Source organism: Nocardia sp. NPDC023733 (assembly GCF_040639775.1).
Lineage (GTDB): Bacteria > Actinomycetota > Actinomycetes > Mycobacteriales > Mycobacteriaceae > Nocardia > Nocardia rosealba.
The window spans coordinates 343,135-393,595 of sequence record NZ_JBFAAN010000005.1; the positions used below are offsets into that span (position 1 = coordinate 343,135).

Here is a 50,461-nt window from a genome sequence, read left to right on the forward strand (position 1 = left end):
TTCCTCACCGGCGATTTTAGCGGCCGTTAGCGCGGTGGCGACAGTGCCGCCGTAGGCGAGGACGGTGGCATCGGTGCCCTCGGTGAGCACACGGGCCTTGTGCAGTGGCAGGTCGGGTTCGCTGTGGAAGTCCACGTCGGCCTTGTCCCAGTACCGGCGCTTCGGTTCGAAGAAGACCACCGGATCGTCGAGCGAAATCGCCTGCCGGAGCATGTGATACGCGTCGAAAGGCGTGCTCGGTGACACCACACGCAAGCCGGCTGTGTGTGCGAAATACACCTCCGGCGACTCCGAATGGTGTTCGACGGCACCGATACCACCGCCGAACGGAATGCGGATCGTCAACGGCGCCTTCACCTTTCCACCCGTCCGGTAGTGGATCTTGGCGACCTGGGACACGATCTGGTCGAACGCGGGGTAGACGAAACCGTCGAACTGGATCTCCACCACCGGCCGGTAGCCGCGCAATGCCATTCCGAAAGCCGTTCCCACGATGCCGGATTCGGCAAGGGGCGTATCGATGACGCGATTGTCGCCGAAATCCTTCTGGAGCGTGTCGGTCACCCGGAACACCCCGCCCAGCTTGCCGATGTCCTCGCCGAGCAACACCACCTTCGGCTCGTCTTCCATGGCGCGGCGCAGACCCGTGTTGAGAGCGGCGGCGAAGGTGGTGATCATGACTGCGCTCCTTCGGCGAGGTAGGCCGAGAACTGTTGTGCCTCTTCGGTGATCAGCGGGTGCTCGGTCGCGTAGACGTGATCGAACATGCGGAGTGGGTCTGGGTCGGGCATCTGCAGCGTCGCGGTGCGTACCCGGTCGGCGACCTCGTCGGCCGCGCGTGCGACCGAGCGGGCGAACTCGTCGTCGAGCAGACCCTCGCGTTCGAGCAGCAGCCGCACCCGCTCGATCGGATCGCGCCGCTCCCAGTACTCGATGTCGGCGGCGGTGCGGTACCGGCTCGGGTCGTCGGCCGTGGTGTGCGGACCCATCCGGTAGGTGATCGCCTCGATGAAGGTGGGGCCACCGCCGCTGCGGGCGCGTTCGACCGCCTGGCGGGTGACGGCGAGCACGGCCAGCACATCGTTGCCGTCCACCTGTACACCGGGAATACCGTATCCGTCGGCCCGGCGCACCAGTGGTACGTGACTCTGCACGGTGACCGGTTCGCTGATCGCCCACTGGTTGTTCTGGCAGAAGAACACCACCGGTGCGCTCCAGGTGGCGGCGAAACCGAGCGCCTCGGCGATATCGCCCTGGCTGGTCGCGCCGTCGCCGAAGTAGGTGATGGTGGCGATGTCGGCGCCGTCGAGGTGGGCGGCGTAGGCGTAACCGGTGGCGTGCAGACCCTGGGAACCGACGACGATATTGGCGTTGGTCATGTTCACCGCGTCGGGATCCCAGCAGTGGTGGGCAACTCCGCGCCACAGCCTCGTCAGCTGCTCGGGCGGTACGCCACGGCAATACGCCACCGCGGTCTCGCGGTACGAGCAGAAGATGTAGTCGTCGGGATGCAGTGCGTGCACCGAGCCGACCTGCGCGGCCTCCTGGCCGAGCATGGGTGGCCACAGGCCGAGCTGACCCTGGCGTTGCAGGGCGGTCGCCTCGAGATCGATCCGGCGGGTCACGACGAGGTCCCGGTAGAGGCCCCGCAATCGTTCGGCATCGATATCGGCGACCAGCGCGCCGTGCTCACGATCGAATACGCGACGTCCGTCCGGCTGGATCAACTGGACCGGGTAGGTCTGCTTCTCCGGCATCGAGATCGCCTCCTCTCCACCGCGCCTTGTGGGCCGATGCGGGTACGACTGATCGCTGAGTGCGATGTGTATCACACAGCATCCACGATACCGCCGCCTGCGCAAGTGAACGACACGTGACTGAGCAGAATGCACGTTGTGCTGGGGTGACGCACTGTCATACTGCGTTGTATGACCAGTCGCGAACCCGCCGTGACCCTCGACGCGACCGACGCGCGATTGCTGCGCGAACTGATCGCCAGCCCCCGGGCCACCGGGGTGGAACTGGCCGCCCGGCTGGGGTTGTCACGCAATACGGTGCAGGCGCGACTCGCGCGCTGGGACAGCGGTGGGGTGCTCGGCAGTTTCGAGCGCCGCGTGGAACCGCGTGCTCTCGGCTATCCGCTGGCAGCCTTTGTCGCGGTGGTCGTCGACCAGCACCGGCTGGATGCGGTGGTCGACGAGCTCGCCGACGTTCCCGAGGTCACCGAGGTCTGCGGCATGACCGGCGAAACCGACCTCACCGTCCGCATCGTGGCCCGCGACGCCGACGACCTTTACCGCATCGCGGGCGCCATCCTGAAGATCCCCGGCGTCGAACGCACGAACATGGCGCTCGTCATGCGTGAACTCGTCGGACCACGCACCGCACCCCTCCTCGACCGCCTCGCCGACCCGGACTGAGGTCGACGGAACCTGCGGGTCAGGCTGTGGGGCCCGGATTCACCTGACCCGGACTGAAGGCTCGGCGAAGCGCGCGGGTCAGGCGGTGAGGTCCGGATCGACATCAGCGCACCTACTTCTGAGCTGGGAGTATGCGGCGGACGATGAGGCCGGCGAGCAGCGCCCAGAAGGCGCCGCCGATCCCGAGCAGGGTGGTGCCGGAGGCGGCCACCAGGAAGGTGACCAGGGCGGCGAGGCGGTCGCCCGGGTCGGTGAGGGCGGCGGAGAGGGACGCGGCGAGCGTGGCGAGCAGAGCCAGGCCCGCGACGGTTTCGAGGGTGCCCGCGGGTGCGGCGGCGATGAGGGTGACCAGAGCGGCGGAGGCCAGGCCGAGGACCAGATAGGAGGCGCCCGCGGTGGCCGCGGCGATCCAGCGGCGCTTCGGGTCCGGGCTCGCGCTCGGTGCGGCGGCGAGCGCGGCGCTGATGGCGGCGAGGTTGATGGCGTGACCGCCGGCAGGCGCGCCGAGGACGGTGCCGATGCCGGTGACGAGCATGGCCGGCCGCCACGGCACCTGGTAGTCGAAGGAGCGCATCACCGCCACACCGGGGATGTTCTGCGAGGCCATCGTGACGATGTAGAGCGGAACGGCGATGCCGACGATCGCCTGCCAATGCCAGTGGGGCGCGGTCCATTCCAGTGTCGGAACCATGGCGGACAGGTCGAGGTGCCGATCGGCGACCACGATGTCGATGCCGGTGCCCACAGCCGCCGTCGCGAAGGCCACGAGCACCGCCCACTTCGGTGCGTACCGTTGCAGCACCAGCCACACCACGATCACCGGAACCACCACGGCGGGCGAGGTACGCAATGCCTGCACCGGAGCCAGGCACAGCGGAACGAGCACGCCGGCGAGCATGGCCTGGGCGATCGGCACGGGAATCGCCGCGACCAGCGAACCGAGACGGTGCCACAGACCGGTGACGACGATCAGCACGCCCGTCACAGCGAACGCCGCGACCGCGCCCGGCCACCCACCAGCCACCAGGCCGGTGCTCACCAGCAGTGCCGCGCCGGGCGTCGACCAGGCGAGGGTGATCGGAATCCGGTACCGGAAGCTCAACAGCAGGATGCCGATGCCCTGCGTGAAACACAGCACGAGCAGTCCCGACGCCGCCTGCGCCGGACTCGCTCCCACCGCCCGCAACCCGCTCAGCACCACCGCGAAGGAGCTGGTGAACCCGACCAGCGCGGTCACCGCGCCCGCACCGAGCGGCTGACCTATCCCGGCCGGCTGCTCGGTGGCATCGGACGACGAACTGGTGGAGACCTGCGACATTCGGCAAATCCTGCCCGACGGGTCTGGGAGCGTCACCGGCCAGTAGCGCGAAACTGGCCTGATCCGGCCCGTGGTGCCGGCCGCTCGATCACCACGCTCCGGTGGCGTGCGGCTCTCGGTCGTTGTCGCCACCGGAGCGTGGTGATCATCTGGCCAGCCTCCGCCTGGGGTGTGCGGTGCCGTTTCGGGTGTGGGTGGTCGGGGAGTGCGTAGGGTGGCGGCGGGGGACAGACCGGGAGTGAGGAGTTGGCGTGGGTGCGGTGCTGATCTCGGCGGCCGAGCTTCGGGAGGAGCTGGCGGCGAACAAGATTCATCTGCTTGACGTGCGGTGGGCACTCGGGGATCCGGACGGTCCACAGCACTATCTCGACGGGCACATTCCGGGCGCGGTGTTCGTCGACCTGGAGACGGAACTGGCCGCCGCACCGTCACCGGCCCGCGGCAGGCACCCTTTGCCCGACCCCGGAACCTTCGAGAAGTGCGCCCGCAGCTGGGGGCTCGGCGCCGATGAGCCCGTGGTCGTCTACGACGCGACCGGTGGCATGGCGGCGGCCCGCGCGTGGTGGCTGTTGCGCTGGGCCGGTGTCGACAACGTGCGCATTCTCGACGGTGGGCTGCCCGCCTGGACCGCGTCCGGCGGAGAACTCGCGACCGGTGCCGAACCCGATCCGACCCCCGGTGACCTGGTAGTACGCCCCGGCGCGCTGCCCGTGATCGATGCGGACGCCGCCGCGAAATGGTCGGGTGTCTTGCTCGATGCTCGCGCGGGCGAACGTTTCCGAGGCGAGGTGGAACCGGTCGATCCGCAGGCCGGTCATATCCCAGGCGCCGTCAGCGCGCCGACCGCCGAAAACCTCTACCCCACAGGGCATTTCCGCACCGCCGAGGAATTGCGCGAGCGCTTCGCCGAGTTCGGCGACGGACCGGTCGCGGTCTACTGTGGTTCCGGCGTCACCGCTGCGCACGAAATCGCGGCTCTGGCCATTGCCGGGATCGACGCCGCCCTCTACCCGGGGTCGTGGTCGCAGTGGTCCAACGACCCCAAGCGCCCGGTGGCGACGGGCGCCTGACGACGAGACCCATCAAGGGCATGTTCGGGCGACGTCGTGGAGGGCGGCGTTGTCGGCGGCGGTGATCGGTAAGTCGTAGGCCACGGCGACGGTGAGGTACTTCGCCGCGTAGAAGCAGTGATTGGGCTTCGCGGGTGGTAGCCATTCGCCAGGCGTGTCGTCGCCTTTGGACTGATTGGTCGCCTTGCTGGTGGCCAGCAGATTGACCGAGAGGTCGTTGGCGAAGCTCAGACGGCGTTCCGGTGGCCAGGCGTGTGCGCCCATGTCCCAGGCGGCGGCGAGCGGATAGACGTGGTCGATCTGGATGTCGCCGCCGTCGGACTTACGGAAAGCGATGTCGGTGACGGTGTAGGGGTCGGTGAGCACGCCTTCCACCACCACGCAGCGCCCCCGGCGAACCACATCGCGCAGCTGCGCGGCCAGCACGTTGTTGCGGGTGTCGCAGCCGTCGTGACCGCCGGGTGCGTCGGTGTCGTCGGACCAGGCCGGACCGAACACACAACCCTGCCCGGCCTTGCAGCCGCGTTCGTACCCGCCGGGGTGCGGTCGCGCATCGATCACGCGCACCTGATCGAGCAGCGCGCTCACCTCTGCCCGCGTGGGACTACCCGGCGCGGGCGCGACCGGTTCGGGCGCCAGCACCCCGCAACCCGCGCACGCGAGCACCAGCACGACCAGCCACGCGAGTCTCCCCATGCACAGGTTGTAGCCGACCCCACCGACAACTTCGCCGACTTGCCTGTGCCACTACAACCAGGCGCGCGCCAGGATATCGTCGGCCGCGAGCTCAGCGGCGTGTGGCGGGAACCGGGTGGCCGCGATCGAGGAGATGTGGGTGCCGTCGTGGCCGATCAACCACGAACCACCCCGGTCCTCGCACTCGGCGATCTTGGCGAAGACGGTGAGCAGGAAGGTGATGGAATCGCGCGGGTCGGCCGTGTGGGCCAGCCGCTGGGATTCACCGGGCCGGGACAGATCGATCCATACGCCGGACTGACCGTCCAGGCGCATGCCGACGATCTTCCCGGCATCGACGAACGTGAACTTGCGCCGCTCCCACGGGGTGGTGGGGGTGTAGCTCTGCTCGAGAACCTGGAGCAGAATCGTCATCGCTGCCCTCCGCACGCAGTCAAGGGGTTCATCGGCCGAGCCGGTTCGTGGCCGGTTCGCCTGGGTGGATATGCAGTTGTCGCCGGTGATCTTCCGGCCGTGACCAGGGAATATCCAAGTATGTTCCGTGGGAGCCCAGAAATCCAGAGCGATGGCGAAGCGCGCGGTGTCGGTGGCTGCTGCTTGGATGGCAACCATGCTGCACGGTCTGTGGTCCCCCGGTTCGGGCCTGCTGCTGTGGCACGACGGGCAACCCGTTGCGGTGGGTTCGGTGCTCGGCGACATTCTCGAGCGCGCGCGGTTCCGGCATCGCGCCGAGGTGCTCGTCGTCGACGAGGCGGGCGCACCGGGTCGAGCCGAGGTCCGCGCGCACGCGCTCGCGCCGCCGACGGCCGCCGTCGTGCTGCGCAGCAGGCTGCCCCGCGAGCACATCTCCGGCGACCTGCGCTTCCTCGCACACGTCGCCCGTGGCATCGAACGCTGGGTGCGGGCAGGCCGGGTGGTGCCGCAGGTGGATCGCGCCGACGGGCAATGGTGGGTGCGGTGGCGGTTGGTCGGCGGGCAACGGCAGCGCGCGTGGCTCGCCGAGCTGGCCACGGCCATGCCCGCCGCGCTGCGGGTCGCCGGGCCGCCAACGGGGGTGCTCGAGGACCTGGTCACCGAACTCACCGACCCGATCGCCCGCGAATACCTGAGCCACCGTTCGATGACGCACCCGCTGCTGGGGGCGCTGATGAGCGACACCCCGCTCGACGAGGGCTCCTACCGGCTGGCCGAAACACTGTCGCAGTGGCGCGAGGGATACGCCGCCGACGAACCCGAGCTGGTCCTTCGCCTGTGCGAACCCGACGGCGAATTCGGCACCGACGACGACTCGGTGGCGCTGTGGCGACTACAGGTGTGCCTGCGCCCCGTCGACGACGCGCCGAAACCCGTTGTCCTCGATGATGATCCGGTCTTGGTGCGCACCGCCGCCGAGAAGCTGGGGCAGGCCCGCAAGGCCTACCCGCGCCTGCGTGATCTGCCGACCGACCCGCGCGGCCTCGACCTCCTGCTGCCGACCCAGGTGGTCGCCGACCTGGTAGCCCACGGCGCGCATGCGCTGCAGGAGGCCGGGATTCGCTTGCTGCTGCCGCGCGCTTGGAACATCGCCGAACCGAGCATGCGCCTGCGGGTGAGCAGCCCGGCCGCCGCCGAGTCCACCGTCGGTCTCAGCGGATTGCTTTCCTACCGTTGGGAATTGGCGCTCGGGGACATGGTGCTCACCCCGGCCGAGATGGAGCGGCTGGTGCGCAGCAAATCCGATCTCGTCCAGCTGCGCGGTGAATGGGTGCAGGCCGATCACCGCGCGCTGGCGGCTGCCGCCCGGTACGTGGCGCTGCACGCCGACGACACCCCGATCACCCTGGCCGACATGATCGGCGAACTCGCCGCCGAACGGGTCGACAATGTGCCGGTCACCGAGGTCACCGCCGACGGCTGGGCGGCCGAATTGTTCACCGGACACGGCGATCCCGAGCCGGTTCCGGTGCCGATCGGCCTGAAAGCCCAGCTCCGCCCCTATCAGGAGCGCGGCCTGAGCTGGCTGGCCACCATGAACCGGCTCGATTGCGGCGCGATCCTTGCCGACGACATGGGACTCGGCAAGACCGTGCAGGTACTCGCGCTCCTCGTGCACGAACGCGAGGCCGTCGGTCCGGTAGGGCCGACGCTGCTGGTGTGCCCCATGTCGGTGGTCGGCAACTGGCAGCGCGAGACCGAACGGTTCGCACCCGACCTGCGCGTCCTCGTGCACCACGGCACCGATCGGCGCAAGGGCGCGGATTTCGCCGCCGCGGTCGCGGAGGCGGATCTGGTCGTCACCACCTATGCCCTGCTCGCGCGTGACGCCGCGTTGCTGAGCGAACAGCATTGGGAGCGGGTGGTTCTCGACGAGGCCCAGCACATCAAGAACGCGACAACCAGGCAGTCACGGGCCGCCCGCGCCCTGCGGGCCCGGCATCGGCTGGCGCTCACCGGAACGCCGGTGGAGAACCGGCTGGAAGAACTGCGTGCCCTGTTCGATTTCGCCATGCCCAAGCTGCTCGGCAGCCCGCAGTCCTTCCGTGCCCGCTTCGCGGTCCCCATCGAACGCGAACGCGACCAGCAGGCCATCGACCGGTTGCGGCTCATCACCGAACCGTTCGTGCTGCGCAGGCTCAAAACCGATCCGGCGGTCATCAGCGATCTGCCCGAGAAGCTCGAGATGACGGTGCGCGCCAACCTCACCGTCGAGCAGGCCGCGCTGTATCAGGCCGTGGTCGACGACATGCTCGAGAAACTCAAAGACGCCAAGGGCATGGCGCGCAAGGGCGCGGTGCTCGGCGCGCTGACCAGGCTCAAGCAGGTCTGCAACCATCCCGCGCATTTCCTCGGCGACGCCTCGCCCATCATGCGCCGCGGCGGCCACCGCTCGGGCAAGCTCGCCCTGGTTGAGGACATCCTCGACGCCGTCCTCGCCGACGGCGAGAAGGCCCTGCTGTTCACCCAGTTCCGTGAGTTCGGCGACCTGATCCTGCCGTTCCTCACCGAACGGTTCGGCACTCCCATCCCGTTCCTGCACGGCGGGGTGACCAAGCAGCGTCGCGACGACATGGTCACCGGGTTCCAGGCCGAGGGCGGACCGCCATTGATGCTGCTCTCGCTCAAGGCGGGTGGCACAGGCCTGAACCTGACCGCCGCCAATCATGTGATCCACCTGGACCGCTGGTGGAACCCGGCCGTGGAGAACCAGGCAACCGACCGCGCGTTCCGCATCGGCCAGCAGCGTGCGGTGCAGGTGCGCAAGCTCGTCTGCGTCGACACCATCGAGGAGCGCATCGACGAAATGATCAGCGGTAAAAAGGCATTGGCCGACCTGGCCGTCGGGGCGGGGGAGAACTGGATCACCGAACTGGGCACCGACGAGTTGCGTGAACTGTTCACCCTCGGGGCCGAGGCGGTGGGTGACTGATGGCCGATTTCAGCCAGTTCGGTCCGCGCAAACCGGTGCGCGGCGGTGCGCAGGCGCGCGGCGGTTTCGGTCGCACCTGGTGGGGAAAGTCGCTGCTCGAGGCGGTGGAGAAGGTGGCCGACGCGGGCAGGCTCTCGCGCGGGCGTACCTATGCGCGGGTCGGGCAGGTGGTGAACTATCGCGTGGAGCGCGGTGCGGTCACCGCCGAGGTGCAGGGCAGCCAACCGAGCCCGTTCACCTCCGTGTTGTCGGTGCGACCGCTGCGCGAGGAGGAGATCGAGCTGCTGCTGGCCGAGATCCGCGAAGCGCCAGGGATGCTCGCCGAAATCGCTTCGGGCGCTCTACCGCCCGCGCTCGGCCCCCACCTGCTGCCGACCACCGCCGCCGAACTGGACTTCTCCTGCACCTGCCCGGACATGGGCTGGCCGTGTAAACATGTGGCCGCCGTCTGCTACCTGCTCGCCGAACGCCTCGACGAGCAACCGGGCGAAATCCTCACCCTGCGCGGACTCGACCTCGACACCCTGATCGGTGGCGTCGAAAGATCAACCCGCACCACCGATTCCGACGATCCATACGGTGACCACCTCACCCTCCCCGACCTGCCACGCATCGAATTCCACCCCGTCATCGAGGACCTCGATGCCATGGCTTTGCGCCGTGCCCTACGCATGTCGGCCGAAGACGAGCAGACCGCCGCCACCGGCCTCCGCGAATTACGTTCCCTCTACGCCGAATTCGACAGCTGAGTTCAGCAGGTGCGCTGCGCGGGCTCGCCCCGCAACAGGCCGTGCAGCCACAGCAGCGCGCCCGGCAAGCTCAGCGGGCTGTTGAGCACATGTGACACACCGAGTTTCACCGGATCGCCGGGGAGCGGCTGCTCGTAGTAGGCCACGGTGGCACCGGCGGCGCACCAGTCCGCGGCGAGCCTGCGAGCGCTGTAGGTGGGCACCAGTTCATCATCGGCCATGCTGTGGATGAGTACCGGGGCGCCGGGTCGCAACTGTCCGACCCGGTCGTCGTCGAGGTGGGCTGCCCAGTCCGGGTCGGAATCCAACGCTTCGACCACGCTCTGTCCGGTGCTCGTCCAGCTACGGCTGTCCCGGAAACCCTGGGTGGCTACGGTTTCGGCCACACACTGCCGTGCGGTGTCGGCCAGCATGCGCTTGCCCGCGTCGTTGAGCAGCCGATCGGTGGCGGGCGCGAGTGCGGGGTTCTCGTCGACGGCGCCGTTGATGTAGTAGCCGAGGGCGCCGGCCAGCGAGCCGCGGTCGAAGTGCCGCAGCTGGGCGCGTGCGTCGACCACCGGTGCTCCGGCGTAGGCGCCGACGATCGGCAGGTCCGGTGCGTAGCTCGGGGCGAGTTCCGCCGCGGCGGCCGCAGCCCCGCCACCCTGCGAATAGCCCCACAGCGCCACCGGGGCACCCGGTTCGAGTCCGTTGCCGGGCAGTTCACGGGCGGCCCGCGCGGCGTCGAGCATGACCTGTCCGGTGGACGCACGCGACATGTAACTGTGCGGTCCCGGAGTGCCGAAACCTTCGTGGTCGGTGAGCATCACCGCACCACCGACCGCGAGGAACGGGTAGATCGCCGCGTACTGCTCGTACTGCACGCCCACATCGAGTCCGCCGTTGTACTGCAACAGAAATGCCAGGGTGTTCGACGGCGCGCACTGGTCGCCCTGACCCTGTGTGCCGGGCGCGAGCACGAGCAGCGGCCGCGGACCGGGTCCGACCCACGGCAGGGTCGGCCGCAGATACGCACCGGTCGCCGCGACCGCCGACCCCGTGCGGTCGGTGGCGGAGAACATCACGCGGGTGGTTTCTGCCGGAAGCGGGCCGTTGCTACCAGGCAGGGTGATCGGCAGCGACATGGGTTCGGTCTTGATCGGCTGTCCCGGCGTCGCCGGGATCTCGGCGGGCGGGGTGTAGAACGTGGTGTCGCCGGTCGGACCGAGCGGAGGAGCGGCCACGGCGGGAGCCGCCACCGAAACGGCCATCACCGCGATGACACCACCGACCCAGCACCGAAACCCTGCCGCCACCACAGCTCCCTCGAACGCGTCCTGTTGACAGGGGTCAACGTAGTTGGACTACGCGGTCACTCGCAGTCGATCGGGCTCATAACGCCGGTCCGGCGTCGAGATTCTGTCGAGCCGACGGTTCCTCAGGGCAGGTCGTACTCGAACCAGATGTGGTGGCCGCCGGTGGTGTCGACGTAGAGGGCCCCGGTGCCGGTGATGCCGGTGAGCTCGCCGGTGCCGCTACCGGGGACGATGTGGAAGAACTCGTCGGTCCGATCGGTGCCGCCGGTGGTGGCGGAATGGACGAAGTTGAACGCGCCAGACCTGCCCGCCAGGCTGCCCTCGAAGGACTCCATGGCGATGTAGGTGCCCGCACCCGTCGACATGTCGAACGCCGAGGTGAACAGCGTGGCCGAGGTGCCCGTGATGTCGCCCGCGTAGACCTTGGTCATGTGGGCGATGCCGACCGGCAGGCCGGTGCTGATCGGAGGTTGCGGCTGTAGATCGGTCGGGTCGAAGGCGGTGAGTTCGAACGTGCCGGTCGTCTTCATCCCGTGATGCTAAACCGTGCTACCGACAAAACCCGTCACCCCAGGTCGATGCGGTAAACGCGAACCGCGTTACCGCCGAAGACCTTCCGCAGGTCCTCGGCCGACGCACCGGCCTTGGTGAGCGCCGTCGCGACGGCGTCGACGGCCACGGGGAGGCTGGTGATCGGCTTGTCGACGGGGAAGTTCGAGCCCCAGATCAGCCGGTCGGGACCGAAGACCGACAGGGCGTGGGCGAGCATCGGACCCAACCGGTCGACGAGCACCGACAGCTGGGTCGACAACCCGCGCGGCGGGACCGGGTGGCCGAGTACCGGCATCATCAGCCCGCTCACCTTGGCGACCACATTGGGCTGGGCGGCCAGATCGGTGATGTCGTCGCGCCAGCGGTCGAAAATGTCGCGTCGCTCGCCCGCTGTCCTGCCGGTGTGTTTGCCGACCGGCCCGAAGATGCCTGCGGGGGTGGCGAGGTGGTCGAGAACGATCGTCACCTCGGGAAAGCGTTCGGCCAGCGCCGTCACCTCGGGCAGCTGGCCCGAATACAGCCAGGCGTCGAAACTGAGCCCGCGTTCGGCGAGCTGACCGAATCCGTCGAGGAAGGCGGGCGCGGTGAGCAGACCGTCGTGCGCGGCGAACGACTTCACGCCCGCATCGGGATGGTGGGCGACGGTGGCCCGGATGCCGCGCAACAGCGGCGAGGCCGACTGATGCGCGTCGAGCGTTGGGCCCAGATCCGCGGCGGCGGGATCGGCCGAGCCGACGATCGCGGTGAGCGCGGGCGTATCGACCCCGAACGGCAGGCTGGCCACCCAGCGCGTCTCGTCGGGCGCCGAACCGGTCCACTCGGCTTCCACGTGCACGAGCCCGCGCACCGCGACTCCGCCTTGGTCGGTGCGGTAGTCGGCGGGCAGATACGGGCCGAGGTAGGCCGTGGGGTCGCCGACGAACTGGAGGTCGCGGCGCGGGGTGAATTTCGCGGCGAGGTCGACCGGCAGCGGCACATACCGCAGCAGCTTGGCGTGCTTGCTGGACAATCTAGGTGTCGTATGCGGATCCCACTGGTGGATATGCGCATCGATGATGTCGAGCCCGGTCAGATCCATGTACGTCCCATCGCCGCGCCGGCATTGCTTCGGGAATTGTCACACGTCGGCAGCGGCGATGGTCGCATTCGGTCGCCTCAGACGGTTCGCCGATACTGTCCGCCGACAGCGAAAAAGGTATCGGTGACCTGCTGCAGAGTGCATACCCGTGCCGCGTCCATCAGTACCTCGAAAATATTGCCGTCGGTGTGGGCGACCTCGGCCAGGCGGGCGAGCGCGCGATGCGATTCCTCGGCGTGCTCGGCGCGGAACTGTTGCACTCGCTGGAGCTGGGACCGTTTCTCGTCCTCGGTGGCGCGGGCCAATTCCACCGTCGGCGCCGCGGCCTCGCTTTCGGGGCCGCGAAAGGTGTTCACCCCGATGATCGGCAGCGTCCCGTCGTGTTTGCGCTGCTCATAGCGCATCGACTCGTCCTGGATGCGTCCGCGCTGGTAACCGGTCTCCATGGCGCCCAGCACGCCGCCGCGTTCACTGATCCGTTCGAATTCGAGCAGCACCGCCTCTTCGACCAGGTCGGTGAGCTCGTCGATGATGAAACTGCCCTGCAGCGGATTCTCGTTCACCGCCAGCCCCCATTCCTTGGCGATGATGAGCTGAATCGCCAGCGCCCGGCGCACCGATTCCTCGGTGGGTGTGGTGACGGCTTCGTCGAAAGCGTTGGTGTGCAGGCTGTTGCAATTGTCGTACACGGCGATCAGCGCCTGCAGGGTGGTGCGGATGTCGTTGAACTGCATTTCCTGAGCGTGCAGCGATCGACCGGAGGTCTGGATGTGGTACTTCAGTTTCTGGGCGCGTTCTCCCGCGCCGTACCGGTCGCGCATGGCGACGGCCCAGATGCGTCGTGCCACCCGTCCGATGACCGAATACTCCGGGTCCATCCCGTTGGAGAAGAAGAACGACAGGTTCGGCGCGAATTCGTCGATCGCCAGTCCGCGCGCCAAATACGTTTCCACGTAGGTGAATCCGTTGGCCAGGGTGAATGCGAGCTGGCTGATCGGGTTGGCCCCGGCCTCGGCGATGTGATAGCCGGAGATGGACACCGAATAGAAATTGCGAACATTGTTGCGGACGAACCACTCCTGCACATCGGCCATCATCCGCATGCTGAACTCGGTGGAGAACAGGCAGGTGTTCTGGCCCTGGTCCTCCTTGAGGATGTCGGCCTGCACGGTGCCGCGCACGGTGGACAGCGTGCGCGCCTTGATCTCGGCGGCCTCCTGCTCCGTCGGCTCCCGGCCCTGCGACTCGGTGAAGCGGTGCACCGCTTGGTCGATCGCCGCATTGAGGAAGAACGCCAGAATCGTCGGGGCCGGGCCGTTGATGGTCATCGACACCGACGTCGTGGGTTCACACAGGTCGAAACCGTCGAACAGGGTGCGCATGTCGTCGATCGTCGCCACCGACACACCCGAGGTGCCGACCTTGCCGTAGATATCGGGCCGCTGCGCCGGTTCGTGGCCGTAGAGGGTCACCGAGTCGAAGGCAGTCGAGAGGCGAGTGGCCTCGGTGTGGGCGCTGAGTGCCTTGAAGCGCCGGTTCGTGCGCGCCGGATCGCCCTCGCCCGCGAACATGCGGGTGGGGTCCTCGTTGTCGCGCTTGAACGGGAAAACGCCTGCGGTGAAGGGGAATCGGCCCGGCAGGTTCTCCTCGCGCAGGAAGCGCAACAGTTCGCCCGCGTCGGTATAGCGGGGCAGCGCGACCCGGGGAACGCTTGTGCCGGAGAGCGATTCGCGCCGCAACGGGGTGCGGATCTCGCGGTCGCGTACCCGCACCACCTGCTCCTCGCCCCGATAACTCTCGGCCAGTGCGGGCCATTCGTCCAGCAGGGCCGCCGAGGCGGGCGACAGATCACCGGTCGCCGCCTCCAGCAAGTCGCCGACGGCGGTATCATCGGGCAGCTCCTCGTATACCGCGCGCAATCGCTGAACCCGTTGCGCCGCAGCTATTTCCCGTGCCGTGTCCTGGTGGTAGGCGCGCACCGTCTCGGCGATCTCGGCCAGGTAGCGCACCCTGGACGGCGGGATGAGCTGGGCGAACCTGGTCGACACCTTCGTCTCCACCCGGGGCAGCGCGCCCGGCTCCACCGTGAGGCCGTGCTCGGTGAGCCGGGTGAGCAGATGCTGGTAGAGCGCGGTGACACCGTCGTCGTCGAAAGTCGCCGCGCTGGTGCCGAAGACCGGCATGTCGGACGGGTCGGAACCGAATTCCGCACGGTTTCGGATCAATTGGCGGGCCACATCGCGCACCGCGTCGGCGGCGCCGCGCCGCTCGTACTTGTTCACCGCGACCACGTCGGCGTAGTCGAGCATGTCGATCTTCTCGAGCTGGGAGGCGGCACCGAACTCCGGCGTCATCACGTACAGCGCCACATCCACGTGGTCGACGATGCCCGCGTCGCCCTGGCCGATGCCCGGTGTCTCGAGGATCACCAGGTCGAAGCCCGCTGCCCGGCACGCGGCGATCATGGTGTCGATGTCGTCGGGCAGTTCGTGATTGCCGCGCGTGGCCAGCGAACGGAAGTACACGTGTTCGCCGTCGAGGGCGTTCATGCGGATGCGGTCACCGAGCAGGGCGCCACCGGCGCGGCGCCTGGTCGGGTCGACGGCGAGGACCGCGACACGCAGCTTGTCCTGCTGGTCGGTACGCAACCGGCGCACCAATTCGTCGGTGAGCGAGGACTTTCCGGAGCCGCCGGTGCCGGTGATGCCGAGGACCGGCACTTCGCGCGCGTCCGCCGCGGCGAGGATCGCGGCGCGGTCGGTTTCGGGCAGGCCGCCCTGCTGCAGACAGGTGATGGTGCGGGCCAGGGCGATTCGGTCGCCGGTGTAGAGGGCGTTCAGATCGGGGGCGACGGCGGCACGGTCCACATCGCAGAGCCGGATGAGCTCGTTGATCATGCCGGGCAGGCCGAGGCGCTGGCCGTCCTCGGGGGAGAAGATGCGCACGCCGCTGCGGGCGAGGCGTTCGATCTCCTCGGGGACGATCACTCCGCCACCGCCACCGAAGATGCGCACGTCGCCCGCCCCGGCCTCACGCAGCGCCTCGGCCAGGTACTCGAAGAACTCGATGTGCCCGCCCTGATACGAGCTCACCGCCACACCCTGCACGTCCTCCTCGACCACCGCGTCGACGATCTCGCGCACCGACCGGTTGTGTCCGAGATGGATCACTTCCGCGCCTTGGGCCTGCAGGATGCGCCGCATGATGTTGATCGCCGCGTCGTGCCCGTCGAACAGGGCGGCCGAGGTCACGAACCGCACCGGATGGACAGGAACGTGCAATGAGGTGCTCATGACTTCCTCCGCCATTTTGTAGAACGCCCGATACTAGGACATCAAACTAATCCTACTGTGAACGGCGTCACTGCGAAAGGGGCGCACTCGGGTGTGGTGCCGACATACTCGACGGATGGTTCGCGAACACGGGGTGGGCGTGGCGTTGGAGCGGTTGGTCGCGGGCGGGGTCATCAGTGGTGACCAGCGGGACGCGGTGCTGCGAGCTGTCGAGGAGCAGGAGCGGGCCGGGCGTGCGCCGACCGGCCGGGTGGTCGCCGAGATCGTCGCCTACCTCGGCGCCGGGCTCGTCGCGGCGGGTCTCGGACTGTTCCTCGACCGCGCGTGGGCCGATGTCGCCGACACCGGGCGAGTGGTGTTGCTCGCCGTCGTCACCGGGTGTTCGCTCGGTGGCGCTGTGGTGCTGGCCGGTGGACGGCCCGGCCTGTTCCGCCGTGTGCCCATCGCCACGGCCGTGCGAACCAGGCTCGCGTCGGCGCTGCTGATGCTGGCGGCCATGGCGACCAGTGGCACGGTGGCGACCGCGTTCGGCGAGCGCGGTGGCGAAGCCGAGATCGCGGCTCTGTGCGCGGGGCTGTTGGTGGCGACGCTCGGTTATCTGATGGTGCCGAGCCTGCTCGGGATGGTCGCGATCGCCGGTTTCGGCGTCGCCACGATCGTCGAGCTCACCGACGGGACACACCGCTGGCTGTGGCAGGGCATCGCGCTCATGGTCTTCGGGGCCGTCTGGTTCGGGCTCGCGTGGGCGCGGCTGCTCGTCGTCGACTGGGCCGGATTCCTGCTCGGTGGACTGATCGCGATTGGAGGCGCGCAATCGGTGACGCTCGGTGAATCGCTGTGGCGCCCAGTCCTTACCGGCTTCGTCGGGGTGGTCCTACTCGGCGCCTATCTGCTTCGGCGCGAACCGGTCCTCGTTCTCGGCGGTTCCGCGTGCATCGCCATCGGCGTCGGTCAGGCGGTCGCCGCCAACACGTCAGGCGGGCCTGCCGTGGCCAGCATCGTTCTGGCCGTCGGCGCGGTCGTCCTCACCGGTGGGCTCGTCGCCACCGTTGTGGGGCCGAAACGGCCCGGCTGAATCACCTTCGCCCAAGGGCTCGGTCAGCAAGCCTGGCGGGATGCGTTGTCGCGGCGGTGGACCCCGAGGCCGGATGCTCCCGGGTGGTTGGCCTGGTGCAGGTTCCAGTCGGCGTCGTAGTCGCCGCTGTCCTGGTGGCGGTAGGGGATGGGCGGTGTCGTCGGCAGGGTGAGTAGCCGGGCGCGCAGGTCGGCGGTGATGGCGGCGAAGCGTTCATGGCTCACCCGGTTGGTGCCGGGGATGATGACCGGCTCGATCACCTCCATGCCGGTGTAGAAGAAAGTGCCGTGGAGCAGGGGGAAGAGGACCTCCGTGAGGTCGCCGTGGATGCCGCGCGGTCCCAGCCCGGTATGGGCGCCGACCGACACCACCGCCGTGGCGCGCTTGCCTGCCAGGCCGCCGTCGCCGTAGCGGCGGGTGCGACCGGACTCGGGATCACGCACCCCGTACGCGTAACCCTGCACCAGCACGCGGTCCAGCCAGCCCTTCATGATCGCGGGCATCCCGTACCACCACAGCGGGAAATGCAGCACCACGGTGTCGGCCCAGGCCAGCTTCTCGTGCTCGGCGCGGATGTCGGCGGCCAGCCGGCCGGTGCGCAGGGCCGCTTCGGATTCGTTGGCCACATCCAACCGCTCGGCGCCGTCATGCGCGAAGTCCTCGGCCGTCACCACGGGGTTCCAGTTCATGACGTAGAGATCGGATTCGATCACCTCGTGCCCGGCCTCGCGCAGCGCGGCGATTCCGGCGGTGCGCAGCTGGGCGGTCAGCGATCGCGGTTCCGGATGGGCGAACACCCACAGCACTCGCATCTGTCGCAGTCCTTTCGGTAGCTCGTTCGTGCTTCCCAGGCTGCCGAGTCCGGCACACGCACACCAGTGGCCGGAAAGCCGATATGTGAAAGAATCAGGCCATGGCTGTCCATCGGGTCGCGGTCCTGGCTCGTACCGGGGTGATGCCGATGGAGCTCGGCATCGTGCACCAGATCTTCGGCTCGGCCCGCTCCGCCGACGGCGAGCGCCTCTACGAGGTGCTGACCTGCGCGATCGAACCGGGCCTCGTGCGCACGGACGCCGATTTCGCCATCGCCGTCGAGCACGGCAGCGCGGCGCTCGCCACCGCCGACACCATCGTCGTCCCGGCCTCGCACGAGCTCGACGAGGTCAGCGACCCCGCGCAGGACCAGGTCGCCGAGCAGCTGCGCCTGGCACGTGCGGCGGGGCGCCGGATCGCGTCGATCTGTACGGGCGCGTTCGTACTGGCCCGCGCAGGCCTGCTCGACGGGCGCCGCGCGACGACCCACTGGCTGTCCGCCGACCGGCTCCGCGCGGCCTTCCCGGCAGTGCGTATCGATGCCGCCGTGCTGTTCACCGAGGACGACGGCATCTGCACCGCGGCGGGCGAAGCGGCAGGCATCGACCTGTGCCTGCATTTGATCCGCACCGACCACGGCGCGGCCGTCGCCGGTGACGTCGCACGGCGCACGGTCGTGCCGCCCTATCGCGAAGGCGGCCAGGCGCAGTTCATCGATCTACCGCTCCCAGCCGAGGACGAATCGACGACCAGCCGCACCCGGGCATGGGCACTGAACCACTTGGATCGGCCGCTCACCCTGCGCGTCCTCGCCGAGCACGCCGCTATGAGTCCGCGGACTTTCACCCGCAGATTCCGGCGCGAGACCGGGATGTCGCCGGGAGCCTGGCTCGCCGCACAGCGACTGATCAGGGCGAGGCAGTTGCTCGAGCAGACCACGCTCGGTGTCGACCAGATCGCCGAGCGGGCCGGGTTCGGTACCGGCGCCTCCCTGCGTCAGCACTTCGCGCGATCGCTGGGCACCAGCCCCTCGGCGTACCGGGCCACCTTCCACGGCGGCGGATAGTCAGCGGATGAGGGTTGTCTGCTGGGCGCGGATGGTCCGGAAGAAGCGCGGGCCCACGTCGGGGCCGTAGTGGTTGTAGGCGTCGATGATCTCGGCCAGTTCGTCGGCGAGGGCGCGCAGGTCGCGGGTGGCGACGATGCGGTCGAACTCGTCGGACTCCCAGCCCCACTGCGGCGGGATGTCGTCGATCGTGACGACGATCTGGTCGGCGAAGGGTGTGGTCACCGCGACCGTGAGTTCGGCCGGCGCTGCGGCCAGTGGGCTGTGCACGATCACCTCACCGGGCGCACCGGGGGCGAAGGTGCGCGCGAAGGAGATGTCCTCGCGCACCGACTCCACGATGGCGGCCGTGGTCGCGTGTCTGCCCGGCCGGTGGTGCCGCTCACCGTAGACCCGATCCGAAGGTCGAGAAGGGTTGCCGCCACTGGTTTTTCGCAACAGCCGGTCGAGCATGCGCTGGGCGGTCGCGCGTTCGCCCGCACCGGTGTTCGCATGGTCGATCAGCGCGCGCAGCCGGGATATCCGTGCGAAGTTATCGGTGCCCATGCGCCGATTCTGCCCCACGCACCGGCGTGGAATGGGTCACAACTCGCACCTCGCGGCTGCGGGTACTCGGACATCCGACTTTATCGTGGCGGACATGGGTGAAGCCGAAGTGTTGTTCGAGGTCCGCGACCGGCTCGGTCTGATCACGCTGAACCGGCCGAGGGCCATCAACGCGCTCAACCACGCGATGAGCCTGGCCGTCACCGACGCCCTGCGTGCGTGGGCGACCGACCCGACCATCGATACCGTCGCCATCGTCGGTGCGGGTGAACGTGGCCTGTGCGCGGGCGGCGACATCGTCGCCATCCATCGCGACGCCAAGGCGATCAACGACGGCGGCCCCGGCGCGCCCGCACCGCTCGACACCGCGGCGGCCGCGTTCTGGCGTGACGAATACCTGCTCAATGAGCTGATCGACAGCTACCCCAAGCCGTATGTGGCGATCATGGACGGCATCGTGATGGGTGGCGGGGTGGGCGTCTCGGCACACGGCAGCCACCGCATCGTCACCGAACGCTCGCAGATCGGCATGCCGGAAGCGGGCATCGGTTTCGTGCCCGATGTCGGCGGCACCTACCTGCTCTCGCACACACCCGGCGAGCTGGGCACCCACGTCGCCCTCACCACCGCGCGGATGGGCGCGGGTGACGCGATCGTCGCCGGTTTCGCCGACACCTTCGTGCCCTCGGCCGACCTGCCCGCGCTGCTCGACGCCCTGCGCACCACTCCCGCCGACGCGGCCATCGCCCGATTCGCCGCGCCCGCACCGGAATCCGAGCTGGCCGCCCACGCCGACTGGATCGATCGCTGCTACCGTCCCGACACGGTCGAGGAGATCATCGCGGCCCTGCGCGCGGCCGACCTCCCCGAGGCGACCAAGGCCGCCGAGGACATCCTCGCCAAGTCGCCGGTGGCGGTGAAGGCGACGCTGCGTGCCCTGCGCAACGCCCGTCGGCTCAGCCTGGCCGCCGCTCTCAATGTCGAATTCCGGATCACCGTGGCCGCGCTGAGCACCCACGACCTGGCCGAGGGCATCCGCGCCCAGGTGATCGACAAGGACCGCACGCCGCGCTGGTCGCCCGCGACCCTCGGCGAGGTCACCGACGCGCAGGTCGACACCTACTTCGCCCCGCTCGGCGACCGCGAACTCGGTTTGCCCGTGTAGTCCGGTGGCGGCGCCGCTCGGTATCGTCTGCAGACCATGAGCGAGTTCGAGACGATTCTGTTGGAACGCAAGGGCGGCAGCGACGGCAAGGGTGGGGTCGGCTGGATCACGCTGAACCGTCCCAAGGCCCTCAACGCCCTCAACGCGCAGGTGCTCGCGGACATCACCGCCGCGCTCGACGAACTCGAGCGCGACGATTCGATCGGCGCCGTCGTCCTCACCGGTTCGGAGAAGGCGTTCGCCGCCGGTGCCGACATCAAGGAGATGGCGACCAAGTCCTACATGGACATGTTCCTGGCCGACACCTTCGCCGGCTGGGACCGCCTGGCGAACTTCCGCAAGCCGACCATCGCCGCCGTCGCCGGTTACGCGCTGGGTGGTGGCTGTGAGGTGGCGATGATGTGCGACATCCTGATCGCCGCTGACACCGCCAAGTTCGGTCAGCCCGAGATCAAGCTCGGCGTCATCCCCGGTATGGGCGGTTCGCAGCGGCTCACCCGCGCGGTCGGCAAGGCCAAGGCGATGGACCTCATCCTCACCGGCCGCAACATGGGCGTCGAGGAGGCCGAACGGGCCGGTGTCGTATCGCGCATCGTGCCCGCCGACCAGCTGCTCGATACCGCGCTCGAGGCGGCGCAGACCATCGCGAGTATGTCGCTGCCCGCGGCCATGCTCGCCAAGGCCGCGGTCAATCGGTCCTTCGAGACCAGCTTGGCCGAAGGCCTGCTGTTCGAGCGCCGGGCGTTCCACTCGCTGTTCGCGACCGACGATCAGAAGGAAGGCATGGCCGCCTTCACCGAGAAGCGGCCGCCGAACTTCACCAACAGCTAGTTATTTCGCGGGTAGCGAGCCGTCGATGAACTGGGCGGGCGTGGGCGGGGTCTTCTCGTCCGCCCGGTCGTCGGTGCCGAGCAGCCCGGCGACCGCGCCGCCCAGGGTCGCCGTCACCGCTACGGCGGCGAGGAATTTGCGCCGACCGGGGCCGGCCGGTGCGACCGGGTCGGCCGTCGCGCCCGCCCGCAACCGTGGCATGCGCAAGCGCGAGGGTTTCCTCGCGGCGAGCAGCACCGCGCCGCGTGCCGAAACATATTCCGGCTCAGGGTCGTACACGATCGGCAGTTCCACCAGCTGACTCACAGCGTGCCGCAGCGCCGGGTTGCGGACGCATCCACCGAGCAGGACGAGCGCACCGGGTCGTACGCCGGTGTCCTCGATCATCTTCCGCACGAACGATGCCGAATGATGCAGTCCCGCTTCGCACAAGGCGGCCAGATCGCTGCGGGTGACTACGGCGCGCTCGCCGGTATCGGCGTCGGTGGCGGTGACAACCCTTGCGCGGCTGAGCATTTCGCGGTGTGTGCGGGTGGTGCGGCGGTCGGCCGCGACGCCGCCTCGTGCCAGTTGCCAGCGCAGCAGTGCGTCGTACCCGTCGCCGCTGAGGACGGTGCTGCGCTGACTGGCCAGGATGGTGTCGGTGCGGCAGTCGGCGTGGGTGACGGTGAGGCCGGAACTGCCGAGGTCGTAGAGCATCACTGAATCGGTGTCGGGCAGCAGGCCGGTGAAACGCAGGTAGCGCAGCTGGGCGAGGGGTTCGTCGACGATCGTCACCGAGGGGCCCGCCGCCGCGCGGATGGCGTCGCCGTGCAGGTCGCTGCGGCAGGTGACGACGGTGGCGGTGACGCATTCGTCGCGGGCGATGGCCGCCACCCGCATCCGGCGGATCGCCGCGAGCACCGATTCCTCCACCGAGGCGCCCGCGCGGCGCGGGATGCGCACCCGATCGAGGGGCGGTAGATGCGGTTGGTCGGTGTGGTTGAGCACGGCACGGGCCCCACCCGCACCCGCCGACACCCCGAGGACCAGCACCATGCGCTACATGGTGGACCTTTTCGCGCTACCTGCCAAGCGAGTCGGCCCGCGATTCGCGGCTCAGTCCCTCAGGTCGCGTGGAATGCGAGGTTTGCCGTGTCGTCGAAATCCCCGGCGGCATGGCGGAACCGGGCGAGCAACTCGAGCAGTTGTCTGCTCTCGCCCGGTGCCAGGCCCGGTTCGGCGAAAACCTGCGCGTTCAACGCCTCGGTCGCCTCGGCGACGGATTTCCTTCCGGCGGAGGTGATTTCGATGAGCGTGGCACGGCGGTCGCTCGGATGTGGCACGCGCTCGACAAGTCCGGCCGCTTCCAGCCGGTCGACCGTATTGGTGACGCTGGTCGGGTGCACCTGCAGGCGCGCGCTGGCTTTGGCCATCGGCAGTGCGCCCGTGCGGCTGAAACTGAGCAGCTGCAGCAGTTCGTAGCGGGAGAAGGTGAGTCCCGAGGGTTTGAGGGCCTCGTCGACGCGGGCCATCACGATCTGCTGGGCCCGGACCAGGGAGGTGACAAGGGCCATGCCGTCGGCGACCGATCCCCAGCCGTGCTCGATCCATTGCCGGTGTGCCTCGGCGATCGGGTCTCGGGGTAGCGGTCCGGTTCGTGACATGTTTTCGATCATGTCACGAACCGGGCCACGTTCCGCATAGAGCGAGCGGCGGGAATCGAACCCACGTGAACGGCTTTGCAGACCGTCGCCTAAACCTCTCAGCCACGCCCGCCTCGCCATTGATGATGCCGGTGCGTGGCGGGTGTGCCCAGGGTTGCGATCACGGTGATCGCAATGTCAGTGCTTGTTGGCTGGGGCCGAGCAGATCTTCCAGGTGCCGTCTTCTTTGGTGAGGTGTTCCTCGGTGCTGTCCTCGGTGTCGGGCTCCTCGCCTTCGACCGAGAGGGTCAGCTGACCGACCACGGTGGCTTCCGCGTCGTCGCCGGTGATGACGATGTCACGCACGTCGTCGATGCGCGCCGACACCGTCGCGGTGTCGAACTGTTTGCGCTGCTCCGGGGTGAGGTTTTCGATCTCGGCCCGATCGGCGGCGCACGCCAGTTCGGACGCGGCGATGAACCCGTCGGAATCGAGCGTGTCGTAGAAGTCGCGAATCGCTACCTCGATCTTCTTGTCGTCCGAGGCCAGGGGTGTGCGCCCCTGCACGGTGAGCACCACCCCCGCCGCCAGCGCACCCAGTACGACCAGCGCCAGTACCCCCAACCCGATGAACAACCCGGTCCGCTTCTTCTTCGGCGGCGGCCCCGCTTGCGCCCCGAAGCCGCCGGGCGGCGGACCACCCGCCCCCGGATAGCCCGGCTGCGGTTGCCCGCCCTGTGGCTGCCCAGCCGGTGGTTGCCCCGGCTGTGGTTGCCCCGGCTGGGGCTGGTCCCCGAACCCGTCTGATGGATTAGTCATGCCCGCTCCTGCTGTCACCGGGGACAGGGCCCCGAAACCTGTGGAACCGTGCGTACAACCTGATGAACAACTGCGATGAACCGACAAGGCCCGACCGAACGGACGGGGCTTGGAACGCGATGTGCCCTCGGCGGGATTCGAACCTGTGGCACTCATGGGCCGGAGGCGGCTTCGAGTCCTGCTGATGTTTCCGACGTACCGTAGCCTGCCGATTTCGCCCGTCGGAATCCAGGTCGGACTGCCCGCATACCGGCCTCGGGGTGTACAGCGGGCTGTCGCTGCTGTAGTCATCGACGCATGAAAGAGCCTGTGCCATCGGAGAATGCGCTCTTGCAGGTATGGCGTGGGTCGACCCGGACGGCGCGCGCCGCGATGGCCTTTGCCTTGTCGGCGGCGGTCTCGGCGTTGGTCATGTACCGACTGCGTTCCCCGCTCGACTTCTACGAGCTCGGTTACGCGCTGATCTACTGTGCGATCCCCGGGATTCTCGCCGGCGTCGCGTTCGCGCTGGCGATCCGCGCTCTCGGCGGTGCGGAACAAGAAACCCGGCTCGGCCTGGCCGCGCTCGCAGTCGCGATTGTCATCATCGCGATCGCTGTGCACCGGGTAGCGCGCGTGGTCGTCATGATCATGATCATCTCGACAATGTCGGATTTCGGTTGACCTCGCGGACGACAAAGGCCCCCGACCGCTGGTCGGGGGCCTTTCTCAGGTGTGCCCTCGGCAGGATTCGAACCTGCGGCCTTCTGCTCCGGAGGCAGACGCTCTATCCCCTGAGCTACGAGGGCGGGATAGATGCCGGTCGCCGGTGGGGCGATCGGGCAGCGACAGCGTATCGCATCGGGTGCGGTGCGCCAAAAACGGTGCCGGACCGGGGGGTTGATCCCGGCCGGCACCGGGGTCAGCCGAGGGGGAGGGGGGCGGCGCCTCGGGTGGTGAGCATGGTGGTCATCAGGGTCGATTCGCCGGACTGGGTCTTCGACATGGTGGCCGCGAGGGACCGGACCGCGGTGGTCGAGGCCTGTTCGGCGGCGTAGTCGAGCATGGGGACGCCGCCCTGGTGGTGGCGCAGCATCAGTTGCAGGAACATCGTGTCCAGGGCGGGACCGGTGGCCTGGCGCAGTGCGGTCATCTCCTCCTGGCTCGCCATGCCCGGCATCGCGGCGACAGGGCCGTGATGGGCGGTGGTCGGGCTCGCGCCGTGGCCGTGTCCGCTGTCGGCTTCGCTCATCCAGCCCATGAAACCCTCGACGCTCTGGCTCGGGGCGTCCCACAGCTGCAACCAGCCCTGCATGCGGCCGATCTGGTTCGACTGGGTGGTCATGATGTCGTAGGCCAGGCGGCGCACGTCGTTGTCGGTGGAACCGATCAGCGCGACGCCCGCCATATCGACGGCTTGGGCGTGGTGCACCGACATGTCCTGGTTGAAACCGATGTCGACCGGCCCGGGTGCGGCCGACTCGGCCTTCTCCAGCGGCATCCGCAGCAGCACACCCGCTACGGCACCGAGCAGGAGCAGGCCGATCGCACCGAGCACCAGCACCGCACCGGCAGGGCGCCTGCCGGTGGGTTCGTCGGTGGTTTCACTCATCACTGACCGGCCGGCGCGCCCGGCATCGGGATGCCCGGCAGGCCGGGGACACCCGAACCGAGTCCGCCGAGTTCGCTCGCGTCCTGGTTGGCGCCGGTGCCGTCCATCGGGATGGCGTCGGGGCCGTAGGGCGAGGAGTCGAACGGCGGCGGGTTGTTGGCGTCGAAGATCGGGTTCGAGCAGCTGGCGCCGACCTCGGGGTGCGCGTACGGGTTGGTGCGCAGCGCGGAGATGAACTGCTTGATGCGCGCGTCCTCGGCCGAGTCCAGCTTCAGCTGGTGGCCCCACGACTGCAGCGCGATGGGCTTGTCGAGGGTCGGGTACGGCGACATCATCGTGTACGGCCGGTCCTTGACGAAGTTCGACAGCTTCTCCACCCCGGCCGCGTCGACCTTGTCGGGGTTGTAGGCGATCCACACCGCACCGTGCTCGAGCGAGTGCACCGCGTTCTCCATGCGGATCGGCTTGGCGTACACCGTGCCGGTGCAGTTGGCCCAGGCCACATCGTGCGGGCCACCGTAGGCGGGCGACTTGTCGTAGGCGACGCGCTGGGTCTCGGTGACGTGCAGTGCCGCCGGGTACTCCTGCTTCACGACGCCCTCGATCTTGGCCGCCGGATCCTGGTTCTGCTCGCTGGGCGCCCACTCGGACAGGTCGGTCTGCGCTTCGCGGATGGCTGCCTGGTCCATGTACTTGGGCACCAGGCTGTAGGCCAGCAGGCCGATCAACGCGACGATGGCCACGCCGCCGCCGAGGAGGGCCCAGGGCACTTCGCGCTTCTTGCCCGGAAGTTTGCCCTTGCCCGGTTTGCGGGACGGAGACGACTTCCCCGCGGCCCGGACGGCCTTGGCTGATGTTGCGCTTGTCCTGCTCGGCATCGCTCGGTTAGCTCTTTCGACGTATGGATCGGTGCGTTCGTGGCGGGCGGTCGTGGTTGCGAGCCGCCCAGCCAATAGGATAGAGACTCGTGACTCCAGCTGACCTTGCAGATCTCCTTCGCACCACCGCGGCGAAGGTGCTTGTCGAACGTGGACTGGACTCGTCGGTCCTGCCCGAGCAGGTCACAGTGGAGCGTCCGCGCAACCCCGAACACGGCGACTATGCCACGAATGTGGCGATGCAGGTGGCCAAGCGGGTGGGAACGAATCCGCGCGAGCTCGCGGGCTGGCTGGCCGAGGCCCTGTCGGCCACCGAGGGCGTCGAGGTCGCCGAAGTGGCGGGCCCCGGCTTCCTGAACATCCGCCTGGCCGCGTCGGCGCAGGGCGCGATCGTCACCCAGATCCTGACCGCGGCCGACAAGTACGGCACCGGCTCCGCGCTGACCGGCACCAAGATCAACCTCGAATTCGTCTCCGCCAACCCCACCGGTCCCGTCCACCTCGGTGGCACCCGCTGGGCCGCGGTCGGTGACGCGCTCGGCCGCATCCTGGCCGCCGAGGGCGCCGACGTGACCCGCGAGTACTACTTCAACGACAACGGCGCCCAGATCGACCGGTTCGCGAAGTCGCTGGTCGCGGCCGCGCTCGGCGAGCCGACGCCCGAGGACGGCTACGCGGGCGAGTACATCCAGGAGATCGCCGCGAGCATCGTCGCCGCGCATCCCGATGCGCTCACCCTGCCCGCCGATCAGCGTCACGAGCTGTTCCGGCGCGAGGGCGTGCAGCAGATGTTCGCCCAGATCAAGCAGGACCTGCACGATTTCGGCACCGATTTCGACGTGTACTTCAACGAGAGCGAACTGTTCGCCTCCGGCGCCGTCGAGCGTGCGGTCGAGCAGCTCAAGAACTCGGGCAACCTGTACGAGAAGGACGGCGCGTGGTGGATCGCCTCCACCGAATTCGGTGACGACAAGGACCGGGTGGTCCTCAAGAGCGACGGCACCGCCGCCTACATCGCCGGTGACATCGCCTACTTTCAGAACAAGCGCTCGCGCGGGTTCGACCTGGCCATCTACATGCTCGGCGCCGACCACCACGGCTACATCGGCCGGTTGAAGGCCGCCGCGGCCGCCTTCGGTGACGATCCCGACACCGTCGAGGTGCTGATCGGGCAGATGGTGAACCTGGTCAAGGACGGCCAGGCCGTGAAGATGAGCAAGCGCGCGGGCACCGTGGTGACGCTCAACGACCTGGTCGAGCAGATCGGTGTCGACGCCGCCCGCTACTCGCTGGTGCGGTCCTCGGTGAACTCGAGCATCGACATCGACCTGGACCTGTGGACCAAGGCCAGCAGCGAGAACCCGGTGTACTACGTGCAGTACGCGCACTCGCGTACCAACAGCATCATCGGCAATGCCGCGAAGTACCCCGAATTCGCCACTGTGACACCGGATTTCGCGCTGATGACGTCGAGCCGCGAAGGTGACCTGATCCGCACCCTCGGTGATTTCCCGCGCGTGGTCGCCACCGCTGCCGAGACCCGCGAACCGCACCGGATCGCCCGCTACCTCGAAGAACTGGCCGGGGTGTACCACCCGTTCCAGTCCGACGACGACATGCGCGTGCTGCCCAAGGGCGACGACGCCGTCAGCCCGCTCAACGCCGCCCGCCTCGAACTGGTGAAGGCGACCCGTCAGGTGCTGGCCAACGGCCTGGCCCTGCTCGGCGTGAGCGCACCGGAGCGCATGTGAGCTCCGCAGACTTTTTCAGGAAGGACGCACCACGATGAGTGCACACCCCGCCGGGCCTCGGCACGCCGAGATCCCGCACGCCCCGACGCTCGGCGAGCGGCCGACCGATCCGCGCGAGATGATCGACCTGCCCGAGCACGTGTGGCCCCGCAACGCCTCGCGCGGTGACGACGGCGTGGTGCGGCTGGCCGGCATCCCCGTCACCGAGCTGGCCGCGCAGTACGGCACCCCGCTGTTCGTGATCGACGAGGACGACTTCCGTTCGCGCTGCCGCGACATGGTCGCCGCGTTCGGTACCGCCGCTCGCGTGCACTACGCGTCGAAGGCGTTCCTGTGCGGTGAGATCGCCCGCTGGATCCGCGACGAGGGCCTCTCCCTCGACGTGTGCTCCGGTGGCGAGCTGGCCATCGCGCTCAACGCGGGCTTCCCCGCGGAGCGAATCGCGTTGCACGGCAACAACAAATCCGTCCCCGAGCTGGAAGCTGCCGTCGCGGCGGGCGTCGGTCACGTGGTCGTCGACTCGCTCTACGAAATCGAACGCCTGGAAGCCGTCGCCGGTGCGGCGGGCGTGGTGCAGGACGTGCTGGTCCGCGTGACCGTCGGCGTCGAAGCGCACACCCACGAGTACATCTCCACCGCCCACGAGGACCAGAAGTTCGGTTTCTCGATCGCCGGCGGCGACGCGATGGAAGCCCTGGCCCGCGTCTTCGAGGCCGACAACCTGCGCCTGGTCGGCCTGCACAGCCACATCGGTTCGCAGATCTTCGAGCTCGACGGCTTCGAGATCGCGGCTCGGCGCATGCTCGGCCTGCTGCGCGAGGCGATCGACAAGTTCGGTGTGGAACGCACCGCCCAGATCTCCACCCTCGACCTGGGCGGCGGCCTCGGCATCGCCTACCTGCCCAGCGACAACCCGCCCGAGCTCGACGAGTTCGCCGCCAAGCTGCGCGACCTGGTCGCCGCCGAAGCCACCCGCGCCGGGCTGCCCGAGCCGATCATCGCGGTCGAACCGGGCCGCGCGATCGCCGGACCGGGCACCGTCACCCTCTACGAGGTGGGCACCATCAAGGACGTCGAGCTCGACGGTGGCGCGCGTCGCCGGTACGTGAGTGTCGACGGCGGGATGAGCGACAATATCCGCCCCGCGCTCTACCAGGCCGATTACGATTGCCGTCTGGTCTCGCGGAGCTCCGACGCGCACGCCGTGGTCGCGCGCGTGGTCGGAAAGCATTGCGAGAGCGGCGATATCGTCATCCGCGACACATGGATGCCCGCCGACGCCGGACCGGGCGACCTGGTCGCGGTCGCGGCGACGGGGGCGTACTGCTATTCGATGTCGAGTCGCTACAACCTGCTCACCCGGCCCGCCGTGGTCGCGGTGCGTGACGGGAAGTCGCGACTGATTCTGCGCCGGGAAACGGTGGCGGACCTGCTCAGCCTGGAGGTAGAAGGATGAACGGCACCAACGACGCGGGGCGCCCGCTCGGCGTAGCCGTGCTCGGCATGGGCACCGTCGGCACCGAGGTGGTGCGCGTGCTGCGCGACCACGCCGACGACCTGCGCTCGCGCGTCGGCGCGCCGCTGGTGCTGCGCGGTGTCGCCGTGCGCGACCTGTCCAAGGACCGCGGGCTGCCCGCCGAGCTGCTCACCACCGACGCCGAGGCGCTGCTGGCCCGCGACGATGTGGACCTGGTGGTCGAGGTCATGGGCGGTATCGACCCGGCCCGCAAGCTCATCGGTGACGCCCTCGCCGCGGGTAAGTCCGTGGTCACCGCCAACAAGGCGCTGCTGGCCGACTACACCGGCGAGCTGGCCGCCGCCGCCGAGAGCAGCCGCGCCGACCTGTACTTCGAGGCCGCGGTCGCCGGTGCGATCCCGGTGGTGCGTCCGCTGATCCAGTCGCTCTCGGGTGACCGGGTGAACAAGGTCGTCGGCATCGTGAACGGCACGACCAACTTCATCCTCTCCGCGATGGACGAGACCGGCGCCGCCTACGACGACGTGCTCGCCGAGGCCACCGACCTGGGCTACGCCGAGGCCGACCCCACCGCCGACGTGGAGGGCTACGACGCCGCCGCCAAGGCCGCGATCCTGGCCTCGCTCGCGTTCCACACCCGCGTCACCGCCGCCGACGTGTACCGCGAAGGCATCTCCAAGATCACCGCCGAAGACCTCGAGACCGCCTCGGCCGTCGGCTGCACGGTGAAGCTGCTCGCCATCTGCGAGCGCGTCCCCGGCGAGCCGAGCGCGGCCGAAGGCGGCAAGGACCGCGTCTCGGTGCGCGTGTACCCGGCGCTCATCCCGCGCAAGCACCCACTGGCCTCGGTCAACGGCGCCTTCAATGCCGTGGTCGTGGAGGCCGACAACGCCGGTCGCCTGATGTTCTACGGGCAGGGCGCGGGCGGCGCGCCGACCGCCTCGGCGGTGCTGGGCGACCTGGTGATGGCGGCCCGCAACAAGTTCTACGGTGGTCGCGCACCCGGCGAATCGGTTTATGCTGAGCTGCCGATCGCGCCGATCGGTGACACCCCCACCCGCTACCACGTGAACCTGCAGGTGGAGGACCGTCCCGGCGTGCTCGCCGCGGTCGCCGACACCTTCGCCCAGCACGGGGTGAGCATCTCCACCGTGCGCCAGCAGGGTCACGGCGACGGCGCCCGGCTCGTGGTCGTCACCCACCATGCGGTGGAGTCGTCGCTGGCCGATACTGTCGCGGTACTGGCGGAAATGGATTCCGTCACCGCTGTGACCAGCGTTCTCAGACTGGAAGGCACCGAAGAATCATGAACTCCACTGGCATCGCGCCCCAGGCCGGTGTGCACTCGCGCTGGCCCGGCCTGATCGCGGCCTACCGCGACCGCTTGGCCGGTGCGGCCGAATGGGAGCCGGTGACCCTGTTCGAGGGCGGTACTCCGCTGGTCCCCGCCACGCACCTGTCCGAACTCACCGGGTGCGAGGTGTACCTGAAGGTCGAGGGTGCCAACCCCACCGGTTCGTTCAAGGACCGCGGCATGACCATGGCGATGACCGACGCGAAGTACCGCGGTCAGAAGGCCGTGCTGTGCGCGTCCACCGGCAACACCTCGGCCTCGGCCGCCGCCTACGCCACCCGCGCCGGCATGGAATGCGCCGTGCTGATCCCGCAGGGCAAGATCGCGATGGGCAAGCTGGCCCAGGCCGTGATGCTCGGCGCCAAGATCATCCAGGTCGAGGGCAACTTCGACGACTGCCTCGAGCTGGCCCGCAAGGTGACCGCCGAATTCCCGCAGGTCGGACTGGTGAACTCGGTGAACCCGGCCCGCATCGAGGGGCAGAAGACCGCCTCCTTCGAAATCTGCGATGTGCTCGGCAAGGCGCCCGACGTACACGTGCTGCCCGTCGGCAACGCGGGCAACATCACCGCCTACTGGCGCGGATACCGCGAATACCACGCCGACGGCATCACCAAGGTGCTGCCGCGCATGCTCGGTGTGCAGGCCGCCGGTGCCGCGCCGCTGGTCAACGGTGCTCCGGTGAAGGACCCCGAGACCGTCGCCACCGCGATCCGTATCGGCGCACCGGCCTCGTGGAACGGTGCGATGGAGGCCAAGGAGCAGTCCGGTGGTGCCTTCCGGGCAGCCACCGACGAAGAGATTCTCGCCGCGTACCGTCTCGTCGCCGCGACCGAGGGCGTGTTCGTCGAGCCCGCGTCGGCCGCGAGCGTGGCCGGTCTGCTCGCCGCGCGCAAGGAGGGCTGGCTGGATTCGGGCCTGACCGTCGTGTGCACCGTCACCGGCAACGGCCTCAAGGACCCCGACAACGCGCTGGCCGGAATGCCCGAGGTCAAGCCGATCGCGGTGGACCCGGTCGCCATCGCCCGCGAACTCGAGCTGGCCTGAGTTGACCGCACGTGAGCCGACGCTGATGACAGCGACCCTGCCCGCCGGTCTCGAAGTGACCGTGCGCGTCCCGGCCTCCACCGCCAACCTCGGACCCGGATTCGATTGTCTCGGAATGGCGTTGGGCATCTACGACGAAATCGTCGTGCGCACCACCGAATCCGGTCTCGCGATCCGGGTCGAGGGCGAGGGCGCCGACGACGTGCCGTGGGGGCCAACCCATCTGGTCGTCCGCGCCATCGAGCGCGGCCTGGAATCGCTCGGCGTCTGGGCCGACGGCCTCGATGTCGTGTGCCGCAACGTGATTCCGCATTCACGCGGTCTCGGTTCCAGCGCGTCGGCCGTAGTCGGTGGCCTGGCCGCCGGTGCCGGACTGGCCGCGAAGTTCGATCCGGCGCTGCAACTCGACGGTGACCGCCTGGTGCAGCTGGCCTCGGAGTTCGAGGGTCATCCCGACAACGCCGCGGCCAGCGTGCTCGGCGGAGTCGTCGTCTCGTGGACCGAGACCGACGACGAGCAGGTCCGCGCCTACCGGGCCGTGCGCCTGGATCCCGCGCGGGCGCTGCGTCCGGTGGTGCTGATTCCGCAGGAGCGTTCGTCCACGGCGCACACGCGCGGGCTGCTGCCCGAGCAGGTGCCCCACGGCGATGCGGCGTTCAACGTGAGCCGGGCGGCCCTGGCCGTCGTCGCGCTGACCGAGCGTCCCGACCTGCTGATGCCCGCCACCGCCGACCGGTTGCACCAGACCCAGCGTGCCCCCGCGCTACCGCTCACCACCGCCTGGATCGAGCGGCTGCGCGACGCCGGAATCGCCGCGACGGTCTCGGGCGCAGGCCCGACCATCCTCGCGCTTGCGACCACGGAATTCCCTGCTGACCTGCGCGAACTGGCCGAGAAGGACGGTTTGCGCGTGGTCGAGCCCGGTATCGCCGACGGGGTGTCGATCGACTGACGGCGTGCCTGCCTTGCCGTTGTTCGTGATAGGCGGCTATTCTGGGCTGGTCCGTACATCGTGCGCATCAGACGCCGGTGCTTCATCAGGGCAATCGCTCCCCTCACCACTTTCTTCTGGTGGCGAAGCCTCCGGTCCGGCGGGGCGGGTAGTACGGCACAAGCGTCCTGTGGGACGCATAATCCGAGCTCGGCATATGTTGCCGGGTCTGCGGAACGAACCCTCGACTCAGCACACGGCATTCGAGGGAAGGAAAGGATTTCCGTGACAGAAACGGACCTGCTCGCGACACCCGGGGTGGATACCGACCCGACGAATTCGGGCGGCCGCGAAAGTGAATCCGGACAGATTTCGAAACAGAGCGAACACACCGACGTCGCACGATCGGGGCTGACTGGAATGCTGTTGCCGCAGTTGCGTGCGCTCGCTGGGGAACTCGGTATCCGAGGCACCTCCGGTATGCGCAAGGGCGATCTCATCGCCGCAATCAAAGAAAACCAGGCCGGAGCGCCTGCCAGGGGTGCCAAGCCTGCCGAAGCCGCCGCCGTGACGGCCGACGCGCCTGCCACCAGCGACGCTCCCGCCAAGCGGGAACGGCCCGCCAAGGCCGAGAAGCCCGCCGCCGAAGCCAAGGCGCCGGAGGCGAAGACGGCCGAGGTGAAGCCGGTCGAGACCAAGGCCGCCGAGACCAAGCCGGCCGAGACCGAGACCGCTGCGACCAAGCCGGTCGAGGCCAAGACCGAAGCGCCCGCCGAGGCGGGCGAGGAGTCCGGTCGCGAGAGCGGTCAGCGTGGCCGTGGCAGGCAGCGTCGCGGTCGTGACCAGGCCCGTTCCGGTGGCGGCGAGAACGCTCCCGCCGAGAATCGCACCGAGACTCGCGCCGAGGAGCCCAAGCAGGCCGAGGGTGGCGAGCAGGGCGAGCGTCGTCGCGAGCGCAACGACCGCAATGCCGGTGGCGAACGCAACGACCGCAATGCCGGTGGCGAGCGTAATCAGAACGACCGCAACCAGAACGAACGCGGCGAGCGCAACCAGAACCAGAACGGCAACGCGGGCGGCAATCGTGGCCCGCGCGACGACCGTGATCGTGGTGGCGACGACGAGGAAGGCGGCCGCGGTCGCCGGGGCCGTCGCTTCCGTGAGCGTCGTCGTGGGCGTGACCGCGACGGTGGCACGGGTTCCGGTGGCGGCGAGGCCCGCGATTTCGAGATCCGCGAGGACGACGTCCTGCAGCCCGTCGCGGGCATCCTCGACGTGCTCGACAACTACGCCTTCGTGCGGACCTCCGGCTACCTGGCCGGACCCAACGACGTGTACGTGTCGATGAACCTGGTCCGCAAGAACGGTCTGCGCCGCGGTGACGCCATCACCGGTGCGGTCCGCGCACCGCGCGACGGCGAGCAGAGCAACCAGCGCCAGAAGTTCGACCCGCTGGTGCGCCTGGACACGGTCAACGGTGGCGAGGTGGAGGCGGCCAAGCGTCGTCCCGACTTCCAGAAGCTCACCCCGCTGTACCCGAACCAGCGACTGCGCCTCGAGACCACGCCCAACAAGCTGAGCACCCGCGTGATCGACCTGATCATGCCGATCGGCAAGGGCCAGCGCGCGCTGATCGTCTCCCCGCCCAAGGCCGGTAAGACGACCGTGGTGCAGGACATCGCCAACGCGATCGCGACCAACAACCCCGAGTGCTACCTCATGGTCGTGCTGGTCGACGAGCGTCCCGAAGAGGTCACCGACATGCAGCGTTCGGTGAAGGGTGAGGTCATCGCCTCCACCTTCGACCGTCCGCCGGCCGACCACACCTCCGTCGCCGAACTCGCCATCGAGCGGGCCAAGCGACTGGTGGAAATGGGCAAAGACGTTGTGGTGCTGCTCGACTCGATCACCCGATTGGGCCGCGCGTACAACAACTCCTCGCCCGCCTCGGGCCGCATCCTCTCCGGTGGTGTCGACTCGACCGCGCTGTACCCGCCCAAGCGGTTCCTCGGCGCGGCGCGCAACATCGAGAACGGTGGCTCGCTCACGATCATCGCCACGGCGCTGGTCGAGACCGGTTCCACCGGCGACACGGTGATCTTCGAGGAGTTCAAGGGCACGGGTAACGCCGAGCTCAAGCTCGACCGCAAGATCGCCGAGCGCCGCGTGTTCCCCGCGGTCGACGTGAACCTGTCGAGTACCCGCAAGGACGAACTGCTGATGTCCCCGGACGAGGCCGCGGTGCTGCACAAGCTGCGCCGAGTACTCTCGGGCCTGGATTCGCATCAGGCGATCGACCTGCTCATCGACCGGTTGAAGAAGTCGAAGAACAACCTCGAGTTCCTGATGTCGGTCTCCAAGACCGCACCGGGCGCACTCGACGAGTGACAGAACGAAAGGGCTCCGCTTCGGCGGGGCCCTTTCGGTTTGCCGGGAACATCCGAAGGGTAGGGGGTGTTCTCATGAGGGCGGCCGGGTCTGGCATACTGGACCGCTGTGTGTCTGCGAGCTCGCAGACATCCCGCCTAGTCGGTTCCGGTTCACGTACTCCACTCCATGGGGCTACGACCCGGCGACCATTATCGAGAGGACGCCCATGAAGGCAGGAATCCACCCCACGTATGTCGACACCACCGTCGTGTGTGGTTGCGGCAACACCTTCCAGACTCGCTCCACCAAGGAGTCCGGCCAGATCACGGTCGAGGTCTGCTCGCAGTGCCACCCGTTCTACACGGGCAAGCAGAAGATCCTCGACACCGGCGGCCGCGTGGCTCGCTTCGAGGCTCGCTACGGCAAGCGCGCAGGCAAGAAGGCCGACGCCGAAAGCTAGTTGCCTCCCCCGACGCCCGGTTCTGCATCTTGCAGGCCGGGCGTCGGTGGTTTCTCTACCCGAGCCGTCGCCCCGCACACCGAAGGAATCCTCCCGTGACGCAACCGTCCGCCATCGACGACATTCTGGCCGAGTACCAGGGCCTGGAGACGCAGCTGGCCGATCCGTCGCTGCACAACGACGCGGGCGCGGCACGCCGGGTGGGCAAGCGGTTCGCCGAGCTGGCGCCGGTGATGAGCACCTACCGCAAGCTCGAAGCGGTGCGCGACGACCTCGAGGCCGCCCGTGAGCTGGCCGCCGACGACGCCACCTTCGCCGCCGAGGTGCCCGGGCTGGAAGCCCAGCTGGCCGAACTCGAGCAGGCCCTCGCCGATCTGCTCGCCCCACGCGACCCGCACGACGGCGACGACGTGGTGCTCGAGGTGAAGTCCGGCGAGGGTGGCGAGGAATCGGCGCTGTTCGCCGCCGACCTGGCGCGCATGTACATCCGCTACGCCGAACGCCACGGGTGGAAGGTGGAGACGCTCGACGTCACCTACTCCGACCTGGGCGGATACAAGGACGCGACGCTGTCGATCAAGAGCAAGGACGCCGCGCGCGACGGGGTGTGGTCGCGCTTCAAGTTCGAGGGCGGCGTGCACCGCGTGCAGCGCGTGCCGGTGACCGAGTCGCAGGGCCGCATCCATACCTCGGCCGCGGGCGTGCTGATCTACCCGGAGCCCGACGAGGTCGAGCAGGTGCAGATCGACGAGACCGACCTGCGCATCGACGTGTACCGGTCCTCCGGCAAGGGCGGTCAGGGCGTGAACACCACCGACTCCGCGGTCCGCATCACCCACCTGCCCTCGGGCATCGTGGTGACCTGCCAGAACGAACGTTCGCAGCTGCAGAACAAGGCCCGTGCCATGCAGGTCCTCGCCGCCCGGTTGCAGGCGCTGGCCGAGGAGCAGGCCGAGCAGGAGGCAGCGGCGGGGCGTGCCAGCCAGATCCGCACCGTCGACCGCTCCGAGCGCATCCGTACCTACAACTTCCCGGAGAACCGGATCGCCGATCACCGCATCGGGTTCAAGGCGCACAACCTCGACGCCGTCCTCGACGGTGACATGGACGCGCTGCTGGACGCGCTCGGCAAAGCCGAGCGCGAGGCCCGGATGGCTGCCGAGTAAGAACGTGAACGACCCGTGCCGCACGGCCTACGCGATCTCGCGCACCTTCGGAGGTCGTGGTGACATTGCCGGATGAGCCCGTGACCGCGCGAATCCCGTTGCGGCCCTTGATCGTCAGGGCCGGCGCGCGCCTCGAAGAGGCCGGAGTCGGCTCGCCGATGTTCGACGCGGAGAACCTCGCCGCGCACGCGCTCGGTGTGGAGCGGATGCGCCTTGCGTTGATCCCGATGGTCGACACCGACACCGCCGCGCGCATCGAGGCGCTGATCGACCAGCGTGCGGCGCGAGTCCCGTTGCAGCACTTGACCGGAACCGCGCCGATGGGCGCCGTCGACCTCGTCGTCGGGCCCGGCGTGTTCGTGCCGCGTCCGGAAACCGAGCTGCTGCTCGCCTGGGCGCTCGGCTTCCTCGAGGCACAGCCGCTCGCGCACGCACCGATCGTCGTCGACCTGTGCACCGGCTCGGGCGCGCTGGCACTGGCCATCGCGCACGCCCGGCCGGACGCCGATGTGCACGCCGTCGAACTCGATCCCGACGCGTTGCGCTGGGCCCGCCGTAACGCCGATACGCGCATCGCCGCGGGTGACACCCCCATCACCCTGTACTCCGGTGACGTCACCGACCCGTTCGTGGTCGAACACCTCACCGCCCGCGCCGACCTGGTCGTCGCCAACCCGCCCTACATTCCCCAGGACGCCGTCCTCGACCCCGAAGTCGCCGACCACGACCCCCACGGCGCCCTGTTCGGCGGTCCCGACGGTCTCGACGTTATCCGGGGCATGGTCCCCACGATCGCCCGCCTCCTGCGCCCCGGCGGCGCCACCGCCGTCGAACACGACGACACCAACGGCGGGGGAGTGGCGGCACTGCTGTCGGCCGCCGACCTCACCGACGTCGCCGAACACACCGACCTGTCCGACAAGCCGCGCTTCGTCACCGCGCGCCGCCCCTTGAACACCTGAGCGCGACAGCCGGAGCGTCACGCAGGTAGACAGGCTGCGCTGTGTCCGCCGGACATGACCGCGCTCCATCAGGCAATCACCTGGCTAACACCGGGATGAGCGCCCCAAAGTCCCTCGGCTCTCGCCCCTCGAACCGGGGGCTACACTCTTGCCCGCAGCTAAAGACCGGGAAAGTACGCGGAGGAGGCGGACAGCTTTGAGTACTGTCTACGACTGTGCCGATGAGGCGTCTCGAGACGCGGGGATCACCGCGGCCACCAGTGCGTTGAAGTCGGGTCGCCTCGTCGTGATGCCAACCGACACCCTCTACGGCATCGCCGCCGACGCGTTCGATTCGTCCGCCGTCGCCGACCTGCTGGCCGCCAAGCGGCGCGGTCGCGATATGCCGGTTCCGGTGCTCGTCGGCTCGTGGCACACCATCGACGGACTCGTGTTCTCGGTGCGTCCGCAGGCACGTGACCTGATCCGCGCGTTCTGGCCCGGTGCGCTGAGTCTCGTTGTGCAGGCGGCACCTTCGCTGGCCTGGGATCTCGGTGACACGCGCGGCACGGTGATGCTGCGGATGCCGCTGCACCCGGTGGCGCTGGAGCTGCTGCGCGCGGTCGGCCCGCTCGCGGTGTCGAGTGCGAATGTGTCGGGGCAGCCCCCCGCCACCACCGTCGAACAGGCTCGTGAACAACTCGGTTCGCTGGCGAGCGTGTACCTCGACGGCGGCCCGGCCGAGCACGCCGTCGCCTCAACGATCGTCGACCTCACGGCGGACCAACCTCGGGTGTTGCGCGAGGGTGCGGTGCCGGTGGCCGATATCGCCGAGGTGCTCGGGATGGCACCCGAGGCCCTGACCAGCTCCGCCAACCGGTGATCGCCCGCCTGCGATGAGCTCAGTCGTTCCCCTGCGTGAGCTCCTGCTCGTGCTGCTCGTCTCGGCAACGGTGACCTTCCTGGCCACCGGCGGTGTCCGGGTGCTCGCCATCGGTTTCGGCGCCGTGGCGATTCCGCGTGAACGCGATGTGCACGTCAAACCGATTCCCCGGATGGGCGGCGTCGGTATGTATGTCGGCGTCGTGGCCGCGATCTTGTTCGCACATCAATTGCCCGCGCTGCGCCGTGGCTTCGATTACGCGCCCGATATTCCCGCCGTGCTCGTCGCCGCGACGATCATCGTGCTCGTCGGCATAGTCGACGACCGCTGGGGGCTGGACGCACTGACCAAATTCGCCGGACAGGTCACCGCGGCCGGTGTGATGGCCGTGATGGGCCTGAGCTGGTACGTGATCTACGACCCGTTCAACGACACGACCGTGGTGCTCGACGCACTGCAGGGCGGCCTGGTGACGGTCGGCATCACCGTCACGCTCGTCAACGCGATGAACTTCGTCGACGGATTGGACGGCCTGGCCGCCGGCCTCGGTTTGATCTGCGCGGTGGCTGTTTTCGCGTTCTCCGTGGGTTTGCTCTACGACCAGGGCGGCTCGGTCGACACCTATCCACCCGCTTTGCTGGCCGCCGCGCTGGCCGGTGCGTGCCTCGGATTTCTGCCGCACAATTTCTCCCCGGCCCGAATCTTCATGGGCGATACCGGGTCGATGATGATCGGTTTGATGCTGGCAGCTGTTTCCACCGGTGCGTCGGGCCGAATTCCGCTGCAGGGCTATGGCCCGCGCGACATTGTGGGTTTGCTCTCGCCGCTGTTGCTGGTGGGCGCGGTGATGTTCATTCCGGTGCTCGATCTGTTGCTGGCGATCGTGCGCCGTGTGCGCGCCGGCGTGAGTTTTTCCACACCGGACAAAATGCACCTGCATCACCGATTGCTGCAGATCGGGCATTCCCAGCGCCGCGTGGTGTTGCTCATCTATTTATGGGTCGGCGTGCTCGCCTTCGGTGCGGTGGGAACTTCGCTGATGGACCGGCGGCTTGTGGTGTTGCTGGTGGCGGGCGGATTGGTGTTCGCGCTGGTGGTGACGGTGATCCCCTCGATGCGCCGCACGGAGTCGGCCCAGCATTGACTTCGGCCCGCAAGGTAAAGTGCGGGCCGTGAGCTTTACACCCGAAACCGTGCTAGGCCCCGACGCCCCGCTGCGTGCCGCGCTGCGCTACGGCCTGATCGGCCTCGGCGTGCTCGTGGTCGCGTCGGTGGTGATCGCCTCCCTCCTCGCTGGGATGCCCGGTCTGTGGGGCGCGCTGCTCGGCGCCGCGATCGGTGGCGGATTCATCCTCACCACCGTGGTGTCGGTGCTGCTTGGTGCCAAGCTGCCGCCCACGATGGCGGGCATGGTCATGCTGGTCAGCTGGGTCGCCAAGCTGCTTGTGGTGCTGATCGTCGTCGGTGTGCTCAACCAGTTCGACTTCTACAGCAGGCCCGCGCTGTTCTTCACCGTGGTAGGAGCCCTGCTGATCGTGCTCGGTGCCGAAACCTACGGCGTTGTGCGACACAAGGTCCCGTACGTCACGACACGCGCGGGAGACAGCGAAACGGCTTCCGAGCAGGAATAATCCCACCCAGCTACGCACTGTCGTAGATAGCTTGGTAAAGTGTTGGTAAGCAAGCACCCAAGCTAGGGGCGCGGTCCGGGGATTCGGGCTATGCCTCGGGTTACCAAGGGGGGATCACCGAGATCCCACCCGGGGCCGCTATGCTTACTGCCGATCCGGGTGGAATGTGCCCGGTTGAAGCATGTCGACGATGTCGCCGACGCCCGTACAGAAGCTAATACAGGTATCCCTCGTATCAGCGGCTGTCGAATTTCGAGCCGACAAAAGTCGACCCCCATTGATCGTCAATGTCCGATCGAACCGCGGGAATGACAGTCGTACCCGCGGCCCGAACACGGGAGAGAACGCTGAGCGTCATCACTTTGGCGGCGGGCGAGTTCCACGCGCCATCGCTGTCCGACTTCTTCCCTCCAGCGGTGCTGTTCGAGGGTACGCCGTTCGAACTCGATCGCCTGATGCTGGTCCGGCTGTTGATGACCGCCGTTCTGGTGGCCGTCTTCGTGCTGGCTTTCCGCTCGCCGAAGATCGTGCCGCGCGGCCTGCAGAATGTGATGGAAGCCGGTGTGGTTTTCGTCAAGGAGCAGATCGCCGACGAGGTACTCGGCAAAGAATCCGGCAAGAAGTTCCTCCCGCTGCTCGCGACGATCTTCTTCACGGTTCTCTTTCTGAACTTCTCCGGTGTGATTCCCGGGTTGAACATCTCGTCGAACGCGCGCATCGGCATGCCGCTGGTCCTCGCCGCGATCGTCTACATCGTCTACAACTACGTGGGCATCAGGAAGTACGGGTTCTTCTCCTACATCCGCCACAGCATCGTCGTCCCCGACGTGCCGATCGCGCTGCACGTGCTGCTGATTCCGATCGAGTTCATCTCGACCTTCATCCTGCGCCCGTTCACGCTGACCGTCCGTCTCATGGCCAACATGCTGGCCGGCCACATCATGCTGGTGCTGTTCTTCAGCGCCACCTGGTTCTTCCTGTTCGACGCGACCGCGTGGATGAAGGTCTTCTCGCCCTTCTCGCTGCTGGCTGCCATCGGCTTCACTCTGTTCGAGCTGCTGGTGATCTTCCTGCAGGCCTACGTCTTCGCGCTGCTGGCCGCCGTGTACATCGGGCAGTCGCAGCACGCCGCCGACCACTAGACCCGACCGAACCACCTACATACCGCCAAACCTGCTGCACACGCCGACCGGCGGGTGAGCAACAGAAAGGGAAAGAAGACTCATGAGCCTCGCTTACCTGGCCCAGGAAGCCGCGAACACCGAAAGCTCCTTCAAGGGCTTCGGAGCCATCGGCTACGGCCTCGCTGCGATCGGCCCCGGCATCGGCGTCGGCATCGTCGTCGGTAAGGCCATCGAGGGCATCGCGCGTCAGCCCGAGCTGTCCGGCCAGATCCGCACCACCATGTTCCTCGGTATCGCGTTCACCGAAGCCCTGGCGCTGATCGGCCTCGTCGCCGGCTTCATCTTCTGATTCCGATGCGCGAAATCATGATGCTCGCCGCCGAAGGGGGAGAGGATGTGAATCCTCTCGTCCCCGCAACGTACGACATCGTCTGGTCGATCGTCTGTGTCATCGTCATCGGTCTGTTGTTCTGGAAGTACGTGATCCCACGTGTGACCAAGACCCTCGAAGAGCGCACCGACAAGATCGAAGGCGGTATCGCCAGGGCCGAAGCAGCCCAGGCGGAGGCACAGCAGACGCTGCAGCAGTACCAGCAGCAGCTGGCCGACGCCCGGCTCGAGGCCGCACGTATCCGTGAGGATGCGCGCACCCAGGGGCAGCAGATCCTCGCGCAGATGCGCCAGGACGCCCAGGCCGAAAGCGACCGCATCGTCGCCGCCGGTCACTCCCAGCTGGAAGCCCAGCGCCAGCAGATCCTGACGGAGCTGCGTTCCGAGGTCGGCCGTACGGCCGTCGAGCTGGCCGAGAAGATCATCGGTCAGTCGGTTTCGGACGAAGCCAAGCAGGCGGCGTCGATCGACAAGTTCCTCAAGGAACTCGACGACACCGACGCCATCGGGGTCGGAAGGTAGCGACGCGAAAGTGAGAAGCATGTACGCAGCGAGCCGCGAGGCCAGTGCCCGGTCTCGCGAGGCGCTTCGGGCCGCGTTGACCGGAAGCGAAACTGTCGCGGCCACAACGGGGTCGGAACTGTTCGCCGTTGTCGCCGTGCTGGACGACCAGCGTTCGCTGCGTGTGGCGCTCGCGGACGCCTCGGTGCCGGGTTCGGCGCGCGCTGAACTCAGCGAGCGGATCTTCGGCGGCAAGGTCAGCGCTGCCACGCAGGCAGTGCTGACCACCGCCGTGGCGCAGAACTGGTCCCGCACCCGCGACCTGGTCGACACCCTGGAGCTGCTCGGGCAGGAGGCTCTGCTCGAGTCCGCCGCCGACGGCGGCCGGCTCGACGCGGTGGAAGACGAGCTGTTCCGGCTCGGCCGGATCATCGCCGACAACCCGCAGCTGGAGCAGGCACTGTCCGATCACGGCAAGCCCGCCTCGGCGCGGCGTGAGCTGATCGAGCGGCTGCTCAACAGTAAGGCCGAGCCGGTCACCGTTGCGCTGGCCGAGCAGGCCGTCGTCCGGTTGCGGACCAACAACATCGGCGTCGCCTTCGACGCCCTGTCCGATCTGGCGGCGGCCCGTCGTGACCAGATCGTCGCCCATGTGCACGCCGCGGTCACGCTGAACGATCAGCAGAAGGAGAAGCTGGCGGCTTCCCTGCAGCGGATCTACGGCAAGGCGGTCACCGTGCACGTGCAGGTCGACCCGACGCTGCTGAGCGGCGTCGTCGTGCGCGTCGGAGACGACGTCATCGACGGCAGCGCCACCGGCCGACTGGAGAAGCTGCGCCGCGCGATGTCCTGACCAGGACGCCACCTTCGCAGTTCTTCTTCAACCCCCGACATTCGAGACCACAGCGAGAGCAGGAACAACATGGCGGAGCTGACGATCTCCTCCGACGAGATCCGTAGCGCGATCGAGAGCTACACCCAGAGCTACACCCCGGAAACCTCCATCGAAGAAGTCGGCCTCGTGACCGACACCGGCGACGGCATCGCGCACGTCAGCGGTCTGCCGTCGGCGATGGCCAACGAGCTGCTCGAGTTCCCGGGCGGCGTCCTCGGCGTCGCGCTGAACCTCGAGGACACCGAGATTGGTGCCGTCATCCTCGGCGAGTACGCCTCGCTCGAGGAGGGCCAGCAGGTCCGCCGCACCGGCGACGTGCTGTCGGTTCCCGTCGGTGACAAGTTCCTCGGTCGCGTCGTCAACCCGCTCGGCCAGCCGATCGACGGCCTGGGCGAGATCGAAGCCGACGACCGCCGCGTGCTGGAGCTGCAGGCCGCGACCGTGCTGGAGCGTCAGCCGGTCGAGGAGCCGCTGGCCACCGGTATCACCGCGATCGACGCGCTGACCGCCATCGGCCGCGGCCAGCGTCAGCTGATCATCGGCGACCGCAAGACCGGCAAGACCGCCGTCGCCGTCGACGCGATCCTGAACCAGAAGGCGAACTGGGAGTCGGGCGACCCGACCAAGCAGGTCCGCTGCATCTACGTCGCGATCGGCCAGAAGGGCTCCACCATCGCGGGCGTCAAGACCGCGCTCGAGGAGCACGGCGCGATGGAGTACACCACCATCGTCGCGGCCCCGGCCTCCGACTCCGCCGGCTTCAAATGGCTGGCTCCGTACACCGGTTCGGCCATCGGCCAGCACTGGATGTACCAGGGCAAGCACGTCCTCATCGTGTTCGACGACCTGACCAAGCAGGCCGAGGCCTACCGCGCCATCTCGCTGCTGCTGCGTCGTCCGCCGGGCCGCGAGGCGTACCCCGGTGACGTCTTCTACCTGCACTCCCGTCTGCTGGAGCGTTGCGCGAAGCTGTCCGACGAGATGGGCGGCGGCTCAATGACCGGTCTGCCGATCATCGAGACCAAGGCCAACGACGTCTCGGCGTTCATCCCGACCAACGTCATCTCCATCACCGACGGCCAGGTCTTCCTCGAGTCCGACCTGTTCAACAAGGGTGTCCGCCCGGCGATCAACGTCGGTACCTCGGTCTCCCGTGTCGGTGGCGCCGCCCAGACCAAGGCCATGAAGAAGGTCGCCGGTTCGCTGCGTCTGGAAATGGCCCAGTACCGCGAGCTGGAGGCGTTCTCCGCCTTCGCCTCCGACCTGGACGCCGCTTCGCTGGCCCAGCTCGAGCGTGGTGCCCGCTGGGTGGAGCTGCTCAAGCAGAACCAGTACTCCCCGGTCGCCGTCGAGGATCAGGTCATCTCGATCTACCTGGTCGACGCCGGCTACTACGACTCGGTTCCGGTCGCCGACGTGCGTCGCTTCACCACCGAGCTGCTCGAGCACCTGCACAGCGTGACCCAGTCGTCGTTCGACGCGCTGGAGGGTGGCAAGAAGCCGCTCGACGGCGAGGCCGCCGAGGCGATCAAGTCCGAGACCGACAAGTTCAAGCAGGGCTTCCTTGCTTCGGACGGCAGCCGCGTCGTGAACGAGGCCGCCGCGGGCGACCTTGACCACGAAGAGGTCGAGTCGCTGTCGGTCACCCGCAAGCACGTCGACAAGTAAGCCGGGTCAGCACTGATGTCGGCAACTATCGATACGGCGAATGAAGGGAGTGAATCGTAGTGGCAAGTTTGCGCGAATTGCGCTCCCGCATTCGTGGTGTGAATTCGATCAAGAAGATCACCAAGGCTCAGGAACTGATCGCGACCTCGCGAATTTCCAAGGCCCAGGCCAGGGTCGCGGCCGCCAAGCCGTATGCCGAGGAGATCACCAAGGTCCTCGGTGAGCTGGCCAGCGCCTCGAAGAACCTGTCGCACCCGCTGCTGACCGAGCGCCCCAATGCCCGGCGGGCCGCTGTCCTGGTGATCACCAGTGACAGCGGTATGTGTGGTGGCTACAACTCCAACGTGCTCAAGCGCGCCGAGGAGCTCATGACCACCCTGCGTGGCGAGGGCAAGGAACCGGTGCTGTACGTGATGGGCAACAAGGGCCTCACGTACTACAAGTTCCGCAACCGCCCGTTCCAGGCGTCGTGGACCGGTTTCTCGCAGCAGCCGAAGTACACCGATGCGTCGGCCGCCTGCCAGCACCTGGTCGAGGCCTTCATGGCCGGCTCCGACGGTGAGGTTCCGGCGCTCAGCGGCGGGACCATGGCGGGTGTCGACGAGCTGCACATCGTGTACACCAAGTTCGTCTCGATGCTGACCCAGACTCCGGAGGTGCGCCGCCTGGCGCCGATCCAGGTCAGCTTCGTCGACGAGAACTACGAGCTCGGCGACGACATCATGTCGGACTCGCCGAACGTGGTTGTCTCGGCGCAGTACGAGTTCGAGCCGGACGCCGACGTGCTGCTGGGTGCTCTGCTGCCCAAGTACGTCAACACGCGAATCTACGCATCGTTGCTCGAGGCAGCGGCATCCGAGTCCGCGGCTCGGCGCACCGCAATGAAGGCGGCGACCGACAACGCCAACGAGCTGGCCAGTGTGCTCCAGCGCGAGGCGAACTCGGTGCGTCAGGCCCAGATCACGCAGGAAATCAGCGAAATCGTCGGCGGCGTGAACGCGCTGGCGTCGAGCTCGGACCGCGACTAGAAGCGCAGGAAGAGAACCAATCTAATGACCGCAGCTGTCACTCAGGACAACGCGAAGAAGGCGGGCGAAACCGCCGGCCGCGTCGTCCGTGTCATCGGCCCCGTCGTGGACGTCGAGTTCCCGCGTGGCGCCATTCCCGAGCTGTTCAACGCTCTGAACACCGACATCAAGCTCGCGTCGGTGGCCAAGACCCTCACCCTCGAGGTCGCCCAGCACCTCGGCGACAACATCGTGCGCACCATCTCGATGCAGCCGACCGACGGCCTGGTCCGTGGCGCGAGCGTCACCGACTCGGGCAAGCCGATCTCGGTGCCCGTCGGCGACATCGTCAAGGGCCACGTGTTCAACGCCCTCGGCGACTGCCTCGACTCGCCCGGCCTCGGCCGCGACGGCGAGCAGTGGGGCATCCACCGCAAGCCCCCGAGCTTCGATCAGCTCGAGGGTAAGACCGAGATGCTCGAGACCGGTGTGAAGGTCATCGACCTGCTCACCCCGTACGTCAAGGGCGGCAAGATCGGTCTGTTCGGTGGTGCCGGTGTCGGCAAGACCGTTCTGATCCAGGAGATGATCACCCGTATCGCTCGCGAGTTCTCCGGCACCTCGGTGTTCGCGGGCGTCGGTGAGCGTACCCGTGAGGGCACCGACCTCCACCTGGAAATGGAAGAGATGGGCGTCCTCCAGGACACCGCCCTCGTCTTCGGCCAGATGGACGAGCCGCCGGGCACGCGTATGCGCGTGGCCCTGTCCGCGCTGACCATGGCGGAGTACTTCCGCGATGTCCAGCACCAGGACGTGCTGCTCTTCATCGACAACATCTTCCGTTTCACCCAGGCCGGTTCCGAGGTCTCGACCCTGCTGGGTCGTATGCCTTCGGCCGTGGGTTACCAGCCGACGCTGGCGGACGAGATGGGTGAGCTCCAGGAGCGCATCACCTCGACCCGTGGTCGCTCGATCACCTCGCTGCAGGCGATCTACGTCCCCGCCGACGACTACACCGACCCGGCGCCGGCGACCACCTTCGCCCACCTCGACGCGACGACCGAGCTTTCGCGCCCGATCTCGCAGAAGGGCATTTACCCGGCCGTCGACCCGCTGACCTCGACCTCTCGTATCCTCGAGGCTTCGATCGTCGGCGAGCGCCACTTCCGGGTCGCCAACGAGGTCAAGCGGATCCTGCAGAAGTACAAGGAGCTGCAGGACATCATCGCCATCCTCGGTATGGACGAGCTCTCCGAAGAGGACAAGGTCCTCGTCGGCCGTGCCCGTCGTCTGGAGAAGTTCCTCGGCCAGAACTTCATCGTGGCCGAGAAGTTCACCGGTCAGCCGGGCTCGGTCGTGCCGCTGGAGCAGACCATCGACGACTTCGACCGGGTCTGCAAGGGCGAGTTCGACCACTTCCCGGAGCAGGCGTTCAACTCCTGCGGTGGACTCGACGATGTCGAGGCCGCTGCGAAGAAGATCGCCGGAAAGTAGTCAACGATGGCAGAGTCCACTTCCAGGACGATGACGGTTGATCTCGTGGCTGTCGAACGTAAGCTCTGGTCCGGCCAGGCTTCGTTCGTCAGCGCGCAGACCACCGAGGGGCAGATCGGCATCATGGCGGGCCATGAGCCGCTGCTCGGTCAGCTCGTCGAGGGCGGCACGGTGACCATCGTGCCGACCGAGGGTGAGCGGATCGTCGCCGCGGTACACGGCGGCTTCTTCTCGGTGACCGCCGATACCGTTCGCGTGCTGGCCGAGTCGGCCGATCTCGCGGGCGAGGTCGATGTCGACGCGGCACGCAAGGTGCTCGCCGACGCGGATGCCGACGAGGCGCAGCTGCGCGCGGCGCAGGGTCAGGTCCGGGCCGTCGAGGCGACCACGGCGTCCTGATCGCTGTACAGCGACACGAATACTGCCGGCGGTGAACTCCTGGAGTTCACCGCCGGCAGTGTTATATCCGGCGGATGGCGGATCCGGGCGGAACCGTTTCGGGCGCCCGTGATTGAATATGACAGGGGTGTCCACGGCACCCGAGTGGAGCGAAAGGGCGTACGGCATTGCAAACCGGGATGGTTCTCCTGATCATTCTGGTGCTGACGCTCGTGTTCATCGCAGGCGCTTCCACCTATCGGCTGGTCATGCTGCGTCGTGGTGGGACGGCCGCGCTGCTGCGGGTACTGCCCGCGCGCGGCGGCCAGGGCTGGCGGCACGGCCTCATCCGCTACGACGAGGACCGGCTCGTCTTCTTCAAACTCACCAGCCTCAAATTCGGCCCGGACAGCACGATTCACCGTCAGGGCCTCGAAATCGTCGAACGCAGGCATCCCCAGGGCGACGAGTTCGACATCATGACCGACGACATCGTCGTGGTAGCCGTCACCGACCCGCACGCCAGCTTCGAATTGGCACTCGACCGCGGATCGATGGCGGCTTTTCTGTCGTGGATGGAGTCGCGGCCGTCGGACCGTGCCAAGCGAAAGGGCCCGATCTGAGATGCCGGACGACTCGCAGCCACGATCGTCGGTCCACCTCACCCGGATCTACACCCGAACCGGTGACGACGGAACAACGGGCCTGAGCGATTTCTCCCGAGTCGCCAAGACCGACGCGCGCCTGGTCGCCTACGCCGATTGCGACGAGGCCAATGCCGCGCTCGGTGTCGCGGTTGCCCTCGGTACGCCGGCACCCGAGATCCTGTCGGTGCTGCGCCAGATCCAGAACGACCTTTTCGACGCGGGCGCGGATCTGTCGACCCCGATCGTGGCCGACCCGAAGTACCCGCCGCTGCGCATCACCCAGTCCTATATCGACCGGCTCGAGGCGTGGTGCGACGAGTTCAACGAGTCTCTCGCGCCCCTGAATTCGTTCATCCTGCCCGGCGGCACGCCGTTGGCCGCGCTGTTGCACACCGCACGTACGGTTGCCCGCCGCGCCGAACGATCGGCCTGGGCCGCGGTCGCCGCGTACCCCGACGACACGAGCGTGCTGCCCGCGAAATACCTCAATCGTCTGTCGGACCTGCTGTTCATCCTCAGCCGCTACACCAATCCCGAAGGTGACGTGCTGTGGCAACCGGGCGGTGGACGCTAGCGCGAAAGCGGCTCGGCGGTCACGAGTTCCGGCCCGATCGAGCCGGTTTGGTGACAGGGGGGCGTGTCGTGGCGCATCGGTCGATAAGCTGGCGGGGTGAGCGAACGGTTTCTGGTCTCCGGCGGTAATCAGCTCGTCGGCGAGGTCGCGGTCGGCGGCGCGAAGAACAGCGTGCTGAAGCTGATGGCCGCGTCGTTGCTGGCCGAAGGCACAACCACCATCACCAACTGTCCCGACATCCTCGATGTCCCGCTGATGGCGGAGGTACTGCGCGGCCTCGGCTGTGATGTGACGATCTCCGACGACGAGAGCGGTGACCGATCGGTCGTGACGATCGTGACCCCGGCGGAGCCGAAGTACCACGCGAACTTCCCGGCGGTCACCCAGTTCCGCGCCTCGGTGTGTGTGCTGGGTCCGTTGATGGCTCGTTGTAAGCGCGCGGTCGTTGCCCTGCCCGGCGGTGACGCGATCGGTTCGCGTCCGCTCGATATGCACCAGGCCGGTCTACGTCTGCTTGGCGCGACCAGCGAGATCGAGCACGGATGTGTGGTCGCCAAGGCCGAGGAGCTGCAGGGCGCGCGGATCCGGCTCGACTTCCCGTCGGTGGGCGCCACCGAGAACATCCTGATGGCGGCGGTGCTCGCCGAGGGCGAGACGGTCATCGACAACGCCGCACGCGAGCCCGACATCGTCGACCTGTGCACCATGCTCACGCAGATGGGTGCGCGGATCGACGGTGCCGGTTCCTCGGTGCTCACCGTGCAGGGCGTCAAGAGCCTTCGGCCAACCACGCACCGGGTGATCGGTGACCGCATCGTCGCCGCCACCTGGGGGATCGCGGCCGCGATGACCACCGGTGATGTGCGCGTCACCGGGGTGAACCCGAAGCACCTGGCCTTGGTGCTGGACAAGCTACGTTCCGCCGGTGCGCGAATCTCCTACGAGCCCAACGGTTTCCGTGTGGTGCAGCCGGAGCGTCCGCGTGCGGTGAACTTCGCGACGCTCCCGTTCCCGGGTTTCCCGACCGATCTGCAGCCGATGGCCATCGGCCTGGCCGCCATCGCCGACGGCACCTCGATGATCACCGAGAACGTCTTCGAGGCCCGTTTCCGTTTCGTGGAGGAGATGATCCGCCTCGGCGCCGACGCCCGCACCGACGGTCATCACGCCGTGGTCCGCGGCATCCCGCGCCTGTCCAGCGCCCCGGTGTGGTCTTCCGACATCCGTGCCGGCGCCGGCCTGGTGCTGGCCGGTCTGGTCGCCGACGGCGTCACCGAAGTGCACGACGTGTTCCACATCGACCGCGGCTACCCCAAGTTCGTCGAGCAGATGCAAGCCCTCGGTGGACAGGTCGAGCGCGTCGGTACGCCGAAATAGCCTGCTGACCAGCCGATTTGACTTCGTGTTTGGCGGCACGTAACTTAGTTCGAGTCAGAGCGACACGGACACCGACTCAGCCCCGCTGAGACACGAGGTAGTACGATGA

General features: G+C 68.0%; 48 protein-coding genes and 2 tRNA genes (1 of these 50 cut by a window edge). 32 read left to right on the forward strand and 18 right to left on the reverse strand.

Annotated elements, in window-relative coordinates:
- Together AB0F86_RS21855 and pdhA are read right to left on the reverse strand one after the other, a co-directional pair.
- On the reverse strand, window positions 1-678 hold the 5' portion of the coding sequence (locus AB0F86_RS21855; RefSeq protein WP_356984842.1) for an alpha-ketoacid dehydrogenase subunit beta. 297 nt of this gene lie to the left of the window's left edge; only the first 678 of its 975 coding nucleotides appear in the window; it begins with the start codon at window positions 676-678; the stop codon falls past the left edge of the window.
- Window positions 675-1,757, reverse strand: a complete 1,083-nt coding sequence (pdhA, locus tag AB0F86_RS21860) for a pyruvate dehydrogenase (acetyl-transferring) E1 component subunit alpha (protein ID WP_181697505.1) — start codon at window positions 1,755-1,757, stop codon at window positions 675-677. Before pdhA ends, AB0F86_RS21855 begins: the two co-directional genes overlap by 4 nt.
- 171 nt (window positions 1,758-1,928) lie before the next feature.
- On the opposite strand from pdhA, the gene AB0F86_RS21865 reads away from it, so the two are divergent.
- On the forward strand, window positions 1,929-2,420 hold the full coding sequence (locus AB0F86_RS21865) for an Lrp/AsnC family transcriptional regulator (RefSeq protein ID WP_067981501.1): 492 nt from the start codon (window positions 1,929-1,931) through the stop codon (window positions 2,418-2,420).
- 112 nt (window positions 2,421-2,532) lie between these two features.
- On the opposite strand, the gene AB0F86_RS21870 is transcribed toward AB0F86_RS21865, so the two are convergent.
- A complete protein-coding gene (locus AB0F86_RS21870; RefSeq protein ID WP_356984841.1) occupies window positions 2,533-3,738 on the reverse strand; it encodes a benzoate/H(+) symporter BenE family transporter in 1,206 nt (401 codons plus the stop codon).
- Between the two features lie 263 nt (window positions 3,739-4,001).
- On the opposite strand from AB0F86_RS21870, the gene AB0F86_RS21875 reads away from it, so the two are divergent.
- Window positions 4,002-4,808, forward strand: coding sequence for a sulfurtransferase (locus AB0F86_RS21875; RefSeq protein WP_356985016.1), 807 nt, complete (start codon window positions 4,002-4,004; stop codon window positions 4,806-4,808).
- Between the two features lie 12 nt (window positions 4,809-4,820).
- On the opposite strand, the gene AB0F86_RS21880 is transcribed toward AB0F86_RS21875, so the two are convergent.
- Both AB0F86_RS21880 and AB0F86_RS21885 read right to left on the reverse strand, forming a co-directional pair.
- On the reverse strand, window positions 4,821-5,504 hold the full coding sequence (locus AB0F86_RS21880; protein ID WP_356984840.1) for an HNH endonuclease family protein: 684 nt from the start codon (window positions 5,502-5,504) through the stop codon (window positions 4,821-4,823).
- A gap of 51 nt (window positions 5,505-5,555) precedes the next feature.
- The gene (locus tag AB0F86_RS21885) at window positions 5,556-5,918 is read right to left on the reverse strand and encodes a hypothetical protein (RefSeq protein ID WP_067490527.1); all 363 of its coding nucleotides are present in this window, start codon (window positions 5,916-5,918) and stop codon (window positions 5,556-5,558) included.
- Between the two features lie 187 nt (window positions 5,919-6,105).
- On the opposite strand from AB0F86_RS21885, the gene AB0F86_RS21890 reads away from it, so the two are divergent.
- Entirely contained in the window at window positions 6,106-8,910 is a 2,805-nt protein-coding gene (locus AB0F86_RS21890; RefSeq protein ID WP_356984839.1) for a DEAD/DEAH box helicase, read from the forward strand.
- A complete protein-coding gene (locus tag AB0F86_RS21895; RefSeq protein WP_181697500.1) occupies window positions 8,910-9,659 on the forward strand; it encodes an SWIM zinc finger family protein in 750 nt (249 codons plus the stop codon). The genes AB0F86_RS21890 and AB0F86_RS21895 overlap by 1 nt, the downstream gene beginning before the upstream one ends.
- 2 nt (window positions 9,660-9,661) lie before the next feature.
- Here AB0F86_RS21895 and AB0F86_RS21900 read toward each other — a convergent pair whose 3' ends face one another.
- The 4 genes from AB0F86_RS21900 to icmF form a co-directional block, all read right to left on the reverse strand.
- Window positions 9,662-10,954, reverse strand: a complete 1,293-nt coding sequence (locus tag AB0F86_RS21900; protein ID WP_356984838.1) for a lipase family protein — start codon at window positions 10,952-10,954, stop codon at window positions 9,662-9,664.
- A gap of 122 nt (window positions 10,955-11,076) precedes the next feature.
- Window positions 11,077-11,484 (reverse strand): DUF3224 domain-containing protein, encoded by a 408-nt coding sequence (locus AB0F86_RS21905; protein WP_067490513.1) that lies wholly within the window; start codon window positions 11,482-11,484, stop codon window positions 11,077-11,079.
- 35 nt (window positions 11,485-11,519) lie between these two features.
- Window positions 11,520-12,584: an amidohydrolase family protein gene (locus tag AB0F86_RS21910; RefSeq protein WP_356984837.1), complete on the reverse strand. Its 1,065-nt coding sequence runs from the start codon at window positions 12,582-12,584 to the stop codon at window positions 11,520-11,522.
- Window positions 12,585-12,661: 77 nt separating this feature from the next.
- Complete coding sequence (icmF, locus tag AB0F86_RS21915) at window positions 12,662-15,892, reverse strand: fused isobutyryl-CoA mutase/GTPase IcmF (protein ID WP_356984835.1); 3,231 nt, start codon at window positions 15,890-15,892, stop codon at window positions 12,662-12,664.
- A gap of 100 nt (window positions 15,893-15,992) precedes the next feature.
- Between icmF and AB0F86_RS21920 the strand changes: the two genes are divergently transcribed.
- Window positions 15,993-16,952 (forward strand): DUF2157 domain-containing protein, encoded by a 960-nt coding sequence (locus AB0F86_RS21920; protein WP_356984833.1) that lies wholly within the window; start codon window positions 15,993-15,995, stop codon window positions 16,950-16,952.
- Window positions 16,953-16,975: 23 nt separating this feature from the next.
- Here AB0F86_RS21920 and AB0F86_RS21925 read toward each other — a convergent pair whose 3' ends face one another.
- Window positions 16,976-17,764 (reverse strand): NAD(P)H-dependent oxidoreductase, encoded by a 789-nt coding sequence (locus AB0F86_RS21925; protein WP_356984831.1) that lies wholly within the window; start codon window positions 17,762-17,764, stop codon window positions 16,976-16,978.
- 101 nt (window positions 17,765-17,865) lie between these two features.
- Between AB0F86_RS21925 and AB0F86_RS21930 the strand changes: the two genes are divergently transcribed.
- Window positions 17,866-18,831, forward strand: coding sequence for a helix-turn-helix domain-containing protein (locus tag AB0F86_RS21930; RefSeq protein ID WP_356984829.1), 966 nt, complete (start codon window positions 17,866-17,868; stop codon window positions 18,829-18,831).
- On the opposite strand, the gene AB0F86_RS21935 is transcribed toward AB0F86_RS21930, so the two are convergent.
- On the reverse strand, window positions 18,832-19,377 hold the full coding sequence (locus tag AB0F86_RS21935) for a hypothetical protein (RefSeq protein ID WP_181697492.1): 546 nt from the start codon (window positions 19,375-19,377) through the stop codon (window positions 18,832-18,834).
- 94 nt (window positions 19,378-19,471) lie between these two features.
- Here AB0F86_RS21935 and AB0F86_RS21940 point away from each other — a divergent pair, with 94 nt between their 5' ends.
- Window positions 19,472-20,542, forward strand: coding sequence for an enoyl-CoA hydratase/isomerase family protein (locus AB0F86_RS21940; RefSeq protein WP_356984827.1), 1,071 nt, complete (start codon window positions 19,472-19,474; stop codon window positions 20,540-20,542).
- Between the two features lie 36 nt (window positions 20,543-20,578).
- On the forward strand, window positions 20,579-21,373 hold the full coding sequence (locus AB0F86_RS21945; RefSeq protein WP_067641528.1) for an enoyl-CoA hydratase: 795 nt from the start codon (window positions 20,579-20,581) through the stop codon (window positions 21,371-21,373).
- On the opposite strand, the gene AB0F86_RS21950 is transcribed toward AB0F86_RS21945, so the two are convergent.
- The 4 genes from AB0F86_RS21950 to AB0F86_RS21965 form a co-directional block, all read right to left on the reverse strand.
- Window positions 21,374-22,411 carry a hypothetical protein gene (locus AB0F86_RS21950; RefSeq protein WP_356984825.1) on the reverse strand — a complete coding sequence of 346 codons (1,038 nt, stop codon included), beginning with the start codon at window positions 22,409-22,411 and terminating at the stop codon, window positions 21,374-21,376.
- Window positions 22,412-22,479: 68 nt separating this feature from the next.
- Complete coding sequence (locus AB0F86_RS21955; protein WP_225282111.1) at window positions 22,480-23,019, reverse strand: MarR family transcriptional regulator; 540 nt, start codon at window positions 23,017-23,019, stop codon at window positions 22,480-22,482.
- A gap of 40 nt (window positions 23,020-23,059) precedes the next feature.
- A tRNA-Cys gene (locus tag AB0F86_RS21960) sits at window positions 23,060-23,131 on the reverse strand.
- Window positions 23,132-23,196: 65 nt separating this feature from the next.
- Window positions 23,197-23,817 carry a hypothetical protein gene (locus AB0F86_RS21965; RefSeq protein WP_225282112.1) on the reverse strand — a complete coding sequence of 207 codons (621 nt, stop codon included), beginning with the start codon at window positions 23,815-23,817 and terminating at the stop codon, window positions 23,197-23,199.
- Between the two features lie 330 nt (window positions 23,818-24,147).
- On the opposite strand from AB0F86_RS21965, the gene AB0F86_RS21970 reads away from it, so the two are divergent.
- A complete protein-coding gene (locus AB0F86_RS21970; protein ID WP_356984823.1) occupies window positions 24,148-24,480 on the forward strand; it encodes a hypothetical protein in 333 nt (110 codons plus the stop codon).
- Between the two features lie 52 nt (window positions 24,481-24,532).
- Here the strand turns inward: AB0F86_RS21970 and AB0F86_RS21975 are convergent.
- From AB0F86_RS21975 to AB0F86_RS21985, 3 genes are all read right to left on the reverse strand, one after another.
- Window positions 24,533-24,605: transfer RNA gene (locus tag AB0F86_RS21975), tRNA-Arg, on the reverse strand.
- 113 nt (window positions 24,606-24,718) lie between these two features.
- Window positions 24,719-25,408: a DUF305 domain-containing protein gene (locus AB0F86_RS21980; protein WP_356984821.1), complete on the reverse strand. Its 690-nt coding sequence runs from the start codon at window positions 25,406-25,408 to the stop codon at window positions 24,719-24,721.
- On the reverse strand, window positions 25,408-26,286 hold the full coding sequence (locus tag AB0F86_RS21985; RefSeq protein ID WP_181697484.1) for a DUF3105 domain-containing protein: 879 nt from the start codon (window positions 26,284-26,286) through the stop codon (window positions 25,408-25,410). Before AB0F86_RS21985 ends, AB0F86_RS21980 begins: the two co-directional genes overlap by 1 nt.
- A gap of 89 nt (window positions 26,287-26,375) precedes the next feature.
- On the opposite strand from AB0F86_RS21985, the gene argS reads away from it, so the two are divergent.
- The 23 genes from argS (at window position 26,376) to murA (ending at window position 50,352) form a co-directional block, all read left to right on the forward strand.
- Window positions 26,376-28,037 (forward strand): arginine--tRNA ligase, encoded by a 1,662-nt coding sequence (gene argS, locus AB0F86_RS21990; RefSeq protein ID WP_356984819.1) that lies wholly within the window; start codon window positions 26,376-26,378, stop codon window positions 28,035-28,037.
- A gap of 34 nt (window positions 28,038-28,071) precedes the next feature.
- Window positions 28,072-29,493, forward strand: a complete 1,422-nt coding sequence (gene lysA / locus AB0F86_RS21995; RefSeq protein WP_356984817.1) for a diaminopimelate decarboxylase — start codon at window positions 28,072-28,074, stop codon at window positions 29,491-29,493.
- The gene (locus tag AB0F86_RS22000) at window positions 29,490-30,824 is read left to right on the forward strand and encodes a homoserine dehydrogenase (protein WP_067641542.1); all 1,335 of its coding nucleotides are present in this window, start codon (window positions 29,490-29,492) and stop codon (window positions 30,822-30,824) included. The genes lysA and AB0F86_RS22000 overlap by 4 nt, the downstream gene beginning before the upstream one ends.
- A complete protein-coding gene (gene thrC / locus AB0F86_RS22005) occupies window positions 30,821-31,915 on the forward strand; it encodes a threonine synthase (protein ID WP_356984815.1) in 1,095 nt (364 codons plus the stop codon). Before AB0F86_RS22000 ends, thrC begins: the two co-directional genes overlap by 4 nt.
- A gap of 25 nt (window positions 31,916-31,940) precedes the next feature.
- Window positions 31,941-32,867, forward strand: a complete 927-nt coding sequence (gene thrB, locus AB0F86_RS22010) for a homoserine kinase (RefSeq protein WP_225282128.1) — start codon at window positions 31,941-31,943, stop codon at window positions 32,865-32,867.
- A 264-nt stretch (window positions 32,868-33,131) separates the two neighbouring features.
- Window positions 33,132-35,234: a transcription termination factor Rho gene (rho, locus tag AB0F86_RS22015; protein ID WP_356984814.1), complete on the forward strand. Its 2,103-nt coding sequence runs from the start codon at window positions 33,132-33,134 to the stop codon at window positions 35,232-35,234.
- Between the two features lie 208 nt (window positions 35,235-35,442).
- Entirely contained in the window at window positions 35,443-35,676 is a 234-nt protein-coding gene (gene rpmE, locus AB0F86_RS22020) for a 50S ribosomal protein L31 (RefSeq protein WP_067490466.1), read from the forward strand.
- Between the two features lie 95 nt (window positions 35,677-35,771).
- Window positions 35,772-36,842, forward strand: coding sequence for a peptide chain release factor 1 (gene prfA / locus AB0F86_RS22025; RefSeq protein ID WP_181697479.1), 1,071 nt, complete (start codon window positions 35,772-35,774; stop codon window positions 36,840-36,842).
- An 80-nt stretch (window positions 36,843-36,922) separates the two neighbouring features.
- Window positions 36,923-37,804, forward strand: coding sequence for a peptide chain release factor N(5)-glutamine methyltransferase (gene prmC / locus AB0F86_RS22030; protein WP_356984812.1), 882 nt, complete (start codon window positions 36,923-36,925; stop codon window positions 37,802-37,804).
- Window positions 37,805-38,000: 196 nt separating this feature from the next.
- Complete coding sequence (locus tag AB0F86_RS22035) at window positions 38,001-38,666, forward strand: L-threonylcarbamoyladenylate synthase (protein ID WP_181697478.1); 666 nt, start codon at window positions 38,001-38,003, stop codon at window positions 38,664-38,666.
- A 13-nt stretch (window positions 38,667-38,679) separates the two neighbouring features.
- On the forward strand, window positions 38,680-39,810 hold the full coding sequence (locus AB0F86_RS22040; RefSeq protein WP_067641551.1) for an MraY family glycosyltransferase: 1,131 nt from the start codon (window positions 38,680-38,682) through the stop codon (window positions 39,808-39,810).
- A gap of 19 nt (window positions 39,811-39,829) precedes the next feature.
- Entirely contained in the window at window positions 39,830-40,297 is a 468-nt protein-coding gene (locus AB0F86_RS22045; RefSeq protein ID WP_356984809.1) for a hypothetical protein, read from the forward strand.
- Window positions 40,298-40,605: 308 nt separating this feature from the next.
- Window positions 40,606-41,439: a F0F1 ATP synthase subunit A gene (gene atpB, locus AB0F86_RS22050; RefSeq protein WP_225282119.1), complete on the forward strand. Its 834-nt coding sequence runs from the start codon at window positions 40,606-40,608 to the stop codon at window positions 41,437-41,439.
- An 82-nt stretch (window positions 41,440-41,521) separates the two neighbouring features.
- Window positions 41,522-41,770 carry an ATP synthase F0 subunit C gene (locus tag AB0F86_RS22055; protein ID WP_067490449.1) on the forward strand — a complete coding sequence of 83 codons (249 nt, stop codon included), beginning with the start codon at window positions 41,522-41,524 and terminating at the stop codon, window positions 41,768-41,770.
- 5 nt (window positions 41,771-41,775) lie between these two features.
- The gene (locus AB0F86_RS22060; protein WP_067490448.1) at window positions 41,776-42,333 is read left to right on the forward strand and encodes a F0F1 ATP synthase subunit B; all 558 of its coding nucleotides are present in this window, start codon (window positions 41,776-41,778) and stop codon (window positions 42,331-42,333) included.
- 19 nt (window positions 42,334-42,352) lie between these two features.
- Complete coding sequence (locus AB0F86_RS22065; RefSeq protein ID WP_356984806.1) at window positions 42,353-43,165, forward strand: F0F1 ATP synthase subunit delta; 813 nt, start codon at window positions 42,353-42,355, stop codon at window positions 43,163-43,165.
- 69 nt (window positions 43,166-43,234) lie between these two features.
- On the forward strand, window positions 43,235-44,875 hold the full coding sequence (gene atpA / locus AB0F86_RS22070; protein WP_181697475.1) for a F0F1 ATP synthase subunit alpha: 1,641 nt from the start codon (window positions 43,235-43,237) through the stop codon (window positions 44,873-44,875).
- Window positions 44,876-44,934: 59 nt separating this feature from the next.
- Window positions 44,935-45,903, forward strand: coding sequence for a F0F1 ATP synthase subunit gamma (locus AB0F86_RS22075; RefSeq protein ID WP_067490441.1), 969 nt, complete (start codon window positions 44,935-44,937; stop codon window positions 45,901-45,903).
- A 24-nt stretch (window positions 45,904-45,927) separates the two neighbouring features.
- The gene (gene atpD, locus AB0F86_RS22080; RefSeq protein WP_067490436.1) at window positions 45,928-47,376 is read left to right on the forward strand and encodes a F0F1 ATP synthase subunit beta; all 1,449 of its coding nucleotides are present in this window, start codon (window positions 45,928-45,930) and stop codon (window positions 47,374-47,376) included.
- A 6-nt stretch (window positions 47,377-47,382) separates the two neighbouring features.
- Window positions 47,383-47,775: a F0F1 ATP synthase subunit epsilon gene (locus AB0F86_RS22085; protein WP_067490434.1), complete on the forward strand. Its 393-nt coding sequence runs from the start codon at window positions 47,383-47,385 to the stop codon at window positions 47,773-47,775.
- A 179-nt stretch (window positions 47,776-47,954) separates the two neighbouring features.
- On the forward strand, window positions 47,955-48,377 hold the full coding sequence (locus tag AB0F86_RS22090; RefSeq protein WP_067490432.1) for a DUF2550 domain-containing protein: 423 nt from the start codon (window positions 47,955-47,957) through the stop codon (window positions 48,375-48,377).
- Window position 48,378: 1 nt separating this feature from the next.
- On the forward strand, window positions 48,379-48,975 hold the full coding sequence (locus AB0F86_RS22095) for a cob(I)yrinic acid a,c-diamide adenosyltransferase (protein ID WP_181697474.1): 597 nt from the start codon (window positions 48,379-48,381) through the stop codon (window positions 48,973-48,975).
- A 96-nt stretch (window positions 48,976-49,071) separates the two neighbouring features.
- Window positions 49,072-50,352, forward strand: coding sequence for a UDP-N-acetylglucosamine 1-carboxyvinyltransferase (murA, locus tag AB0F86_RS22100; RefSeq protein ID WP_356984802.1), 1,281 nt, complete (start codon window positions 49,072-49,074; stop codon window positions 50,350-50,352).
- Window positions 50,353-50,461 lie beyond the last annotated feature (109 nt).

Coding starts and splice junctions, on each gene's coding strand:
- AB0F86_RS22000 (WP_067641542.1), top strand. CDS start 29,490: ATGAACGGCACCAACGACGCGGGGCGCCCGCTCGGCGTAGCCGTGCTC.
- atpD (WP_067490436.1), top strand. CDS start 45,928: ATGACCGCAGCTGTCACTCAGGACAACGCGAAGAAGGCGGGCGAAACC.
- AB0F86_RS22055 (WP_067490449.1), top strand. CDS start 41,522: ATGAGCCTCGCTTACCTGGCCCAGGAAGCCGCGAACACCGAAAGCTCC.
- AB0F86_RS21865 (WP_067981501.1), top strand. CDS start 1,929: ATGACCAGTCGCGAACCCGCCGTGACCCTCGACGCGACCGACGCGCGA.
- AB0F86_RS21925 (WP_356984831.1), bottom strand. CDS start 17,764: ATGCGAGTGCTGTGGGTGTTCGCCCATCCGGAACCGCGATCGCTGACC.
- thrB (WP_225282128.1), top strand. CDS start 31,941: ATGACAGCGACCCTGCCCGCCGGTCTCGAAGTGACCGTGCGCGTCCCG.
- AB0F86_RS21985 (WP_181697484.1), bottom strand. CDS start 26,286: ATGCCGAGCAGGACAAGCGCAACATCAGCCAAGGCCGTCCGGGCCGCG.
- AB0F86_RS21880 (WP_356984840.1), bottom strand. CDS start 5,504: ATGGGGAGACTCGCGTGGCTGGTCGTGCTGGTGCTCGCGTGCGCGGGT.
- pdhA (WP_181697505.1), bottom strand. CDS start 1,757: ATGCCGGAGAAGCAGACCTACCCGGTCCAGTTGATCCAGCCGGACGGA.
- AB0F86_RS21905 (WP_067490513.1), bottom strand. CDS start 11,484: ATGAAGACGACCGGCACGTTCGAACTCACCGCCTTCGACCCGACCGAT.
- thrC (WP_356984815.1), top strand. CDS start 30,821: ATGAACTCCACTGGCATCGCGCCCCAGGCCGGTGTGCACTCGCGCTGG.
- rpmE (WP_067490466.1), top strand. CDS start 35,443: ATGAAGGCAGGAATCCACCCCACGTATGTCGACACCACCGTCGTGTGT.
- AB0F86_RS21950 (WP_356984825.1), bottom strand. CDS start 22,411: ATGGTGCTGGTCCTCGGGGTGTCGGCGGGTGCGGGTGGGGCCCGTGCC.
- AB0F86_RS22060 (WP_067490448.1), top strand. CDS start 41,776: ATGCGCGAAATCATGATGCTCGCCGCCGAAGGGGGAGAGGATGTGAAT.
- AB0F86_RS21920 (WP_356984833.1), top strand. CDS start 15,993: ATGGTTCGCGAACACGGGGTGGGCGTGGCGTTGGAGCGGTTGGTCGCG.
- atpA (WP_181697475.1), top strand. CDS start 43,235: ATGGCGGAGCTGACGATCTCCTCCGACGAGATCCGTAGCGCGATCGAG.
- AB0F86_RS21935 (WP_181697492.1), bottom strand. CDS start 19,377: ATGGGCACCGATAACTTCGCACGGATATCCCGGCTGCGCGCGCTGATC.
- icmF (WP_356984835.1), bottom strand. CDS start 15,892: ATGGCGGAGGAAGTCATGAGCACCTCATTGCACGTTCCTGTCCATCCG.
- AB0F86_RS21910 (WP_356984837.1), bottom strand. CDS start 12,584: ATGGATCTGACCGGGCTCGACATCATCGATGCGCATATCCACCAGTGG.
- AB0F86_RS22095 (WP_181697474.1), top strand. CDS start 48,379: ATGCCGGACGACTCGCAGCCACGATCGTCGGTCCACCTCACCCGGATC.
- AB0F86_RS22090 (WP_067490432.1), top strand. CDS start 47,955: ATGGTTCTCCTGATCATTCTGGTGCTGACGCTCGTGTTCATCGCAGGC.
- AB0F86_RS22065 (WP_356984806.1), top strand. CDS start 42,353: ATGTACGCAGCGAGCCGCGAGGCCAGTGCCCGGTCTCGCGAGGCGCTT.
- AB0F86_RS21930 (WP_356984829.1), top strand. CDS start 17,866: ATGGCTGTCCATCGGGTCGCGGTCCTGGCTCGTACCGGGGTGATGCCG.
- AB0F86_RS22040 (WP_067641551.1), top strand. CDS start 38,680: ATGAGCTCAGTCGTTCCCCTGCGTGAGCTCCTGCTCGTGCTGCTCGTC.
- AB0F86_RS21940 (WP_356984827.1), top strand. CDS start 19,472: ATGGGTGAAGCCGAAGTGTTGTTCGAGGTCCGCGACCGGCTCGGTCTG.
- AB0F86_RS21870 (WP_356984841.1), bottom strand. CDS start 3,738: ATGTCGCAGGTCTCCACCAGTTCGTCGTCCGATGCCACCGAGCAGCCG.
- AB0F86_RS21965 (WP_225282112.1), bottom strand. CDS start 23,817: ATGACTAATCCATCAGACGGGTTCGGGGACCAGCCCCAGCCGGGGCAA.
- lysA (WP_356984817.1), top strand. CDS start 28,072: ATGAGTGCACACCCCGCCGGGCCTCGGCACGCCGAGATCCCGCACGCC.
- atpB (WP_225282119.1), top strand. CDS start 40,606: ATGACAGTCGTACCCGCGGCCCGAACACGGGAGAGAACGCTGAGCGTC.
- AB0F86_RS21885 (WP_067490527.1), bottom strand. CDS start 5,918: ATGACGATTCTGCTCCAGGTTCTCGAGCAGAGCTACACCCCCACCACC.
- AB0F86_RS21945 (WP_067641528.1), top strand. CDS start 20,579: ATGAGCGAGTTCGAGACGATTCTGTTGGAACGCAAGGGCGGCAGCGAC.
- AB0F86_RS21980 (WP_356984821.1), bottom strand. CDS start 25,408: ATGAGTGAAACCACCGACGAACCCACCGGCAGGCGCCCTGCCGGTGCG.
- AB0F86_RS21890 (WP_356984839.1), top strand. CDS start 6,106: ATGGCAACCATGCTGCACGGTCTGTGGTCCCCCGGTTCGGGCCTGCTG.
- AB0F86_RS22085 (WP_067490434.1), top strand. CDS start 47,383: ATGGCAGAGTCCACTTCCAGGACGATGACGGTTGATCTCGTGGCTGTC.
- AB0F86_RS21895 (WP_181697500.1), top strand. CDS start 8,910: ATGGCCGATTTCAGCCAGTTCGGTCCGCGCAAACCGGTGCGCGGCGGT.
- AB0F86_RS21955 (WP_225282111.1), bottom strand. CDS start 23,019: ATGTCACGAACCGGACCGCTACCCCGAGACCCGATCGCCGAGGCACAC.